General features: G+C 72.7%; 41 protein-coding genes, 1 tRNA gene and 1 pseudogene (1 of these 43 running past the window's edge). 20 read left to right on the forward strand and 23 right to left on the reverse strand.

The genetic code is table 11. From position 1 onward, the window contains the following. Positions 1-41: 41 nt before the first annotated feature. The 3 genes from tatA to ACFVWD_RS20405 form a co-directional block, all read right to left on the reverse strand. Positions 42-320: a Sec-independent protein translocase subunit TatA gene (gene tatA / locus ACFVWD_RS20395; RefSeq protein ID WP_389597785.1), complete on the reverse strand. Its 279-nt coding sequence runs from the start codon at positions 318-320 to the stop codon at positions 42-44. A 164-nt stretch (positions 321-484) separates the two neighbouring features. Further along, positions 485-2,908 carry an FtsX-like permease family protein gene (locus ACFVWD_RS20400; RefSeq protein ID WP_389597786.1) on the reverse strand — a complete coding sequence of 808 codons (2,424 nt, stop codon included), beginning with the start codon at positions 2,906-2,908 and terminating at the stop codon, positions 485-487. Next, positions 2,905-3,597: an ABC transporter ATP-binding protein gene (locus tag ACFVWD_RS20405; RefSeq protein ID WP_389597789.1), complete on the reverse strand. Its 693-nt coding sequence runs from the start codon at positions 3,595-3,597 to the stop codon at positions 2,905-2,907. Before ACFVWD_RS20405 ends, ACFVWD_RS20400 begins: the two co-directional genes overlap by 4 nt. 223 nt (positions 3,598-3,820) lie before the next feature. On the opposite strand from ACFVWD_RS20405, the gene ACFVWD_RS20410 reads away from it, so the two are divergent. The 9 genes from ACFVWD_RS20410 (at position 3,821) to ACFVWD_RS20450 (ending at position 21,324) form a co-directional block, all read left to right on the forward strand. Then, positions 3,821-5,251, forward strand: coding sequence for a sensor histidine kinase (locus ACFVWD_RS20410; protein ID WP_389597791.1), 1,431 nt, complete (start codon positions 3,821-3,823; stop codon positions 5,249-5,251). Continuing rightward, on the forward strand, positions 5,251-5,931 hold the full coding sequence (locus ACFVWD_RS20415; protein WP_389597793.1) for a response regulator: 681 nt from the start codon (positions 5,251-5,253) through the stop codon (positions 5,929-5,931). The genes ACFVWD_RS20410 and ACFVWD_RS20415 overlap by 1 nt, the downstream gene beginning before the upstream one ends. Before the next feature lie 122 nt (positions 5,932-6,053). Beyond that, positions 6,054-6,629: a TerD family protein gene (locus ACFVWD_RS20420; protein ID WP_075025505.1), complete on the forward strand. Its 576-nt coding sequence runs from the start codon at positions 6,054-6,056 to the stop codon at positions 6,627-6,629. Between the two features lie 167 nt (positions 6,630-6,796). Continuing rightward, positions 6,797-8,824 carry a HEAT repeat domain-containing protein gene (locus ACFVWD_RS20425; protein ID WP_389597794.1) on the forward strand — a complete coding sequence of 676 codons (2,028 nt, stop codon included), beginning with the start codon at positions 6,797-6,799 and terminating at the stop codon, positions 8,822-8,824. A gap of 106 nt (positions 8,825-8,930) precedes the next feature. After that, on the forward strand, positions 8,931-9,812 hold the full coding sequence (locus ACFVWD_RS20430) for a DUF4132 domain-containing protein (protein WP_389597796.1): 882 nt from the start codon (positions 8,931-8,933) through the stop codon (positions 9,810-9,812). Further along, a complete protein-coding gene (locus ACFVWD_RS20435; protein WP_389597798.1) occupies positions 9,809-14,710 on the forward strand; it encodes a hypothetical protein in 4,902 nt (1,633 codons plus the stop codon). The genes ACFVWD_RS20430 and ACFVWD_RS20435 overlap by 4 nt, the downstream gene beginning before the upstream one ends. Continuing rightward, entirely contained in the window at positions 14,707-15,945 is a 1,239-nt protein-coding gene (locus ACFVWD_RS20440) for an AAA family ATPase (RefSeq protein WP_389597799.1), read from the forward strand. Before ACFVWD_RS20435 ends, ACFVWD_RS20440 begins: the two co-directional genes overlap by 4 nt. Continuing rightward, the gene (locus ACFVWD_RS20445) at positions 15,932-19,567 is read left to right on the forward strand and encodes a DUF5682 family protein (protein ID WP_389597801.1); all 3,636 of its coding nucleotides are present in this window, start codon (positions 15,932-15,934) and stop codon (positions 19,565-19,567) included. The genes ACFVWD_RS20440 and ACFVWD_RS20445 overlap by 14 nt, the downstream gene beginning before the upstream one ends. Continuing rightward, positions 19,564-21,324 (forward strand): hypothetical protein, encoded by a 1,761-nt coding sequence (locus ACFVWD_RS20450; protein WP_389597803.1) that lies wholly within the window; start codon positions 19,564-19,566, stop codon positions 21,322-21,324. The genes ACFVWD_RS20445 and ACFVWD_RS20450 overlap by 4 nt, the downstream gene beginning before the upstream one ends. 16 nt (positions 21,325-21,340) lie before the next feature. Here the strand turns inward: ACFVWD_RS20450 and ACFVWD_RS20455 are convergent, their stop codons facing one another. Further along, positions 21,341-21,928, reverse strand: a complete 588-nt coding sequence (locus ACFVWD_RS20455) for a hypothetical protein (protein WP_389597805.1) — start codon at positions 21,926-21,928, stop codon at positions 21,341-21,343. 270 nt (positions 21,929-22,198) lie between these two features. On the opposite strand from ACFVWD_RS20455, the gene ACFVWD_RS20460 reads away from it, so the two are divergent. Continuing rightward, complete coding sequence (locus ACFVWD_RS20460; protein ID WP_389597807.1) at positions 22,199-23,284, forward strand: WD40/YVTN/BNR-like repeat-containing protein; 1,086 nt, start codon at positions 22,199-22,201, stop codon at positions 23,282-23,284. A gap of 116 nt (positions 23,285-23,400) precedes the next feature. Continuing rightward, positions 23,401-25,904 (forward strand): annotated as a pseudogene (locus tag ACFVWD_RS20465) (SpoIIE family protein phosphatase). On the opposite strand, the gene ACFVWD_RS20470 reads toward ACFVWD_RS20465, so the two are convergent. After that, complete coding sequence (locus tag ACFVWD_RS20470; protein ID WP_389597809.1) at positions 25,879-27,948, reverse strand: BTAD domain-containing putative transcriptional regulator; 2,070 nt, start codon at positions 27,946-27,948, stop codon at positions 25,879-25,881. The pseudogene ACFVWD_RS20465 and the gene ACFVWD_RS20470 sit on opposite strands and share 26 nt — an antisense overlap. A 176-nt stretch (positions 27,949-28,124) precedes the next feature. Here ACFVWD_RS20470 and ACFVWD_RS20475 point away from each other — a divergent pair, with 176 nt between their 5' ends. Beyond that, entirely contained in the window at positions 28,125-29,012 is an 888-nt protein-coding gene (locus ACFVWD_RS20475; RefSeq protein WP_389597811.1) for an alpha/beta fold hydrolase, read from the forward strand. Between the two features lie 121 nt (positions 29,013-29,133). After that, positions 29,134-31,032, forward strand: coding sequence for a Na+/H+ antiporter NhaA (gene nhaA, locus ACFVWD_RS20480; RefSeq protein ID WP_389597928.1), 1,899 nt, complete (start codon positions 29,134-29,136; stop codon positions 31,030-31,032). A gap of 27 nt (positions 31,033-31,059) precedes the next feature. Here nhaA and ACFVWD_RS20485 read toward each other — a convergent pair whose 3' ends face one another. The 4 genes from ACFVWD_RS20485 to ACFVWD_RS20500 all read right to left on the reverse strand — a co-directional run bounded on the left by ACFVWD_RS20485 (position 31,060) and on the right by ACFVWD_RS20500 (position 34,480). Continuing rightward, on the reverse strand, positions 31,060-31,959 hold the full coding sequence (locus tag ACFVWD_RS20485; protein ID WP_389597813.1) for a PIG-L deacetylase family protein: 900 nt from the start codon (positions 31,957-31,959) through the stop codon (positions 31,060-31,062). A gap of 95 nt (positions 31,960-32,054) precedes the next feature. Further along, on the reverse strand, positions 32,055-32,960 hold the full coding sequence (locus ACFVWD_RS20490) for an NAD(+)/NADH kinase (protein WP_389597814.1): 906 nt from the start codon (positions 32,958-32,960) through the stop codon (positions 32,055-32,057). Between the two features lie 188 nt (positions 32,961-33,148). Next, on the reverse strand, positions 33,149-33,445 hold the full coding sequence (locus ACFVWD_RS20495; RefSeq protein WP_099946176.1) for a zinc-ribbon domain-containing protein: 297 nt from the start codon (positions 33,443-33,445) through the stop codon (positions 33,149-33,151). A gap of 357 nt (positions 33,446-33,802) precedes the next feature. Further along, positions 33,803-34,480, reverse strand: a complete 678-nt coding sequence (locus ACFVWD_RS20500; protein ID WP_067372796.1) for a uracil-DNA glycosylase — start codon at positions 34,478-34,480, stop codon at positions 33,803-33,805. A 178-nt stretch (positions 34,481-34,658) separates the two neighbouring features. Here ACFVWD_RS20500 and ACFVWD_RS20505 point away from each other — a divergent pair, with 178 nt between their 5' ends. Together ACFVWD_RS20505 and ACFVWD_RS20510 are read left to right on the forward strand one after the other, a co-directional pair. Then, positions 34,659-35,705, forward strand: a complete 1,047-nt coding sequence (locus ACFVWD_RS20505) for an N-acetylglucosamine kinase (RefSeq protein ID WP_389597816.1) — start codon at positions 34,659-34,661, stop codon at positions 35,703-35,705. A 167-nt stretch (positions 35,706-35,872) separates the two neighbouring features. Beyond that, entirely contained in the window at positions 35,873-36,796 is a 924-nt protein-coding gene (locus ACFVWD_RS20510) for a sirohydrochlorin chelatase (protein ID WP_095856132.1), read from the forward strand. A 124-nt stretch (positions 36,797-36,920) separates the two neighbouring features. Here ACFVWD_RS20510 and ACFVWD_RS20515 read toward each other — a convergent pair whose 3' ends face one another. The 4 genes from ACFVWD_RS20515 to ACFVWD_RS20530 form a co-directional block, all read right to left on the reverse strand. Further along, a complete protein-coding gene (locus tag ACFVWD_RS20515; RefSeq protein WP_389597817.1) occupies positions 36,921-37,967 on the reverse strand; it encodes a lactonase family protein in 1,047 nt (348 codons plus the stop codon). 62 nt (positions 37,968-38,029) lie between these two features. Beyond that, positions 38,030-39,421, reverse strand: a complete 1,392-nt coding sequence (locus ACFVWD_RS20520) for a nitric oxide synthase oxygenase (protein WP_389597819.1) — start codon at positions 39,419-39,421, stop codon at positions 38,030-38,032. A gap of 137 nt (positions 39,422-39,558) precedes the next feature. Then, positions 39,559-41,055, reverse strand: coding sequence for an FUSC family protein (locus ACFVWD_RS20525; protein ID WP_389597821.1), 1,497 nt, complete (start codon positions 41,053-41,055; stop codon positions 39,559-39,561). 185 nt (positions 41,056-41,240) lie between these two features. After that, positions 41,241-42,392 carry a hypothetical protein gene (locus ACFVWD_RS20530; protein ID WP_389597822.1) on the reverse strand — a complete coding sequence of 384 codons (1,152 nt, stop codon included), beginning with the start codon at positions 42,390-42,392 and terminating at the stop codon, positions 41,241-41,243. A gap of 190 nt (positions 42,393-42,582) precedes the next feature. Here ACFVWD_RS20530 and ACFVWD_RS20535 point away from each other — a divergent pair, with 190 nt between their 5' ends. Together ACFVWD_RS20535 and ACFVWD_RS20540 are read left to right on the forward strand one after the other, a co-directional pair. After that, positions 42,583-43,059 carry an Lrp/AsnC family transcriptional regulator gene (locus ACFVWD_RS20535; RefSeq protein WP_389597824.1) on the forward strand — a complete coding sequence of 159 codons (477 nt, stop codon included), beginning with the start codon at positions 42,583-42,585 and terminating at the stop codon, positions 43,057-43,059. Positions 43,060-43,114: 55 nt separating this feature from the next. Continuing rightward, positions 43,115-43,810: an HAD family hydrolase gene (locus ACFVWD_RS20540; protein ID WP_389597826.1), complete on the forward strand. Its 696-nt coding sequence runs from the start codon at positions 43,115-43,117 to the stop codon at positions 43,808-43,810. Between the two features lie 133 nt (positions 43,811-43,943). Here ACFVWD_RS20540 and ACFVWD_RS20545 read toward each other — a convergent pair whose 3' ends face one another. The 4 genes from ACFVWD_RS20545 to ACFVWD_RS20560 are packed head-to-tail and all read right to left on the reverse strand — an operon-like array spanning position 43,944 to position 48,868. Beyond that, entirely contained in the window at positions 43,944-45,152 is a 1,209-nt protein-coding gene (locus tag ACFVWD_RS20545; RefSeq protein WP_389597828.1) for an XdhC family protein, read from the reverse strand. Continuing rightward, the gene (locus ACFVWD_RS20550; RefSeq protein ID WP_389597830.1) at positions 45,145-47,295 is read right to left on the reverse strand and encodes a xanthine dehydrogenase family protein molybdopterin-binding subunit; all 2,151 of its coding nucleotides are present in this window, start codon (positions 47,293-47,295) and stop codon (positions 45,145-45,147) included. The genes ACFVWD_RS20545 and ACFVWD_RS20550 overlap by 8 nt, the downstream gene beginning before the upstream one ends. Then, a complete protein-coding gene (locus ACFVWD_RS20555; RefSeq protein WP_389597832.1) occupies positions 47,292-48,284 on the reverse strand; it encodes an FAD binding domain-containing protein in 993 nt (330 codons plus the stop codon). The genes ACFVWD_RS20550 and ACFVWD_RS20555 overlap by 4 nt, the downstream gene beginning before the upstream one ends. Beyond that, the gene (locus ACFVWD_RS20560) at positions 48,281-48,868 is read right to left on the reverse strand and encodes a (2Fe-2S)-binding protein (RefSeq protein ID WP_389597834.1); all 588 of its coding nucleotides are present in this window, start codon (positions 48,866-48,868) and stop codon (positions 48,281-48,283) included. The genes ACFVWD_RS20555 and ACFVWD_RS20560 overlap by 4 nt, the downstream gene beginning before the upstream one ends. Positions 48,869-49,068: 200 nt before the next feature. Here ACFVWD_RS20560 and ACFVWD_RS20565 point away from each other — a divergent pair, with 200 nt between their 5' ends. Continuing rightward, positions 49,069-49,659: a TetR/AcrR family transcriptional regulator gene (locus ACFVWD_RS20565; RefSeq protein ID WP_168506510.1), complete on the forward strand. Its 591-nt coding sequence runs from the start codon at positions 49,069-49,071 to the stop codon at positions 49,657-49,659. 174 nt (positions 49,660-49,833) lie between these two features. On the opposite strand, the gene ACFVWD_RS20570 is transcribed toward ACFVWD_RS20565, so the two are convergent. Next, positions 49,834-49,896: transfer RNA gene (locus tag ACFVWD_RS20570), tRNA-Ser, on the reverse strand. 109 nt (positions 49,897-50,005) lie between these two features. On the opposite strand from ACFVWD_RS20570, the gene ligA reads away from it, so the two are divergent. After that, positions 50,006-52,126 carry an NAD-dependent DNA ligase LigA gene (ligA, locus tag ACFVWD_RS20575; protein WP_389597836.1) on the forward strand — a complete coding sequence of 707 codons (2,121 nt, stop codon included), beginning with the start codon at positions 50,006-50,008 and terminating at the stop codon, positions 52,124-52,126. A 45-nt stretch (positions 52,127-52,171) separates the two neighbouring features. On the opposite strand, the gene ACFVWD_RS20580 is transcribed toward ligA, so the two are convergent. Continuing rightward, positions 52,172-53,536 (reverse strand): FAD-dependent oxidoreductase, encoded by a 1,365-nt coding sequence (locus tag ACFVWD_RS20580; protein ID WP_389597838.1) that lies wholly within the window; start codon positions 53,534-53,536, stop codon positions 52,172-52,174. Between the two features lie 151 nt (positions 53,537-53,687). On the opposite strand from ACFVWD_RS20580, the gene ACFVWD_RS20585 reads away from it, so the two are divergent. Continuing rightward, complete coding sequence (locus ACFVWD_RS20585) at positions 53,688-54,899, forward strand: PP2C family protein-serine/threonine phosphatase (protein ID WP_389597839.1); 1,212 nt, start codon at positions 53,688-53,690, stop codon at positions 54,897-54,899. A gap of 2 nt (positions 54,900-54,901) precedes the next feature. Here the strand turns inward: ACFVWD_RS20585 and ACFVWD_RS20590 are convergent, their stop codons facing one another. The 4 genes in view from ACFVWD_RS20590 to ACFVWD_RS20605 are tightly spaced (at most 47 nt apart) and all read right to left on the reverse strand, a layout consistent with a single transcriptional unit that may run on beyond the window. Next, positions 54,902-55,147, reverse strand: a complete 246-nt coding sequence (locus ACFVWD_RS20590) for a hypothetical protein (RefSeq protein WP_389597840.1) — start codon at positions 55,145-55,147, stop codon at positions 54,902-54,904. Continuing rightward, the gene (locus ACFVWD_RS20595; protein ID WP_389597842.1) at positions 55,147-55,554 is read right to left on the reverse strand and encodes a hypothetical protein; all 408 of its coding nucleotides are present in this window, start codon (positions 55,552-55,554) and stop codon (positions 55,147-55,149) included. The genes ACFVWD_RS20590 and ACFVWD_RS20595 overlap by 1 nt, the downstream gene beginning before the upstream one ends. Positions 55,555-55,601: 47 nt before the next feature. Next, on the reverse strand, positions 55,602-57,086 hold the full coding sequence (locus ACFVWD_RS20600) for a sensor histidine kinase (protein ID WP_389597843.1): 1,485 nt from the start codon (positions 57,084-57,086) through the stop codon (positions 55,602-55,604). After that, positions 57,083-57,671, reverse strand: partial view of a response regulator transcription factor gene (locus ACFVWD_RS20605; RefSeq protein WP_389597845.1) — the 3' portion only. 116 nt of this gene lie beyond the right edge of the window; 589 of the gene's 705 nt are visible here — the last part of the coding sequence; the start codon falls outside the window, past its right edge; the stop codon is at positions 57,083-57,085. The genes ACFVWD_RS20600 and ACFVWD_RS20605 overlap by 4 nt, the downstream gene beginning before the upstream one ends.

Raw genomic sequence — 57,671 nt, forward strand, 5'->3', positions numbered from 1 at the left:
AGGGGCGGTGTGCGCCGCCCCCGGACACGGACCCCGTGGGCTCAGTGCGCGGCGCTCGGAGCCTCGGTCGTCGCGCGCGGGGCGGTCTGCTCGGCGGAGTTCTTGATGATCGCCGTGGGGGTCACCGGAGCGGTGTCCTGCTCGGCGGTGGCGGCGGACGCGGGGTTCTCGTCCTTCATCGCCTTGGTCTCGCTCTTGAGGATGCGCATCGACTTGCCCAGCGCACGGGCGGTGTCCGGCAGCTTCTTCGAGCCGAACAGCACGATGAGCACGATCGCCACGATCAGCAGGTGCCAGGGTTCCAGTCCGTTGCGGAGCATCGTGCGCCCGCCTTTCTTCGCTTCGGTCGAGGGCGCGCACCACTGGCCGTCACCCACTTGAAGATTGCCGCTTTGCGCAACAGTACAACCATGGGCTCGGATCGGACGGCTCCCGGCTCCCCCTTCCGTCCCCCTTCCGTTCCTGTTCCACTCCTGTTCCGCCGCTATTCCGTGCGCAGGGCGACGGCACTGCGGGTCCGGGCGGCCCAGCCCGCGGGCAGCAGCGCACCCAGGACGGCGATCAGCAGCCCGCCGAGGGCGAGCAGGATCAGTTCGGGCGTGCGGTAGACGGCGATGACGGACTCGGGCAGGTTCAGCCCTGCGCTGTGCCCCATGGCCGGCATGATCCAGCCGTGCAGGGCGACGCCGAGCGGCACTCCGACGGCGCCGCCGACGAGTCCGGTCATGACGACCGAGGTGACGACCATGACGACAGTCTGCCGCGGCATCATTCCGAGGGCCTTGTGGATGCCCAGGTCGCGGACCCGTTCCCGGGTGTCGAGGACGACTCCGTTGAGCACACCGAGTCCGGCGACCGCGACGAGCATCAGGGTGAGCACCGCGGTCAGGGAGTTCAGCACGGCGACCGTGCCACTGTTGTTGCCGACCCGACCGGTCTCGGCGGTGACGCCCAACGGCCGTAGTACGGCGTTCAGTCGGTCGGCGTAGGCCCCCACATCCGTGCCGGCCTTCACCGCGATGTGGTGGCTCTCGACCTGGAGGTCCGGTTCGGCGGCGGCGAGGGTCGCGCGGTCGGTGAAGACCTCCATGCCCTGCTGGTGGGTGTCGAGGACCTCGCCGACGATCCGGACCCTGACGGCCGTGCCGTGGTCGTTCAGAGTGACGGTGCCGCCGACCCGGGTGTCGGTGGCGGTCAGGAAGGGGGTCGGCACGACGGCCTCACCGGGCCCCTCGATCCACCGCCCCGACACCATGTCGTAGCCGCCCCAGGAGGCGTCCCCGGTGAACGCGACGACACTGATGGCACCGGCCGCTCCGGAGACGGTGGCCTGGGTGGTGGCGATGCCGTAGTACTTCCCGGTGCCCGGCTGGGCGTCGATGGCCGCGGTGATCGCGGCGGGATCGGCCGTGGTCTTCTTCGCGGCATCCGGAGCCGTGGCACTCGGATCCTTGACACCCTGAGTCTTGGCGCCCGGACTCTCGGCGCCCGGTGCCACGGAGTCCTGCGGTCCGAAGACTCCGACGGTGACGTCGGCGGCGTCGTGCGCCCGCGCCGCCATCACCTCGGCGAGCGACGAGGACAGGCCGACGGCGAAGGTGACGGCCACCGCGCCGAAGACGACGGCGGCGCCCATGGCGGCCGACCGGGCCGGGCGGGCGAAGGGACGCGCCAGCCCGAGGCCGACCGGCCTCGGGAGCGGCAGCAGAGCGCTCACCCGGGCCGCCCGTCGTCCACGCCCGGGAGACGGCGTACGGCCGACGGCGAGCGCGTCCACCGTGCGCAGCCGCCCCGCCCGCCAGGCGGCAGCCCAGGCGGTGACCGCCACCAGACCCAGCGCCCCCGCGACCACGGCGATGTCGACCCAGGGGGCGACCGCCAGGCCGCCCGTTCCGTAGACGTTCGCGGTCTCGGACAGCACCGGGACGGTGGCGAGATGGCCCGCGACGACACCGAGGGCGGTGCCGATCGCGGCCGGGACCAGGGCCTGGCCGACGTACGCCCGTACCACTTGGTGCGGGGTGAACCCGATGGCCTTGAGGATGCCGATGCGCCGCAGCCCCGCGACGACCGTCCCCGCGACCACGTTGCCCACGATGAGCACCGACATGACCAGGCCGAGGACACCGAACGCGAGCAGGAACGGGACGAACAGCGCGGTCTCCCGGTCGGCGGCCTTCTTGACGGTCAGCCAGGACTGCGCCCCGGTCACCGCGCCCGCCGGGACGGCCGCTGCCACCGCGCGACGGCCCGCGGCGACCCGGGCGGCGGTGTCCGCCGTGGTGAGCCGGTAGAGCATCTCGTAACCGGCGCTCCGGCCGTTCGGCGTCAGCGCGGCGATCTGGCCGGGGACGACCCACGCGTCGCCGGTGAGGCTCGCCGACCGGGCCAGTCCGACCACCTTCAGCGTCGGTCCCCCGGGCAGTGCGGGGAACGTGAGCCGCCGCCCCAGGCTCGGGAAGGGCTGGGATCCGTCGGCGATCACGATCTCGCCGGGGCGCTCGGCCCACCGTCCCTCGGTCAGCGCGACGCGGTCGACCCCGGAGTGCGGCTCGGCGCGGCCGACGACCGTCATCGGGATCCCGTCGATGCCGCCGTCCATGCCTTCGATGTCGGTGTGCGGGGTGACTGTCGCGGTCGCGAACGGGCCGGACGCCTCGGCCACCCCCGGGGCGTCCGCCGAGGCGGACAGCCGCGCCGCCGTGGCTCGGCGCGCGTCGAACTGCACGGACAGGTGTGCCCCGTGCTCCCGGGCGAAGGCGTGGTCGAAGGGCGCGCTGGAGGCCACCAGGAGCGATCCCCCGAGGACGGCCGCGGTCACGGCCATCGTCATGGTCAGCCCGATCACGAGGGTCTGCACCCGGCGGCGTCCGACGCCCGAGCGCACGACCCGGCCCAGCACGCTCATCGGACCGCCTCCGGCCTGACGTCCTCGGTGATCCGGCCGTCGACGAGCCGGACGGTTCGGCTGGTGCAGGACCGGGCCAGCGCGAGGTCGTGGGTGACGACAACGATGGTCTGCCCGTCGGCGTTGAGATCGGTCAGCAGTGCGCCGACCTCCTCCCCGGAGGCGCTGTCCAGAGCGCCGGTCGGCTCGTCGGCCAGCAGCAGGGGCGGACGGTTCATCAGGGCCCTGGCCACGGCGACGCGCTGGCGTTCGCCACCGGACAGCCGCCCGGGACAGGCGCGGGCGTGCCGGTCGACACCCAGCGTCTCGAGCAGTTCCGCCGCACGCCGACGCGCCTCACCGCGAGGCATCCCGGCCAGTTGGGCGGGCAGGACGACGTTGTCGGAGACGGTCAGGTCGTCCAGCAGGTTGAAGAACTGGAAGACCATCCCGATCCTGTCCCGCCGGTAGCGCGCGGAGGCGGCCTCGCCGAGCCCGTCGACCCGTACGCCGTCCACGGTGACCGTCCCGGTGTCCGGCCGGTCCAGGCCGGCGATCAGGTTGAGCAGGGTGGACTTGCCGCTGCCGGACGGTCCGAGGATCGCGACCGCCTCGCCGGCCCGTACGGTCAGCGACGTGTCGTGCAGCGCGGGCGGCCCGTCGTCGTACCTCCGGCTCACCTCGCACAGCTCGATCAGGGGTGTGGTCATGGTGTCTCCCTCGGTCCCGTCCGCCGGTCGGCCGGTCTGCCCGGACGCTAGGTGCGCCGCCGCTTCGGGCGCGTCGGTCGGCCGAGTCATTTCCACTACCGCGTCCGGATGAGGCCGTACCGGGTCATCCCTGCGATGTAGGCGAGCGATGCAGGGGGAGGTCGCTCCGGGGTCGGCAAGGAGGATGCCGCGGTGGGCGGCGCGCGGCGAGAATGGCCCGGTGATGAACGCGTCGACCGGGCACTCCGCGCCCGACCCGGTGGGGGTCCTGGACCATCCGCGGTCGGACGCGGCCGAACCGCCGGAGCGCCCCCTGCGCCCAAGGCACCTGCTGGGGCGGGTGATCGGCCTGCGCAAGGGCCTCTTCGCACACTGCCGGCCGTTCCGCACGGCCCTCGAACACCTGAGGCTTCAGGCCGGTCCGCTCCCGCGCCCGACCCGCCGGAACCTCGCCTTCGACGTCACGCTGACGCTCGTCCTCGCAGGCGCCTCGACCGAGTGGGCCGTGGAATCCGGTGCGGGTCGGGTGCGCGACGCCCACGACGGGATCGCCCCGTTCGCCGGCTCGACCGAGACGGGCAGTGTGATCGTGGCGCTCGCCCTGGCGGTCGTCGCCACGCTGCCCCTGGCGCTGCGCCGCCGCTACCCACTGACCGTGCTGTGGATCGTGACGGGCGCCGCGGCGCTGACACCGCACGACGCACAGCGCCTCGTGTTCTACCCCTGTGTCGTCGCCGCCTACAGCGCGGCGGCCTACGGCCCCTACCGCGTGGCCACGCTCGCGAGTCTGCCGGTGACGGCGGTCTCGGTCGCCACGGTCGGGAAATCGATGAACCCGGGGCCTGCTTCCCCGTACGTGCCGCCCACGGTCCCCACCCAGTACGTCACGCTGCTGATCCTCGTCCCGCTCGTGGTGGCGGCGAGCGGGCTGCGGATGTGGAAGCTGCGAGCCGACGAGAGCCGGGCACGGATGTCGGCGCTGGAACGTGAGCGGGCCGCGGAGCTGCGCCGCGCCGCCGAGCATGAACGGGCTCGCATCGCCCGTGAGTTGCATGATGTCGTCACTCACAACGTCAGCGTGATGGTCATCCAGGCCGGCGCCGCCCGCAAGGTCATGGACGTCGCTCCCGACCAGGCCCGCGAGGCCCTGCTCGCGGTCGAGGCCGGCGGCCGGGCGGCGATGGCCGAACTGCGGCACGCGATGGGGCTGTTGACGATGGAGGCCGAGGGGGCGGAACCGGCCGCCGCGGTGGATCTCGCGCCGCAGCCGGGCCTGGACCGGTTGGAGTCCCTGGTCGGACGGGTACGCGAATCCGGCGTACCCGTGGAACTGACGATCGCGGGGCCGGCCCGCGCGCTGCCGTCGGGGGTCGATCTGGCCGCGTACCGGGTGGTGCAGGAGGCGTTGACGAACACGGTGAAGCACGCGGTCGGTGCCAAGGCGACGGTGACGGTCGAGTACGGCACCGACTGTCTCCGTGTCGACGTCAAGGACACCGGGGGTACGCCGGACGCGTCCGCGACGACCACCGGAAACGGCCGCGGCCTGCTCGGTCTGCGCGAGCGACTGGCCGTGTACGGAGGCACCTTGGACACCGGACGACGTCCGACCGGCGGCTACCGTGTCATCGCGCTGATCCCCCTGGAGGCGTGATGACGTCACCGCTTCGGGTGGTGGTCGCCGACGACCAGACCCTCGCTCGTACAGGCTTTCGGATGATCCTCATGGCCGACGGCATCGACGTGGTCGCGGAGGCGGCCGACGGCGCCGAAGCCGTGGAGGCGGTCCGCCGCACCCGCCCCGACGTGGTGCTGATGGATATCCGGATGCCGGAACTGGACGGCCTGGAGGCCACCCGCCGCATCCTGACCGGAGCGTCCGACCCGCCCCGCGTGATCATCCTCACGACTTTCGACCTCGACGACCTGGTGTACGCGGCGCTGTCCGCCGGGGCCAGCGGGTTCCTCCTCAAGGACGTCACCCCCGAACACCTGGTCTCCGCCGTCCGCCTGGTCCGCTCCGGTGACGCCCTCCTGGCCCCGGCGATCACCCGCCGCCTGGTCGAACGTCATGCCCGCCGGTCTCCCGAGACGGCCGCGCTCCATCGTGACCTCGCCCCGTTGACCCCGCGCGAGCTCGAAGTCCTGCGTCTGCTCGCACAGGGGCTGAGCAACACCGAACTCGCCGCCCACCTGCACCTGGCCGAGGCGACGGTCAAGACCCATGTGGCCCGCATCCTCGCCAAACTCGGCCTGCGCGACCGCGTCCAGGCGGTCGTCACGGCGTACGAAACGGGCCTGGTCACGCCCGGCACCGCGGCGAGCAGCACCTAGGTCCGACGAGTTTCGGCCGGCAACTCCCGCTCTATTTCTACAGTGATGTAGTTTTTTGGTGTCGATCCATCCAGTGCCGGGCGTCCACTCGCCCGGCCGACGGCAGCACGGAGGAGAGCAGCGTGGGAGTTTCCCTGTCCAAAGGCGGCAATGTCTCGCTCAGCAAGGAGGCGCCGGGCCTGACCGCGGTCCTCGTCGGTCTGGGCTGGGACGTGCGGACCACGACGGGCACCGACTACGACCTCGACGCGTCCGCGCTGCTGGTCGACGAGTCGGGCAAGGTCCTCTCGGACCAGCACTTCGTCTTCTACAACAACCTGAAGAGCCCGGACGGTTCGGTCGAGCACACCGGCGACAACCTGACCGGTGAGGGCGAGGGCGACGACGAGTCCATCAAGGTGAACCTGGCCGGCGTACCGGCCGAGGTCGCCAAGATCGTGTTCCCGGTCTCGATCCATGACGCCGACGCGCGCGGACAGAGCTTCGGCCAGGTCCGCAACGCGTTCATCCGCGTCGTCAACCAGGCCGGCGGCACCGAACTCGCGCGCTACGACCTGTCGGAGGACGCCGCGTCCGAAACCGCGATGATCTTCGGCGAGTTGTACCGCAACGGCGCGGAGTGGAAGTTCCGCGCGGTGGGCCAGGGGTACGCCTCGGGTCTGTCCGGGATCGCCTCCGACTTCGGCGTCGGAGTCTGACGCGTCCCACCGGTCCCCCGCCGTCCGCGCCTCGATGCGAATCCCCTGGGCGCGGGCGGCGGGCCCGTTCCACCCCCGTCGCCGGAACACGCCCCCAAAGGCACACGTGACTGTCAGTGCCTTGGTGCACACTCACGATGAGTTGCCGTACGCCTGCGGAGGATGCCGTGTTCACGGGGATGGACGAGGTCGGCTGGGCCTCGATGACACATGCCTATGGAAGCGCCGAGGACGTCCCGGAGTTGCTCCGGGGACTGGCCTCCGCCTGCCCGGAGGAGCGTGAGAGAGCGCTCGACGGGATGTACGGGGCTGTGCACCACCAGGGCGATGTCTACGACTCGACACTCGCGTGCATCCCGTTCCTGTTCGAACTCGTCGGGCACTCGGAACTCCGCGACCGGGACGGCGTCGTGGAACTGCTCGTCAGCATCGGCGGTGGGGACGCCTTCGACGACGGTCCGCCCGAAGACGGGGACGGCGCCGAGGGCAACCACGCCATGGCCCGGACGGCGATACGGTCGGGCGCCGCGGCCTTCGTCGGCCTGCTCGCGGACCGGGACCCGAAGGTGCGCCGGGCGGCACCGACGGCGCTCGTGCGGTTCCTCGGCCAACCGGAGCACGTCCTCGGGCTGTTGGCCGGACGGCTCGAGGAGGAAGAGGAGGAACAGGTCCGGCCGGCTCTGGCCGAGGGCCTGGGACTGTTCGCGCTCCTGCACACCGCGTCCGCCGCTCCCGCGGTGGAGTACCTGGTCGAACTCGCTGCCGCTCCGCACGACCCCGGGCTTCGTCTCGCCGCCCTCGGCCAACTCGCCGGCTGCGCACCCGATCGCCTGCCCGCCGACCTCGTGCCCACCGTCGTCGCGCTGCTCCGGGCCAGATCACGACGCCCCCGGGTACCGGACCAGCCCGAGCGGCCCGATACCGACACCCTCATCGGCCACCTGCGACGCCTGCGCCCCGCCGACGAGGAGGGGGGTCATCTCCTGCGGACCCTGCACACCGCTCTCGGCGGCCGGACCGCCGACCGGATCGCCCTGCTCAAGGGGCAGTTGAGCAGCGACGAACCGGCCGACCGGTGCAATGCCGTGTGGTTGTCGGCGGGGCTCTTGCGCGAATGGCGTGGCTCGTACGAAGAGCTGGTCGCGTTGATCGGCGAGCAGGTCGTCACCGAGGAGCAGCGGTTGCGCGATGCCGCGTCCTCCGTACTGGAGTCCCTCTTCGGTCTGGCCGCTCCGGCCGCCGACCACCTGGCCGCTCTGGTGGCGGTCGGCCCCGAGCACCGGATACGCCAGTGGGAGCACGGCACACCGGCCCTCGGCGCCCCGCTCAAGGCGCTGGCCAGAGCCGGCGATCCGCGCGCGGTGGCGGCACTCGCCGAGGTGTTGGACGGCCCGGTCGTGCCCCCGGAAGCCGGTTACGAAGTCCAGCATTTGGGCCCGGCGGCGGCCCCGCTCGCTCCACTGCTGCACGAGCGGCTCGGCGAGGTCCCCCTCGACGCGCTCGACACCTACGACCGTGCGGTGCCGCTGCTGTTCGCGCTCGGCAGGCTGGGACACGCGCCGGCAGTACCGGAGATGCTGCGGCTGCTGCACGGGGCGCCGGAGGGGCTGCGGAGCCGGGAGTGGCTCGTGCGGGCGATCGCCGACGCGCTGGGCAGATGCGGCCCGGACGCGCGGGAGGCGATACCGGCCCTGCGCGAGCTGCTGGACGGGGAGTGCGCGGTGGCAGCGGCCGGTGCGCTCTGGTTCCTGGAGGGCGACGCGGAGGCCGTACTGCCCACGTTGCGAAGGGAATTGGTGGCGGGGCAGCTCCACGCACGCAACGCGGCCGAGGCCCTGGGCCGACTGGGGCCCGCGGCCCGACCCGCCCTGCCCGCACTGCGCGGCATGGCCGACTCCGGGAAGGTGTGGCTGCGCGCGAGCGCCGCGGGCGCCCTGTGGGACATCGCCGGGGATCCAGGGCCGGTCCTCCCGGCGCTCCGCTCCGCCTGGGAGCAGAACACGCACACCCGCACCCTCCTCGCCGACTGTCTGACCCGGATGGGGCCGACGGGCACGCCAGCCCACGATCTGCTCCGTACGGAACTCGCCACGCCACGGCGGCACCAGGCGCCGGCCGGCACATACGGGAGCGACAACATCGGCGAGGACGAACAGCTGCTGCGTGCCTGCCGCGCCGCCCTGGACGCCGCGTAGAAACCGCAGCTCAAAGCGGCTTGAGCACAGCCCATCGGGGCATTGTCAGACCCCTCCCCTACTGTGATCACCATCGCCTGCAGGTGGGTTCGGGAGGGGTCCTGTCATGGGTTGGATCGAGACATCCAGTGGGTACGCCGTCACGTTGGACGGCACACAGGTGCGGTGCCGCAACGCGACAGGGCGCACGCTGAAGCAGGTGCCCACGAAGCTGCGGGACGACGTGGAGGTCGTCCGGCTGCGGCAGTTGGCCGAGTGGCTGGAGCGGCATGAGCAGGAGTGCCGCTCCCAGGTGGACACCTGGATCGTCCGCTCCCTGCCCGTGCCGACGGACCTGCTGGCCCGGGTGTGGCCCGATGCCGCCTGGCAGGGGGCGCTGCGGGATCTGGTGGTGGCGCCGGTGGACGCGGACGGCACGGTCGCGCTGGAGCGCGCCGGATTCCTGCGGGACGCGGATCCGGAGCAGGGCCTCGGCGTGGTCGACCTCGACGGCGACTCGGTCCGGCTCGCCGCGCGGACGGTGGTGATACCGCATCCGGTGCTCCTCGAAGACCTGGAGGAGCTGCGGGAGTTCGCGGCGGAGCTCGGTGTCGAGCAGGGCGCGGGCCAGTTGTTCCGGGAGGTCTGGCCGCGGCCGGACGAGAGGGACGGCGCCGCCTTCGAGTGGAGCGCCTACGCGGGCGGGAAGTTCGAGGAACTGCGGCACGCGACCGCGCGGGCGGGTTCGTACGGCTATCGGGTGCGCGGCGGGTACGCGGTGTGCCCGCTGATCGAGAACGGGGTCGCGGTGGAGGCGGCCTACTGGATCGGCGCCGACTACCCGGAGTCCGAGACCCGTACCGGCGGCCTGGAGTGGCGGGCCGCGGGCGGGCGCCGGCTGCCGCTGCGGGAGGTGGGGCCGGTGGCCTGGTCGGAGGGGGTTCGGATGGCGGCTTTGGTGTACGCGGGGCGTGTGGTGAACGGCGAGGACGAGGAGGGGGAGCTGTGAGCGGGGATCAGCTGCTGGAGTCGGGAGCGGTACTGCCGCTGGGCGCGGGTGCCGGCGATGTGCTGACGGCGCGGACGTACGAGCATCCCGTGCTGGAGGGGCGCACGGTGGTGCGGCTGGTGCCCGAGGCGATCGGGCCCGCCGAGGACCTCGCCCTGGAGTACCTGGGCTTCGGCACCGCCGACTCGGCGCCGGTGGGCCGGGTGAGGCGCCAGTCGCTGGGCTTCCCCGCCTGGGCGCTGGTCAACGACCCGGTGAACGGGCACCATGCGCTCGCCGTGGTCAAGGAGATGGAGCGGCTCACCCGGATGGTGTCGAGCAAGCCGGGCCACGCCAAGGACGGATTCGACGAGATCGGCACCCGACTGGACCGCTCGGTGCCGCACTTCCTGCCGACGTACTACGAGCAGGTGGCCCGGTTGTTCCTGGCGGCGGAGTCGCGCCAGCACGCTGCGTCGTTCTTCGGCAAGGCCCGGGCGGCCGAGCAGCGGCACGCCCTCGACGTGGACGAGGACCGGCTGCGGGAGGTGTTCCTGGAGTTCGCCGGGGCGGGCGCGCTGAGCGGCAAGGCGCTGCGCGACCACGCCAAGGGGCTGGCGGCACGACTGTCCGGGGCAGCCGCTTACGAGCAGTTCAGGACACTGTCGTCGCAGCGCTGCGCGGCCGGGATCGCTCCCTACGCGGGCATGCTGGAGGATCTGCGGCGGCTGGCGAAGGGGGCGGGGCTCGATCCGCGTGCCGAGGAGCGTGCGCTGCTCGCCGAGATCCTCCCCTCGGGGGCCATGAACCGCGCGGCCGGAAGCTTCTGGAAGTCCGCGCTGCCCGCTCTGGCGGAGCTGGCGCACGAGGATCCGGCGGTACGGGAGCGGTTGCTGACGCTGATGCCGTCCACGGGCGGTGATCAGCGTGAGGAGTTCGACGCGGCGTGGCTCGCGCTGCTCGACGCCTGCGGGGCGATCGGTCTGCTGCTCGACGGCACGGTCGACGCAGCCGACTGGCTGAGCCTCTGGGACCGGCACCGTCAGCGTGGCTGGCGGCAGCGCAAGCGGCTCGTCGAGGAACTCGCCCTGGTGGAGCGGCTGGCGCCTCGGCTGATCGCCGACGGCAAGCCGGTGCGGCTGCTGCGCGAGCAGGGCTGGAACTCCTACGTGGATCTCGACCTCCTGGACACCGCCCTGGCGGCGGGTGTGCCGGTCGCCGACCCCTCGCCGGGCACCGAAGGCCTGGAGCTGCGCTACTGGACGGACGACGAGCGCCCGGGCCGCCGGGACCTGGCCGCGGTCACCGCCGACCCGCGCTTCACTCCCCTGTTGCGCAGGGCGGTGGAGGGCCTCTCGCTCACGGACGCACCCGCGTCCGGGCCCTCGGCCCGCGTGCGGCGGCTCGCGGACCATCCGGAGCTGCGCACGGCCGTGGCGGGCTGGCTCCGGGACCGTGCCGACGAACTGGCCGAGCCGGTCGGCCTGCCGGGGCTCAAAGAGCTGCTGACCAAGGTCTCCCGCTTCTCGGCACCCGCCGCACTGGCGACGGCACCGGAGGCCGTCCGGCGGATCGTCGGCTTCGATCCCGCACCGGTCCTGGGCCGCACCCTGCGCACGGGCATCTTCGACGAACTGGGCTGGCCCGCCCTCGAAGAGGCCCTGGACACCCTCGGCAAGGTCGCCCCGCCGACGAGCGGACAGCACCCGTGGCCGCACCCGCACGGCGGGTCGTACCAGTACGCGGACGCCTGGCCCGCGCTGATCGTCCGTATCGGGACCCAGGTCGCGCTGGCCGGCTCCGACGCCCTGCTCGACGCGCGCACGCTCACCCTGCCGTCCCAGGGACACCAGTACGGCGAGCCGACCGTGCGTCACGTGGACGGCCAGTGGCTCATCGCGTCCGGGTACGGGAACGAGCAGCGGGCCGTCTGGTCCGGGCGCCCCGCCGACGTGTTCAAGCCGACGGGCCTGCCGGGCGGTTGGTACGGCGGCCACCCGGTGTCGCTCGCGCTGCCCGACGGCGGCCGCTGCTTCGGCGGCCGGCCCGTGCACGCCGGGGACACCACGTTCGCCGAGCAGCGCCGCGAGATCGCCTCGGACGGCATCTCGTACTGGGTGCTGCACGAGAACCAGTGGCACGAGTACGATCCCGCCACCGCCAAGCGCGGCCGGGCGTCGGTGCCTGCGTTCTTCGACTCGGCGCTCGCCGACGCGCGCCCGGGCGTCGTCCTCACACAGTCGGACTGCCGGCTGCTGCCGGTCCAGCCGGGTCTGGAGGGCTCACCGTTCGGCAGCAAGGACGGGCTCCTCGGCTGGTGGGTGACGCACGACCGGAACTCCGGTGCCTGGACGGCCTGTTCGGTCGACGGAAGCCGCAGTCCGGCGACCACCGAGGGCATTCCGGCCCCGCCCCTGCGCCTGCCGGGCGGCGCCGTCCTGCACCCCGTGCAGGAGGGCTGGAACCGCACGTTCGTCGAGCTGTGCGACAAAGACGGCCTGTCGGTGGCCCGTGTCCAGCTGGGCGACCGCGGCAGCGTACACGCGGCGGGCACCCGCTTCCTGCCGCCGCTGTGGTACTGGCACGCCCTGCGCCCGCGCGACGAGCACGGCTCGGCCGCGCTGCGGGCCGTGACCGACACGGACGCCACCGCCCTGCTGGCCGCCGTCCGGAACGGCGAGAGCCCGCGGGAGGCCGTGGCCCGGCTGCTGCCCGCCGTCACCGACGAGCGGCTCGCGCTCGGGGTGGCCGGGTTGGTCGAGGAGACGGCCCGCTGCGCCAAGCAGATCGCCACGCTCGCCGAACGGGCCGAGCGGCCGCTCGCCGCACCCCAGGACAAGGAGGAGGAAGTCCGGCACGCGTACGACCACGTCCTGCGCGAGGCGCTGCGGGAGCTCACCGCTCCCGGACACTTCTACGGTTACTACGGCAACGAACAGCACGCCACCACCGCCGTCGACCAACTCAGAGCGTTGCGCGAGCTGTTGGCCCCGGGCACAGCGCCCGCGAAGTTCCCGTTCATCGGCACCGGAGTCGCGTGGCTCTCGCTGACCGGTCCCGGCACGGCGGCGGCCGCCCTGCGCGCCGCCGCGCCCACCACGCCGGATGAGCAGCGCGCCGGGCTGCTGGAATTCCTCGACGTCGTCCTGTCGGTCGGCGACGGCGTGCTCGTCGATCCCCGCGGACGACTGCGGGTCGTACAGCTCAAGGCCTCCCGGTCGGAGCGGCCGGAGCGCGTCGGCGAAGTACTGGCCTCGGGCGACCGGCGGCTGCTGATCCTGTCCTGTCAGAAGGTCGACGCGGACGACGCGTACTGGAACGCCGTCGAGTACGACCCTGCGGGCGAGTTCGGCCCCTGGGAGGGCTTCGCCCTCGTCGAGTCCGAGATCCGGGGCACATCCGGAGACGAGACCCTGGCGCCCGCCGTACGGCGGTTGGTGGCACTCGTGAGGGAGCGGGGGCCGCTGCCCTACCGGCCGGAGCAGGCACGGGAGTTCGCCGAGCGGGTGGGGGTGAGCGCGGTGGCCGGAGCGCTGCTGCTCCTCGGGCTGCCCGGGCTCAACTCGTACGGCAAGGACGGGCTCCTGCCCGCGCAGCAGCTGCAGCCGCTGGGCGCGAAGAGCTCGGAGGCACAGGCCGCCCGGAGCGCCCTCGGTGAACTCTCCGTGCAGGAACGGCAGTTGTTCACCGCCGCGCTGCTCCCCACGGATCCCGGACACATGGAGCGGCTGTGGACCGACGGCTTCGACCTGGAGCCCGTCGTACGGATCTGGATCGAGCGGCGGGGGCAGCGGCGGGCGGCGCCGCCCGAGCTGATCGCGCGGATGGTGAGCGAGATCGGTCCGGGCCGGATGCTCGACGCCGTCCTCAACCCGCAGGCGCGCCCCGAGCTGACCCGTCGCACCGAGCAGCGGTTGCGGGGCAACGGACTTGAACCGCTGGACGCTGAGGCCCTGTTCACCGGATCCACCCTGGCCGCGTACGTCAGCATGCTGCGCTGGCTCGCCTATCGGCTGCCGTACGGCGATCCGCTGCGCGCGACGCTGCCCGAGACCCTGCGCATGCTCCGTGAACGCCTCACCGACCCCGGGCTGCTGCTCGACCTCGGGCTGACCTGGGGGAATGACGGCTACACGGTGTCGACCCGGGTACGGGAGACGTTCGGGCTGCCCGCCCAGGGGGGCGGGGACGAGGAGGGCCTGCTGCGGGCGGGCCCCGCGATCGTGCTGGCGCCGATGCGGCACCGCTCGGAGTGGGACACCGTATGGCTGCGGCCGTCTGCCGTGCTGGCGCAGGCGGGCGAGGAGGGCGGACCCGATCACCCGGCCCTGAAACTGCTCGCGGGGCTGAGCCGGGACAGCGGCCAACTGCAGTCGCTGCGCACGCTGTTGAGCGAGGAGTTCACCGCCCTGATCACGGCGGACGGCCCTCCCGGAGCCGCACAGCACCCGGCCCACAGTGTGCCGGAGCTGGTGGCCGAGGCGGCGCAGAGTTGCGGGCTCTCCGAGGACGCGGCCGGGCTCTATCTCATGCTGCTCGCGCTACCGGACCCGACGGACCGCAACCAGGCGGCCTGGACCGGCTGGAAGCCCGCGCGGCTGAAGGGGGCCCGAGCCGAACTGGCCGCCGCCGGGCTGGTGGTGGAGGCGAAGCGGTCCCGGGCCGGGCGAGCGCAGTTCCTGCCCGGCGGCTGGCTGGAGCACAAGGCTCCGCGGTTGCCCGTCGAGAGCTGGAAGACCCCGCTGCTGCCGGAGACGACCCACGGTTTCGTGGTGCCGGACTGCCCGGTGCCGGAGTTGTTCGCGCGCGCCTGGCGGAGGGGCGTCGAGGGTGACGCGCCCGGGTTCGAGGAGTTCGCCGGGCGCGGTGGCCGGGGCGGCAGAGGTGGCCGGGGCGGCCGGAGCGGAGGCAGGGCATGAGCGACGTACAGACCACGGCGAGCGGGGTGACGGCAGCGGGTGCGACGACCAGGACGGACGTGACAGAAGCGGTGGGCGTAACCGGTGTAACGGGCGTGTCGAGCGTGACGGGCGCGCGGCAGATCGAGCTGCCCGAGGACCGTCACGCCGAGGAGTTGGCGTTTCTCGCGGCGTACGACGAGGGGCCGCGACCGCCGGGCTGGCACCTGACCCCGCGTGCCGTGGTGACGTTCGTGTGCGGTTCGGACGGCGAGACGCTGGGCGGCGCGGACGGGCGACGGCTCGTCGTGTCACGGAAGTTCGTTGGCGAGCGGGGACTCGTCGAGCGGTGTGTGGTGACGCTGGCGGGCGAGCGGGGTCTCCTGCTGGTCGGCGAGCCCGGCACCGCCAAGTCGATGCTCTCCGAACTGCTGGCCGCCGCCGTGTGCGGCACCAGCGCGCTCACCGTGCAGGGCACCGCGGGCACCACGGAGGACCAGCTCAGATACGGCTGGAACTACGCGATGCTGCTCGCCGCGGGGCCGAGCCGCGCGGCCATGGTGCCCTCACCCGTGCTCACGGCGATGACCCGGGGAGCCGTCGCCCGGATCGAGGAGGTCACGCGCTGTCTGCCCGAGGTGCAGGACGCCCTGGTGTCCCTGCTGTCCGAACGGCGCATCGCCGTACCGGAGTTGGCCGGTGGCCCGGACGGGGACGGCACGGTGCACGCCGTGCCGGGGTTCACGCTGATCGCGACGGCCAACCTCCGTGACCGCGGTGTCTCCGAGATGTCGGCCGCCCTCAAGCGCCGCTTCAACTTCGAGACCGTCGGGCCGATCGACGACCTCGACGCGGAGACGGAGCTGGTCCGTGGCCAGGCCACGGCGGCGCTCGCCCGCTCGGGTGCCCGTTTCTCCGTGGACGACGCGGTGTTGGAGGCACTGGTCACGGCCTTCCGGGATCTGCGCTCGGGCCGCAGCGCGGAGGGCTGGGAGGTCGAACGGCCCACCACGGTGATGTCGACGGCGGAGGCGGTCCAGGTCGCCGCGTCGATGGGCCTGGGCGCCGCGTATCTCGGGGACGGCAGGGATGTCGTGCGCACCTTGCCCGGCCATCTGCTCGGCACGGTGCGCAAGGACGACCCGGCCGATCACGCACGGCTGCTGGGCTACTGGGACGGTCCGGTGCGGCGGCGCGCGGAGCAGGGCGCCGCGCTGTGGCGGACGTTGTGGGAGCTGCGCGATGACCTCGTGTGAGGCGGCGGCCGACTCGGCAGCGTCGCCCGAGGCGGCTCTGGAGGCGCTGGCCGAGTGTCGGGAGCCGTTCCTGATCGGTGTGCGGCACCATTCGCCCGCGCTCGCGGCGGCCGTGCCGGGGATGCTGTCGGCGGCGGCGCCGGAGGTGCTCCTCATCGAGCTGCCGGAGGAGTTCGCGCCGTGGCTGGAATATCTGGGGGATCCGGCGACGGTGCCACCGGTGGCGCTGGCGGGGAGCCGGGAGCACGGCGGGGTGGTCTTTCTGCCCTTCGCCGAGTTCTCCCCGGAGCTGGCGGCGATTCGGTGGGCGAGGGAGGCGGGAGTGCCGGTCGTGCCGTTCGACCTGCCTCTGGCCGCACGGGACGCGGACGAGGGGGCGCGGGAGGTGGCGGAGGAGCCGGGCGCGGGCGGTGCGGGTGGCGGCCGTGGGCGGTTGGCGGCCGCCCTGCGAGCGCGCGCCGGGGGCCGGACGGAGGACGACCTGTGGGCCCGGCTGGTGGAGTCGGGCGCGCCGGGCGCCGGGGCGGAGGAGTTGCGGCGCGCCGCGCTGCTCGTCGGCTGGGCGTTGCGGGCGGACACGGGAGAGGACGCCGTGGACCCGTACGACCTGCGGCGCGAGGCCCATATGCGGGGACGGCTGGCCGAGTACTCAGGGCGGCGTACGGCGGCGGTGATCGGGGCGTTTCACGCGCCGGCGCTGCAGCGGACTGGTTCCGATCCGGTGGGTTCGGGTGCCGGTCCGGTGGGTTCGGGTGCCGGTCCGGTGGGTTCGGGTGCCGGTCCCGCGGAGGACGTCCCCTCGGTCATCACCTCCCTCGTGCCCTACTCGTACCCGCTGCTCGACGAGCGGTCGGGGTATCCGGCCGGCATACGTGATCCGGAGTGGCAGCGGGGGGTGTTCCGGGCGGCCGGGGAGCCGGGGCGGCTGGACGAGTTGCTGACGGCGACGGCCGTGCGGATCTGCGCCGCCGTCCGCGAGACGGGGCATCCCAGTGGCCCCGCGGACGCCCGGGAGGTGGTGCGGGTGGCGCGGGACCTGGCCACGCTGCGCGGGCTGCCCGCCGCGGGCCGCGGGGAGCTGGTCGAGGCGGTGCAGACGGTGCTCACGCAGGGCCAGTTGCTGGGTCGGGGACGGGTGGTGGCCGCGGCCATGGAGCGGATGCTCGTCGGTGACCGGCAGGGGAGGCTCGCCCCCGGCACGCCACGCTCAGGACTTGGCCCGGCGGTCGAGGGCCTCCTCGCGGAACTCTCACTGCCGTCCCCCGCCGCTCCCGCCCGTCGTGAGCTGCGGCTCGACGCGCTGCGGTCCGAGCTCGACCGCCGGCGCGAGATCTGTCTGCGCAGGATGGCGGTCTGCCGTGTTCCCTACGGCGAGGAGGCCGGCGTCACGGGGGTCGGCGACGGCGCCGCGCTCACCACACGGTGGACGGTGACCTGGACGCCCTCGACCGCTGCGATGCTGGATGTGACCGGCGTTCACGGAGTGACGCTGGAGCAGGCGGCCGGCGGCGTACTGGCGCGGCGACGGGCGGCGGAGCGGCGCGACGGCGGTCCGACCGCGGCCCAGGTGCTCGCCGGGTTCGAGGACGCGGCCCGCTGTGCCCTCCCGGGGCTCGCCTCGGAGCGCCTCACGGAAGTCGCCGAACTACTGCCCGCGTCCGGCTCCCTGCCCGAACTCCTCGGCGGGCTCGACCTGTTGAGCCGGATCGGCGCGGGGCATGTGCCGGGGCTGCCCGCCCCTTGGGAGAAGGAGCGGATCGAGGCGGCGTACGAGGAGCTGGGCGCCGCCGGTGTCCGCGCGCTCGACGGGCTGACCGGTTCCACCGACACCGCCGACGCCCACGCTCTGGTGGACCTCGCCACCCGGGTGGACGGCGCGGGCGGCGGGCTCCGGCTCGCGGACGCCCTCGCCCGTTTGGACGAGGACGGCACTCCGCTGATCCGCGGCGCCGCGGGAGCCGCCCGAGTGCTGCTGGGGCTGCGGGAGGCGACGGAGTTCGGCACCCGGCTGGCCTCCCGTGTCGACGGTGCGGTGACTCCCGAGCTCCGTTCCGACCTCGCCGCGTTCCTGCGCGGCACACTGCTCGCCGCCGGTCCGCTGCTCGAGACGGGCGAGGCCGTGGACCCGCTCCTGGAGCGCGTCGAGTCGCTCACCGACCGGGCCTTCCTCGACCGTCTGCCGGCCCTGCGCGCCGGCTTCGACGTCCTGGCGCCGGCGGCCCGGTCCCGGATGCTCGCCGCGGTGGAGGACCGCACCGGCCGCGCGGTGGGCGAGTTGCCGGACGCGGTGGCGGAGCCGGGGTTCCTGGCCCGGATGGCGGCGGCGGATCTGGCGGGGCGGACTGCGTTGGCGACAGCGGGGTTGGATTCCCTGGGCACGGAGCCGTCTCCGACCTCGCATCAGGCCCCTCACGACAACCCCGCCGTGCCCAAGAGCCCTGCTGTACCCAACAGTCCCGCCGTACCCAACAGCCCTGACGTGCCCGACAGTCTCGCCGTGCCCGACAGTCTCGGCCCCGGCGATCGCTGGCGGCTCCTGCTGGGCAGGGCACGGCAGTTGACGGGGCGGCCCGGCCGGATCGCGCGCGCACTCGACGAGTTGTACGGGAGCGGCCGCGGCGAGGGGGTCGGAGAGCCCGGCGACGCCGGTGCCGGCGGCGGGAGCGAGGCGTCGTTCCCGGATGTGCGGAGCTGGTCCGAGGAGCTCGCGGCACTCTTCGGACCCGGGGTACGGGAAGAGGTGCTGGCCGCGGCCGCCGACGCCGGACGCGTCGACGCCCTGCAGGAACTCGACCCCGCCTCGGCCCGCCCCTCGGTCGAGCTCCTGCGGACGGTCCTCTCTTACGCGGGAGGCATGCCCGAGCAGCAACTCGCGCGGCTTCGTCCGCTGGTGGCCCGACTGGTCAAGGAGCTCACGGACGCCCTCGCCCACAGACTGCGGCCCGCCCTCGCAGGTCTCGCGCATCCGCGGCCCACCCGCAGACCGGGCGGTCCCCTGGATCTCGCCCGCACCGTGCGCGCGAATCTCGCGACGGCGCGCCGCGATCCGGCGACGGGAGCGGTGACGGTCCTGCCCGAGCGGCCGGTGTTCCGTACCCGGGCCCGCAAGGCGGCGGACTGGCGGCTCGTGCTGGTCGTCGATGTGTCCGGGTCCATGGAGGCGTCGACGATCTGGGCGGCGCTCACCGCGTCCGTGGTCGCCGGGGTCCCGGCGCTGAGCACGCACTTCGTGGCCTTCTCGACGGAGGTCATGGACCTCACCGACCAGGTGGACGATCCCCTCGGGCTGCTCCTCGAGGTGCGGGTCGGCGGCGGGACGAGCATCGCCCGGGGCCTGCGGCACGCGCGCTCACTGGTGACGGTCCCCTCCCGCACGCTGATCGTGCTGATCAGCGACTTCGAGGAGGGGGGTCCGGTGGGCCCGCTGCTGTCCGAGGTGCGGGCACTCGTCGACTCGGGCTGCCATGTCCTCGGCTGCGCCTCGCTGGACGACACGGGCCGACCGCGCTACTCAACCGGTGTGGCGGGGCAGCTGGTGGCCGCGGGCATGCCGGTGGCGGCCCTCAGCCCGCTGGAACTCGCCCGCTGGGTGGGCGAACGCATGGGAGGTACGCGCCGATGACCACGCTCCCCCCGGTGACGGCCGAAGTGGCGGCCGCCGCGCTGGAGTCGCTCCCGACCCGTCTGCGCAAACGAGCCGACTCGGCCGCGGCCAAGGCGGCGAACTGGCCTGTCGCCGCTACGGACGCGACGGTCGTGGTGCGGGTCGACGACGCGACGACGGTCACCCTCACCACCACGGCCGGGGTGGTGACATCCGCCGAAGACGCCGTGTGCAGCTGTCTGCTCGCGCCCGCGTGTCTGCACCGCGCGGCGGTCCTGACGCTGGCACCGCTGGCGGAGGAGACGGACGGCCCTCAGCCGACGGCTGTCGTTCCGTCGGACACCGACGACTCCACCCCTGGCCCTCCCCCTGTCCCTCCGGAGACCGGGTCCCTCCGCCTCACTCCCCCGCAGTCCGCGGCGGTGCACGCCCTCCGGGCGGCCGCGACCGCCGTACTGGCAGCCGGAGTGACCGGCTCCGGTGCCGTGCACCGCGCCGCGCTCCTCCATGCCGCCCACTCGGCGCGCGTCGCCGGACTCCACCGTGCCGCGGCCGCGGCCGTCCGGGTGGCACGGCGGCTCTCCGAGGCGGGCACCGGGGACCCCGCGTTCCGGCTGCCCGAACTGGCCTCGGAGCTGGCGGAGTTGCTGACCGTCGCCGACGGGCTGGGCCGCGCACCGGACCCGGATCTGATCGGCACCGCACGTCGGGCCTATGTGGCGAACGGTTCGCTGCGGCTGCGCGGTCTGTTCACCGAGCCGGTCGTGACCGCCTCGGGGTACGCCGGGGCGGTCACGTACGCCCTCGCGCAGGACGGTCGGCTCCGCTCGCTGTCCGACGTGGCGCCGGGCGACGCCGACCGTGCTCGGCAGGCCGCGGGCTCCGCGGTCCCCGGCGGCAGCGCCCTCACCCTGCGGGAACTGGGCGACCACGGCGGCGCGATCCTCACCGACCCGACCGTCTCGCCGGACGGGCGGATCGGCGGTGGCGGCGTGGTCCGTTCCGTACAGGCGTCGGGGGCCCGTTGGCACGAGGAGCCGCTCGACACGCTCTGGCGGCGTTCCCCGGCCGACCAGGTGGCCGCCGCGCTGAGGTGGTCGGCGGAGCCCGCCGAGGAGCGGGACGCGGGCGGTGACCTGCTCTTTCTCACCGGGACGATCACCGGCGGAGGGTTCGCCGTGGACGGCGGTCCCACGGTGCGCCTCCTGGCGCCGGACGAGCGTCCCGAACTCCCCTACGTCGAGAACCTCCGGCTTCTGGCGGGGGCCCACGGTCTGTCCGTGCGCCTCGTCGCGCGGCTCGCGGCGGACCGGCCGAGCGGAGTGAGCGCCCTCGCCGCGGCCTGGCAGGGCGCGGACGGTGACCCGATCCGCGCGGACCTCGGGCTGCGCCGCCTCAACCGCACCCACCTGCCCAGGACAGGGAGGGCCGTCATCCCGTCCACCCCCACCCCCGCGCTTCCCACGGAACTCGACCTCCTGCGGCGGGCCGTGGACCGCGCGGTCGCGGGTGGGCGCGCCGTCACCGCCGCCGTGGCCGACGGCGAACTCCCCCGTCGGCTCGCCGCGGTGGGTCTGGCCACGGGGGCCGCGTGCGCGCGGGCACTGGTGGACACGGCGTCGGACCGGCGCCATGACGCGCTGGGCCGACTGCGGCCGGCCGACCCGGAGGCGTACGCCCGCGCCTGGCTCGCGTCGTCCACATACGCCGCGGCCGCCACGGCATCCCTCCTCACCGCCGCCTGGGCACCGGAGGGGGACCACGATCCGGCCTGACCCCCCGGGGGTCTCCTCAGCCCGTCTTCCGCCCCCACAGGGGCCCGACCCGTTGCCAGTCCTCGTCCCACTGCGCCATGCGCCGCCGTTCCATGCGTCCGCGTACCAGCCGTCCGCCGATGAACGGCACACCCGCGACACTCACCCCCACCAGGACGCCCACCAGCGCGGCGCGCAGTTGGGCCTGGGAGGGCGTGGGGGGCTTGGTGACGAGGCGGCCGTCGGCGTCCGTCCATACGGTCACCGGGGTGCCCGCAGGGCTGCCGACGGACACCCGGGCCTGGCCGGCGTGCGGCGAGCCGTCCGCCGCTCTCCAGTGGACCTTCGCCCAGACCATGTCGGCGTCGTTCGCCGACGCGGTCGACTTCGGCACGTCGTCGTTGAGCAGCGCCAGAACGGAGTGCCACTCGGCCCGCTGCCTGGCCAGGCCGTTCTCCACGGACTGCGTCGCCAGCAGACCGGTGAGCACCCCGCCGAGCGCGGTGAGCGCCCAGGCGACGAGCACGATCCAGGCCTCCAGCGCGTCACTGCGACGCCGCAGCGGATTGCGCCGCCATCGCCACAGCCACACCTTCGGAGCCTTCGGACCACGGAATGCCGCCATCGATGGCATCCTCCTCACGACCGCACGGACATGCCACATCGCCCTCCCATACGGGATCGGTCCCTCCGATGCTCACAACGAGTCCCACGACCCGTGCGTTCCAGGAATCCGGCCGTCCCTCGCCCGTGGGCGCGTCGGCCGGGACGAGACGTCGCCGATGCTCGACGCCACCCCGCTGACCTGCGGTAATGCGGCGTACAGGGGAGACTGTCAGTGCCGGGGTGCAGACTGGCCGATGTCTGAGACGACGTCGTCGCGGAGGTGATCGGCATGGCCGAGGTACTGCTCACCGTCGGTACACGCAAGGGGCTGTTCATCGGGCGGCGGCGCGGCGCCGCGTGGGAGTTCGACGAGAGTCCGTACTTCAACGCGCAGGCCGTGTACTCGGTCGCGATCGACACCCGCGGCAAGACACCACGGCTGCTGGCCGGAGGGGACAGCGCGCACTGGGGTCCGTCCGTCTTCCACTCCGACGACCTGGGACGGACGTGGACCGAACCGGCTCAGCCGGCCGTCAAGTTCCCCAAGGACACCGGGGCTTCCCTGGAGCGGGTGTGGCAGTTGCACCCGGCGGCGGCCGAGCCGGACGTGGTGTACGCGGGCACGGAGCCGGCCGCGCTGTACCGCTCCGAGGACAGAGGCGAGTCCTTCGAGCTGGTCCGGCCCCTGTGGGAGCACCCCACCCGGTCACGGTGGGTGCCGGGCGGCGGTGGCGAGGGCCTGCACACCGTCCTCACCGACCAGCGTGACCCAGGGGCCGTCACGGTCGCCGTGTCCACGGCGGGGGTGTTCCGTACACACGACGGCGGGGCGAGCTGGGAGCCGTCCAACTCCGGTGTCTCCGCGGTGTTCCTGCCGGATCCGAACCCGGAGTTCGGTCAGTGCGTGCACAAGATCGCACAGGACGCGTCGACCCCGGACCGGCTCTACCTCCAGAACCACTGGGGTGTGTACCGCAGCGACAACGCGGGCGGCGAGTGGACCGACATCGGCGCGGGCCTGCCGTCCACCTTCGGGTTCGCGGTGGCCGCGCATCCGCACCGCGGCGACACGGCGTACGTCTTCCCGATCAACGCGGACGCGGACCGCGTCCCGGCCGACCGGCGCTGTCGTGTCTTCCGCACGCAGGACGCGGGCAAGACCTGGGATCCGCTGACCTCGGGGCTGCCCCCGGAGGACCACTACGGCACGGTGCTGCGCGACGCGCTCTGCACGGACGGCGCGGACCCGGCGGGCGTGTACTTCGGCAATCGCAATGGCGAGGTGTACGCGTCGGCGGACGACGGGGACAGCTGGCGGCAACTGGTCTCGCATCTGCCGGACGTGCTGTGCGTACGCGCCGCGGTCGTCGGCTGAGACCCGGGAGCCGCCTCTCGGACGACATCCGGCGTCGGTCACCCGCCGTGGTGGTGCCGACCCGACCGGTAGCGAATTCACCGTGACGTACCGTCCCTTGCGCCGCTGGCGTGCCGATGCGGGAGGCGCGAGCATGGAGGTATGGGGATGGCGGTGAAGACGTGACGCCTGCGACTCCGGAATCAGGCAAAGGTCCCGGCACAGAGCCCAATATCGGTACGGAAGAAGCGGCCTCGGACGCGGCGGCGATCATCACCCTGGCCGGCACGGTGATCGGTTGGACCAGAAGCGCGGAAGAACTCCTCGGCCGTTCGGCCCGAGAGGTCGTCGGAGGCTCCGTCGGCCGTCTGGTGGCCATGCCCGAAGACCCCGGCCGCGTAGCGGCGATCATGGAACGCTGCCGTGGGGGCCAGCCGTGGAGCGGAGTGGTCACGCTGTCGCATCGCGACGGCCGTCGTGTGGAAGTGAATCTGCGCGTTTCCGCGTCGTTCCAGGTCGGCGACGACGAGTGTTTTCTCGTCTCGGCACGGGAGCGCATCACGCGCTGGGCCATGGGTCAGTCCGTGCTGGACGGGTTCATGACCCGTTCGCCCGTGGGAATGGCCATCGTGGACACGGACCTGCACTGCATCTGGCTCAACAACACCCTGGAGAGCATCGGCGGCATACCCCGTGAGCAGCGTCTGGGCCGGCGCCTGAGCGACCTGCTCCCGGGCCTGGAGGGGCAGACCATCGAGGGCGTGATGCGCAAGGTACTGCGGACCGGCGAGCCGGTCAGCGACTTCGAGTACCTGGGCTGGAGCTGGGCCGACCCCCGTCGACAGCACGCCTACTCCACGTCGTTCTTCCCCCTGGTGGACGTCGAGGGCGCCGTCACGGGCATCTGCTACATGGTTCTCGACGTCACCGACCGGTGGAACGCCCGCCAACTGATCTCCCTGGTCAATGAAGCCGGCGCCTGTGTGGGCAGCACCCTGGACGTCATGGAGACGGCCCAGGAGCTGGCCGACTTCGCCGTACCCCGGTTCGCCGACTTCGCCATCGTGGATCTGCTGGAACCGGTCCTCAGCACCGAGGGGCACGGAACCTGGCTGTCCGACGCGGGTCCGGCGACGACGGGGCTGGTGATGCGGCGGGCGGGCATGAGTTCCGTCCGGGAGGGGTGCCCGGAGGCGGTCGCCCAGGTCGGCGATCCGGTGGACTTCATCCCTCCCCCGCACGATCTCGGCCTCCTCGTGAACGGCGAGCCCGTTCTCATACCGGTGCTGAACCCCGACAACCCGCAATGGGTCGTGGAACAGCCGTCCAGGACCTCGAGCATGCGCGAGTTCGGACTGCACTCACTCATTTCCGTGCCGATGCGGGCGCGGGACACCGTCCTCGGCCTCACCACCTTCGTCCGCTCGCGGAACCCGGCTCCCTTCACCCCGGACGACGTACTGCTCGCCCGGGAACTCGTCGCACGAGCGGCCGTCTGTGTCGACAACGCCCGCCGCTACACACGGGAACACCACGCCACACTCACACTCCAGCACAGCCTTCTGCCCCACACGCTGGAGGGCGGCATGGCCGTGGACGTGGCCTCCATGTATCAGCCCGCGGACGCCAAGGACGGTGTGGGCGGGGACTGGTTCGACGTCATCCCGTTGTCCGGAGCCCGAGTCGGCCTCGTCGTGGGCGATGTGGTCGGCCACGGTCTGAGTGCCGCCGCCACGATGGGCCGGCTGCGTACCGCGGTGCAGACGCTCGCCGACATGGATCTGCCGCCCGACGAGCTCCTGGCCCACCTCGACGACCTGGTGCTCCGCCTCAGCGAGGAGGAGTCCCATGACGCGTCGGCAGACCTGATCCGGACCACGGTGATGGGTGCCACCTGCCTGTACGCCATCTACGACCCGGTCACGCGGAACTGCACGCTGGCCCGGGCCGGACATCCGCCGCCGGTCCTCGTCACTCCGGAGGGCCGGGTCAGCTTCCCGGAACTGCCGGCCGGCCCCCACTGGGGCTGGGCGGACTCCCGTTCGAGGCAGTCGACATCGAGCTCGCCGAGAACAGCCTGATCGGCCTCTACACCGACGGCCTCATCGAAGGTGACGAGCGGGACTTCGAGGTCGGAATGGCCCACCTCGGGGACGCCCTGTGCCCTTGCGATCTCCCGCTGGAGACGCTCTGCGCCAATGTACGGAGCCTGACCTCCACGCCGCAGTCCGACGACGTCGCGTTCCTCGTGGCGCGCACGCACGCGCTCAGCGCCGACCACGTCGCCTCGTGGGACGTGGCCTCCGATCCCGCCGCCGTGGCCGGGGCCCGCGCCCTCGCCACCCGCCAACTCCGCGAGTGGGGAATGGAAGCACTGGCCATGGAGACCGAACTCGTCGTCAGCGAGTTGGTCACCAACGCGGTGCGCTATGCCCCGGGCCCCGTGCGACTGCGGCTGCTGCGCGCATCCCGCCTGATCTGCGAGGTCACCGACACCAGCAACAGCTCCCCTCGGCTGCGGCACGCCCGGACCACCGACGAAGGGGGGCGCGGCCTCTTCCTCGTCGCCCAGCTCGCCCACCGCTGGGGCACCCGGTACACACACGAGGGAAAGATCATCTGGGCGGAACTGGACTCGTAGGCGCCCGCAGCGCGGTGGTGATGTCGGCGAGGTGGTCGTTGACGGGGCCGAGGGTGATCAGGCCGCTGCCCGCACCGGCGAGTTCCCCGGCGGCCGGCAGCAGGCGGGTACGGGCCCGCTCCAGCACATCCCGGTCACCGACCTCCAGCGCGACCATGGCCTCCAGGCAGCAGCACGCCTCGTACATCAGGTCGCGCGGCGGCTCCGGGAGCGCGCGCAGTGCCGCCCGTGCCTCGGCTCGGCGACCGGACGCCAGCAAGGCGAAGGGCGCGGCCCAAGGCCGGTACGGGCCCCAGTCCACCCCCAGGTCGATCCCGACCGGCCCTGGACCGGTACCCCCTGGACCGGTACCCCCTGGATCGGTAGACCCCGGACCGATATCCCCTGGACCGGTGTCGGACCACGTCCTCCTGTGCTCCACCCGCAGGCACAGCAGGGCGAGTGGGAGAAGCCCACGCTCCAGGCCCGGCATCCCGGCGCCGTCCAGCCGTGCGGCGGCATCCCGGTAGGCGCTCTCGGCCCCCGCCGGTCGCCCGGACGCGGCCAGCCGCAAAGCCCGGTACCACTGGGTGAAGACGCCCGCGAGCGGCAGTTCGTGGCGCTCGGCCAGCCGGTCCACGGCGGCGGCGTGGCGGTCGGCCGCGGCGAAGTCGGCGAGCGCGCCGCGTGCCTGGAGCCGGATGAGGTGACCGAGTACCTCATAGGTCACCAGGTCGTGCCGGGCGGCCAGTTCGACCAGCTCCGCGCCGATCTCGTCACGCCGTGGGGCCAGGCCCGCACGGGTGAAGGACTGCATGAACGCCCCGTTCAGCGCGAACGCCAGCAGCGCGGGATCGTCGAGACGACGGGCGATCTCCTCCGCCTCGCGGGCGGCCTGGGGGCCGCGTGGCGCTCGGCTGCCGCGTGTCTCCAGGGCGATCGTGGCCAGCAGGCGGCACCGCGAGGCCTCGTGCGCGTCGCCCGGCAACGCGGTGAGGGCGCGCTCGGCGGCCTCGACGATCCGTCGGGCCAGCTCCGGATCGTCGCTGCGGGTCCAGATCGCGGGGACGTCGTAGGCGCCGATCACCCGGGCGGTCAGGTCCGGGTCGCCGAACTCCTCCGCCGCCGCGATGGCCTCCATGCGGTGCTGCCCGGCGGCCGCGAGCCCACCGCCCCCGGTGACCGCGAGGTTGCGGATCAGGCTCACCGTCGTCTCCAAACGGGCCCGGGCACCGGCGGCGACCGTACGGTCGTAGGCCGCCGCCGTCCGTGTCCACAACCGGGCCGCGGTCGCCGTCGGCCCGGCCGGAGGATCGAGCCCGGGCTCCTGGGCGAGGATGTCCGCCTCCAGACGGCGCAGCCGGGGCCCGGGGTCCACCCCCAACTGGTCGGCCAGGACCGCCCGGGCTCTGCGCAGCACACCCAGCGCGTCCCCCTGACGGTCCTGCCGGTACAGCGCCAGCGCCAGCAGCCGCCAGGCGTCCTCGCGCCAGGGGTGAGCGGCGAGATGTACGTCCAGATCGGGCACCGCCTCGGCGGCCAGGCCGAGGGCCAGCTGTGTCCGGGCCCGCTGCTCCACCGCCTGGAGCCGCAGCTCGGCGAGGCGGGAGCGCTCGCCCCTGGCCCAGTCCTCCTCCTCGAACTCGGCATAGGCGGGCCCGCGCCACAGTGCCAGCGCCTCCTCCAGTCTCGGCAGCGTCTCCGTGGCCGGCAGCCGCGCGGCGCCGCCGACGGCTGTCTCGAAGCGCCAGGCGTCCACGGCGTCCGGCTCCGGGCGCAGCGCGTACCCGGGGCCGTCCGTGACCAGCAGACGGGCGGGGGTCCGCGGCGGACGGTCCGGCTCCAGGACGCGTCGCAGCGCGGCGACAAAGGTCTGTACGGCGCCCACGGCGCCGGGCGGGGGATCCGTCCACAGGTCGTCGACCAGGTGGGTGACAGGGACGACCCGGCGGCGGGCCATCACCAGCCGCGCCAGCACGGCCCGGTGCCTGGGTCCCTTCAGCGCGAGCGCGCGGCCGTCGCTCTCGGCCACGGTCGGTCCCAGCACACCGAACGCGACCCCCACCCTTCTCACCTCTCCCGGCTCACTTCTCCCGACACCCTCGCCACGGTACTGCGCCGACGACGTGCGGACCGCTTGCCGATCGCCTGCCGATCATCTGCTGATCACTCGCTGATTCGCGCCCGGCAGGCTCGTCGTGTCCCTCACCTTCCCCCCCCGCCTTCCAGAAAGGGCGAACCATGGCACCGACCATCCCCGGCTTCGACTACCGGCGCGTCCCCGTCGCCGACCATGTCGCGCTCAGCGTCGCCGTCGCCGGATCCGGCAGCCCGATCGTGCTGCTGCACGGTTTCCCGCAGACCCACCTGATGTGGCGGCACGTGGCCGCCGACCTCGCGGCCGACCACACCGTCATCTGTCCCGACCTGCGGGGCTACGGCGCCAGCGACAAGCCCGTCGACACCAGCTCCGACGGGAACGCGTACGCCAAGCGCACCATGGCCGCCGACGTCGTCTCGCTCGCCCGCGCCCTGGGCCACGAGCGTTTCGCGCTGGCGGGACACGACCGGGGCGCGCTGGTCGCCATCCGCGCCGGCCTCGACCACCCCGAGGCGATCACCCATCTCGCCTCGCTCGACGTGCTGCCCACGCTGGACATGTGGGACGTGATGCACGGCACCGGCGCGGCTGTCGGCTTCCACCTCTACCTGATGGCCCAGCCGCCGGGCCTTCCCGAGCGGATGATCCACGCCGCCGCGGACGTCTTCTTCGGTCATTTCCTCGACATCTGGACGCAGGACCCGAGGGCGATCCCGGACGAGATCCGCGCCGCCTACCTGGCGGCCTCCCGCGCGGCGGTCCCTTCCATCGTCGCGGACTACCGTGCCTCGGCCAGCATCGACGTCGAGCACGACCGGGCCGACCGTGCTGCCGGGAACCTGCTGCGGATGCCCGTGGCCGTTCTCCAGCAGGACTGGGGCGCGGCTCTCGGCTTCGACGCCGCCGCGCGGTGGCGCGCCTGGGCACCCGACCTGCGGCACACGACCGTCTCCTGCGGTCACTTCATGGCCGAGGAGGCCCCCGCCGATGTCGTCAAGGCCATCCGGGACCTCCTCGCCGACCACTGAGCGGATCCGCTGCCCCGGCACCTGAGCGGATCCCCTTCCCCGACACCTGAGCCGATCTCCTTGCCCGGCATCGTTTCGCCGCGTGCCGGACCACGCGCCGGGCGAGAATCAGGGGGTGACTGTGCCAGCTGAGACCTCGCCCCTGTCGAGGCAGACCGTGTGCGGCAAGGACGCGCGCAGTCCGTTGCGCTCCTTCCTGCGGACCGAGACCGGCAGTGCCGCGGTCCTGCTGGCCGCCACGCTCGCGGCCCTCGTCTGGGCCAACATGGGGCCGAGCACGTACGAGGACTTCTGGCGCACCGAGCTGTCGGTCCGCCTCGGGGCGGGCGAAGTCTCCCTGGACCTGCGGGAGTGGGTGAACAGCGGGCTGATGACGCTGTTCTTCTTCGTCGTGGGACTCGAGGCACGCCGGGAGTTCGACCTGGGCGAGCTGCGGGAGCGCAGGAGGGTGACGCTGCCGCTGCTCGCCGGGCTGAGCGGCATGGTCGTGCCGATCGCGATCTACCTGGCCCTCAACGCGGGCCATGGCTCCCTGCACGGCTGGGGCGCCGCCATGTCGACGGACACGGCCTTCGCCCTGGGCATGCTCGCCCTCTTCGGAGCACGGCTGCCCGACAGTCTCCGGGTCTTCATCCTCACCATCTCCGTCGTGGACGACTTCCTGGCGCTGGCCGTGATCGCCGTCGCCTACAGCGGCACCCTGGCTCTGCCCGCGCTGCTCACGGCGCTCGGCCTCTTCGCGGCCGTCGTGCTGGTGCGGCGCACACTCGGGATGCGGCTTCCCGCCCTGTACGCGGTGCTGGGCGCGGCGGTGTGGGTCGCGCTGCTCAAGTCGGGGGTGGACCCGGTCGTGACCGGGCTCGCGATGGGCCTGCTCACCTACGCCTACCCGGCCGAGCGCGTCGACCTGGAACGAGCCAGCCGTCTGTTCCGGCGCTTCCGTGAGCAGCCCACCCCGGAACTGGAGCGCTCCGTACGGCGCGGAATCGCCTCGACGCTCTCGCCCAACGACCGGCTCACGCGGATGTTCCACCCCTGGACGAGCTATGTGATCGTGCCGCTGTTCGCCCTCGCCAACGCCGGCATCACCGTCAGCGGCAGCCAGTTGGCCCATGCCTTCGCCTCGCCGATCGCCCTCGGCATCCTCCTCGGCTACGTGCTCGGCAAGCCGCTCGGCATCGTCGGCGCCACCTGGCTCACCACACGCGCCAGCCGTGGGCGTCTGCACCCGCCGGTCGGCTGGGGCGCCATCACCGCGGGCGGCACCCTGGCGGGGGTGGGGTTCACCGTGTCCCTGCTGATCGCGACGCTCGCCTTCGACGGGGCCCGGCTGGCGGAGGCGAAGATCGGCATTCTCGCCGCCGTGGTCTGCTCGTTCGTCCTCACCTGGCTGGTCACCTCGGCGATCGGCGCCCTCCCCAAGCGTTCCCGCATCCGGGCCCTGCTCGGCACGGGCACCACCATCGTCGACCTCAGCGACCCCGTGGACGTGGACCGCGACCATGTACGCGGCCCGCTGGAGGCGCCCGTGACGCTCGTCGAGTACGGGGACTTCGAGTGCTCGTACTGCGGCCTGGCCGAGCCTGTGGTGCGTGAGCTGCTCGCCGACTTCGGCGACGTGCGCTACGTGTGGCGGCATCTGCCGCTGACCGACGTCCATCCGAACGCCCAGTTCGCCGCCGAGGCCGCCGAGGCCGCGGCCCACCAGGACGGGTACTGGGAGATGCACGATCTGCTGATGCAGCACCAGGGTGACCTGCGGCCGAAGGACCTGCTCCGCTACGCCGAGGAGATCGGCCTCGATACCGAACGCTTCCGCAAGGATCTCCGCGAAGGCACGGGAACGGCCCGGGTCGCGGCGGACGTGGAGTCCGCCGACCTCAGCGGTGTCTCGGGCACCCCGACGTTCTTCGTCAACGGCCGCCGCCACCACGGCGCGTACGACATCGCGTCGCTGTCGGCGGCGGTGCGTGCCGCGCGGCAACGGGCGGCGCTTCAAGGGGTCGGACGGCAGGACTGAGCCCCGGTCAGGGCGAGGCCGTACGGTTCAGGGCGTCTCGCGGGCGCCCTCGAACAGATCGCTCTCCCGTGTGCCGCCGGTCCACGGCGGGTGGGCCCGCACGTACTCCTCGACCCGGCCCTCGTCCCCGGGCACGCTGAAGAGCCTCAGCAGGGCCGCGGCGTCCGCCTGGCTGGCGTGGGCCGCCAGGGCCCGCAGCTTGTGCGGCCAGAAGTCGGAGACATCCACGGCCGCGGTCACGGTGTCGTCGTCGACGGCGACGTCGAGCGGGGGGATCCAGGCGTCGGGTCCCAGGGCGGCCTCTGCCAGGGCGCGCACCGCTTTCAGGCTCGAGAGCGACACGGCGATGTAGTACAGCTTCGGCAGGCTCCGCGGGTGCCGGCCGCCCTCCTCGTTCTGATCGCTGTGATCGTTGTGAGGGTGAAGTCCGCCGGACCGCTTGATCCGCTCGAAGGCGGCGACGGTCAGCTCGTGCGTACGGACATGATCGGGATGGTTCGAGAACCCGTTGGGCGGATACGTCACGATCACATCCGGCCGGTACTCCCGCATCAGCGCCTCTAGCCGCCGGACGACCGGTTCGCCCTCCATCCTGCTGAACGCGTGAGGATCGACGTCGTCCGCCGAGTCGGGCACGCCGGAGTCGGGGTGGTCCAGCCGGACCAGGTCACTGATGCCGAGCGCGGCCCCCGACTCGGCGAGCTCGCCGGAGCGCCGTGCGGCGACCCGCGCCGGTTCGTGGTCGCGGTCGCCGGGCTTGCTGCTGCCGGCTCCGTCGCCCTGCGCACCGTCGGTGCAGGTGACGAGAACCGTACGAACCCCGGCGGCCGCGTATCGGGCGAGCGTGCCGCCCGTCTGACTGGCCTCGTCGTCCGGATGCGCGTGGACGACCATCAGCGTAGGCCGCCGGGTCTGCGGTGCGGTCATGACGTGGACCCTTCCGTCGGCGGCCCACCCTACCCAAGGCCGCCACCCCCGGGTCGGCCGCTGTGCCGCTCAAGACGCGTTCCCCGGCCTGCGCGTCAGGGCCCCGTCGAGGTGTCGGCGGAGTCCTGGGAGGTTCGCCCGCCCGCTTCGATACTTCCTTTGATGCCGAGTTTTCTGCGTGCTCGCTGGTAGAACGTCGTACCGCCCAGGCGCACGACATGAGCCGCCGCGGGGCATGCCGTCACAGTGATCCAATCGCCCGCGTCGAGATAGCCGAGCACCTCGCCGTCGACCTCGACCGCCAATCGCCCGGTCGTGGGGAGCAGTTCGAGCGTGACGTCCTCGTCCGCGGGCAGGGCGAGCGCCCGGTCGAACGACGAGTGCGCGCTGGCGGGAACGACCAGGATGGCTTCGACCCGGGGGGAGAGGATCGGGCCGCCCGCGGCGAAGCTGTAGGCCGTCGATCCGGTCGACGTGGAGACGACGACGGCGTCGGCGGCGTAGCGGATGAACTCCTCGCCCTGGAGCCGGATCGCGATGGCGGCCATGCCGCTGCCGGGTACCCGTACGAGGGCGATGTCGTTGAACGCACGGACCTCGCGCCCGTCCGGGAGGCGCGTTCGTACGGCCATCCGGGCCTCGGTGGTGAACTGACCGCTGTCGATCCGGTCCAGCGCCGGCTGGAGCTCGTCGACATCGATCTCCGCGAGGAAGCCCAGCCGGCCCAGGTTGACGCCGAGCACCGGAGTGGCACTTCCGGACAGCAGCCTCATGGAACGGAGCATCGTCCCGTCCCCGCCGAGACTGACGATCAGATCGGCCCGGGCGACGAGGTCCTGAGCCGGTACGGCCACGGCGCTGCAGTCGATACGGCCCACCTCGTCCGGCAGCCCCAGCACCTCGGCCTCGTTCTTGCGGGCCCACTGCACGACCGACTCGATGACCGGTCCCGGATTGCGCCGGGGATGCAGGATCAGGCCGATCGATCCGATCAGACCCATGAGGGTTCCCTTCCGTCGAGACGCCATGTCCAAGTAGTCCATCATTGCCCCGCGAGGGCAATTTCCGACCGATACGGCACGGAATGCAGTCTGGACGACTCATACGGAAGGGGTCGGCGGCGGACCGGCGCCGTCCGCGGGGAGCACGGCGCCGTCGACGTACCGCCGCGCCGGTCCCCGCCCCCGGCTCAGGCCTGGTACGGCTGCTGGGGCTGCTGCGGCTGGCCGTACTGCTGGGCGGCGTGGGCGCTCGCGGCCTGCGCCTGCAGCTGCTCCGCCTGCTCCTTGGTCGCCTTCTGCTCCGCGCCGCAGAAGGTGCACTGCGTCGCGTACTTCGACGAGATCGGGAACAGCGGCACGAAGAACAGCGTGAACTTCGTGACACGCTTCCGGAGCGTGTGCGCGGAGGGGTTGCCGCAGTGGCCACACACCAGCGTCAGTATCGCGAGCTGGTACAGGTATCCCCTGGTGCCAAAAATGATCATGCTGTTGGTCCCTCCCGGGTCGGTGCGGACGAGCTGCGGGATGCACTCGCGGAGCACAGTCTCGTGCACGTCGACGCGCTCGGCGATGGCGGGGTTGCACCATGCCGCCCGAAAATCCGACGGGAGCTCGGGCGGCCGCCGGCCCCGGGGCGGGGTCGCGGTGACGGCGAGCGGGGCGGCTGACGCTCCGTCACGGACTCGCCGGCGACGGCCGGATCGGGTTCGCCGTCCACGACGGTGGCGAGTCCCGCGCCTTCCGGCGGGCACCGCCGCGCACCGATGCCCGCCCCGCCCCTGCCCACAGAACCCGTACGCGCCCCGGAACCCGCGAGGGCGGCACGAGATCCGGTGACCGCTCTACGGCAGGCGCCAGTCCACCGGTTGGACGCCCTGCCTCTCCAACAGCTCGTTGGCCCGGCTGAACGGACGCGAGCCGAAGAAGCCGCGATCGGCCGACATCGGTGAGGGGTGCGCGGACTCGATCGCCGGCAGATCCCCGAGCAGCGGCCGCAGATTGCGGGCGTCACGCCCCCACAGGATCGACACCAGCGGCTTCTCCCGCGCGACCAGCGCCCGGATCGCCTGCTCCGTGACCTCTTCCCAGCCCTTGCCCCGGTGCGCCGCGGGCTGGCGGGGCGCCGTCGTCAGCGCCCTGTTGAGCAGCAGCACCCCCTGCTCGGTCCAGGGCGTCAGATCGCCGTTGGACGGCCTGGGCAGCCCCAGGTCGGTGTGCAGTTCCCGGAAGATGTTCTCCAGACTGCCCGGCAGTGAACGCACCTCGGGCGACACGGCGAAACTCAGCCCGATGGCCATCCCCGGCGTGGGGTAGGGATCCTGGCCGACGATCAACACGCGGACGTCGTCGAAAGGCTGCTGGAAGGCCCGTAGGACATTCGCCCCGGCCGGTAGATAGGTCCGGCCTGCCGCTATCTCGGCCCGGAGGAAGTCCCCCATGGCGGCGATACGTTCGGCCGCAGGTTCCAGAGCCTTCGCCCAGCCTGCTTCGATGAGTTCATGCAAGGGTCGTGGTGCCACGACGTGCCACTCTACTGGCACACGCCGTGACGCATTCCTACGGATTCATACGGACGAGCGCCGCGCGCGGACCCGCCTCCCGGCGCTAGTCTTCCTCCTCGCCGAGATCATCGAGCCGGTCCGGCCGATCGCCCTGAGATCGCCCGTCCGGCCGGTCAGCAGAGAGGAGGGGAGCCTGTTGCGTCCCTCCCAGGCGTCGGCCGGTGTGCTGGCGGTGGACTCGGGCGGCTCGGGGCTGCGGGCGGCGCTGGCCGTGCACGGGCATGTCGTCGGCGTTCCACTGACCTCCAAGGAGCCGGTCCGAACGGGCCCGCGCGGCATCGACGCCGGACATCTGCTGGAGCAACTGCTTCCGATGGCCCGACAGTTGATGGCCGCCACCGGGACGGAGGAACTCGGGGCCGTCGCCGTCGGAGCGGCGGGGCTCGCCACCCTCGGCGACGCACTGCGTGCCGAGCTGCCCCGCGCGCTGGAGCGCGAACTCGACGTGCGGCGCCTCGCGTTGGCCGCCGACGCGGTGACCGCGTACGTGGGCGCGCTCGGCCCCCGGCCGGGCGCGGTGATCGCCGCGGGCACCGGCATGATCGCGGTCGGCACCGATCTGGGGAGCTGGCGCAGGGCGGACGGCTGGGGCCACCTGCTCGGTGACTGCGGCGGTGGGGCGTGGATCGGCCGCGCCGGGCTCGAGGCGGCCCTGCGGGCCTTCGACGGGCGCCCCGGCGGGTCGGCGGAGCTGCTGGCGCGGGCCGAGGAGATGTTCGGGCCGGTGGCCGGGTTGCCCGGCAAGCTGTATCCGCGCACCGACCGGCCCGCCGTACTCGCCTCCTTCGCGCCCGAAGTGGCCGCGTGCGCCGCCTCCGCCATCGGCGACCCCGTCGCGCGCGACGTGCTGCGCGCCGCAGCCCGGCACCTGGCCGACTCCGCGGCCGCCGTCTGCCCGGACACCGGCGAGGACCGAGTCGCCCTCACCGGGGGCCTGTTCAAGATGGGCGACCCGCTCCTCGTACCGCTGCGCGCGGAGCTGACGGAGCGGTTGCCGCACGCCCGGCAGGTAGCGGCCGCGGGCACCCCGCTGGACGGCGCCGTACGTATCGCCGTCGACCTGGCGAGCGACCGGCTCACGCTCCCCCGCGACGAACACATGCTGTACGTGAGGGCAGAAAAGGGCACAACCTCGCCATCCATGCCCAGAAAGGGGGATTCATCCGCCCTGTCGGACAAGTGAAGTTGACTCCCGCACCGGTCGGCACAGGAGCACCTCAGCACCGGCGAGTCCAGTCACGCCGATCATTTCTGATCCACGCGTAACTCATCAGACAAAAGCGGACGGATACCGCTCACCTGCACCCTCCCCGAACAGGGGAGCCCAAGAAGCCAGTAACATGCGTCGCCATGAGCTCCCCCACTGGACCCGCGTCCGGCCTGCCAGTACGAATGCCGCGACCTCGCCAGCCCGGGCGGCACCGCCGACCCGAGCCGCTGGCGGCTCCCGAGGGCGCGCCTGCGCTCGTCCTCGCGGTGCCGGGCACCTCCAGCGCGGCCACGCGCAGCCTCGCCGAGGAGGTCGTGAGCATCGCGCGCTCCGAGCTGCCCGGCCTCGACGCCCGGATCGGGTACCTCGACGGGGACGACGCCGAGTTCCCCACGCTGCAGTCCGTGCTCACGCGTGCCGCCGAGGAGCGCACCGCCCGCTATGAGCAGGCCCGTGCCGCCGGTGCGGACGTGACCGAGCCCGACGGCCCCGTCGCCGTCGTGGTGCCCCTGCTCGCCGGCCCCGACAACGCGCTGCTGCGCCGAGTCCGCCAGGCCGTCATGGAGAGCCGGATCGCGGCCGACCTGACCGACGTTCTCGGCCCCCACCCGCTGCTCGCGGAGGCGCTGCACGTGCGTCTGTCCGAGGCGGGTCTGGCGCGCGCCGACCGTGCCCGGCTGTTCACCGTGGCGACGGCCGCCGACGGCATCATCCTCGCCTCCGTGGGCGGCGAGGAGGCCGTACAGGCGGCCGGGATCACCGGCATGCTGCTCGCCGCGCGGCTCGCCGTGCCGGTGATGGCGGCGGCGCTGGACGAGGAGGGCGCGATCGCGGCCACCGCCGAGCAGCTGCGCGGCTCGGGTTCCCAGCAGCTCGCCCTGGCTCCGTACCTGATCGGCCCGGAGATCGACGCCGGTCTGCTGGACGCGGCCGCCAAGGAGGCGGGCTGCTCCGCCGCCGAGGCGCTCGGCCCGTACCCGGCGATCGGCAAGCTCGCGCTGGCCAAGTACACTACGGCGCTGGGCATCGCCCCGCAGCAGCCGCAGGGCGCGCCGGTCCGCTGACCGCCCAGGCACCACCCGTCGCACGCCGAAGGGCCCGCTCCTGTCACAGGAGCGGGCCCTTCTCTCGTCGGCTCTCTCGTACGTCGGCGGCTCGCGGGGCGGCGGCGAGCCACCGCCGGGCGGGTCAGCCGAGGACCACGCAGGAGGCCGCCGGGACCTCCACCGAACCGCCCCGTCGCGGCACCCCCGTGTCCGGGTCGACCGCGAACCACGTCACGTCCCCCGAGCGCTCGTTGGCGGCGTACAGGAAGCGCCCCGAGGGGTCGAGGGCCAGCGCGCGCGGCCAGGTGCCGCCGCAGGGCACCGTGGCGACCAGCCGCAGCCCTTCGCCCACCGCGTCGGGCGTGAGCACGGAGACGACGTCCTGGCCGCGGGTGGCGGTCCACACGAAGCGTCCGTCGGGCGACACCACGATGCCCGAGGGGTACGCGTCACCGTCCGGGACTCCCGAGAGCACCGGCGTCTCCCCGACGGGCCGCAGAGAGCCTTCCAGGGCGCTCCAGCGGCAGACGGTGACCGTGGGCGCGAGTTCGTTGAGCACGTACGCGTGTTCGCCGCGCGGGTGGAACGCCAGGTGGCGGGGCCCGGAGCCGGGGCGCAGCGCGATCTCGCGGTGCAGCGTGAGCCGGCCGCCGTCCAGCGCGCACACCCGCACGGAGTCCGTGCCCAGGTCGACGCTGACGGCCCAGCGCCCGCTCGGGTCGGGCTGTACCTGGTGGGCGTGCGGGCTCTGCTGGCGCCGGGTGTGCGGGCCGCGGCCCTGGTGCTGGAGCACGCTGGAGGCGGCGCCTACGAGCGTGCCGTCGTCGCGCACGGGCAGGGCGGTGACGCTGCCGGAGCCGTAGTTGGCGGTCAGGACGTGTCCCGCGAACACGCTGAGGTGAGTGGGGCCGCTGCCTCCGACGGAGACCAACGGCCCGGCGGGCTTCGGCTCGTCGCCGTCCACGCGGTACGCGGCCACCGCGCCGTCGGCCGTCTCGCTGACCGCGTAGAGCATGTCGTGGGCGGGCGACAGGGCGAGGTAGGAGGGATCGGGTACGCCGTCCGCCGCGCTCAGGAGGGTCAGCGCGCCGCTGCCGCGGTCCACGGCCGCGGTGAGGACGCCGGGGCCTCCCGCCGCCGTGAACGAGCCGATGAACGCCCGGTGTTCCCGTGTGCCGCCGTCTGTCACTGCCGTTCCCCTCTCGGTCCCGCGCTGTCCGGGGCCGACGGTAGCAGTCGACGACCAGCGGTCTAGACCAAGGTCCCGCCCGTCTCCCCGAGCGCCCGTGCGCGCGCCTCCGGGTGGTGGACGTACGCGGGATGCCGTTCCACGGTCTCGTAGGTGCGGTGGAAGACAGGTGTGGCGCTGCCGGAGATGGGCGGCACGATCCACGACCAGTCCGCGCCGACCCGGCGGCCCTTGCGCTCCTCGCGGCCGAGGTGGGTCAGGAAGCGCCTGGACTCGGTGTGGTGGTCGGCGACGGTGACGCCCGCGTGGTCGAAGGAGTGCAGGACGGAGCGGTTGAGTTCGACGAGCGCGCGGTCCTTCCACAGCGAGCGGTCGGTGCGGGTGTCGAGGCCCAGGCGGTCCGCGAGGTACGGCAGGAGGTTGTAGCGGTCGGTGTCGGCGAGGTTGCGGGCGCCTATCTCGGTGCCCATGTACCAGCCGTTGAACGGGGCCGCCGGGTAGCAGACGCCGCCGATCTCCAGGCACATGTTGGCGAGCGCGGGCACGGCGTGCCAGCGCAGTCCGAGCGAGCGCCACCAGATGTACTCGGGGTGGGCGAGCTCCACTTCGAGCACCGCGTCCTGCGGCAGCGTGAACCACCGGGGTTCGTCGTCGGGCTTGCCGTCGGCGCCCTGGATCACCAGCGGCAGGACGTCGAACGGGGTTCCTGGGCCGCCGGGCCAGCCGAGTCGCCGGGCCAGCGCGGTGAGGCCCGCGTTGCGCGGGTCGCCGGTCACGCCGCCGTCCGGGCGGGCGTAGCCGGCGTACCGGATGAGCTGTTCGTTCCAGATCCGTGGCCCGGGGCGGCCCGGCCGGTCTGGCGCGAAGACGGTGATGAGCGCCCTGATCCGGCCCTCGCCCGCGGCCTCCCGCAGATGGTCCGCCGACGCCTCGGCGACATCCTCAGGCGTCCGCACGTCCCGGCGGTCGCGTACGCACAGGGAGCGCCAGTACAGGCGCCCGATGCAGCGGTTGGCGTTGCGCCAGGCCACGCGGGCGCCGAAGGCGAGTTCCTCGGTGGTGTGGCGGTACGTGCCGGTCTCCGCGATCTCGGCCCGCGCGGCGGCGATGCGCCGGGCCGGGTCGCCGAGGCGCTCCTCGGTGTGGCGGAGGGTGAGGAACTCGGCGGCGGCGCGCAGGAGTGCGTACGGCGGGGAGTCGTCGTGCGACGTCGGAGCGGCGGGACGGCCCGGCACGGGTATCAGGCGTCCTGCGAGACCCGGGACGGACAGCTCCGCCCGCCGGGGACCGATCGCGTACGGCAGTGCGGTCGGGGTCGCGCCGTGCGCCCTGCGACCTGCCGGAACACGGTCCAGCCAGCCGCCCGGCCCCTCGGCCCACGGCGTCGGGTACCGCGCGCTCCCGTCGTCGCCGAAGCGCTCTGACTGTCCGGTTCCTCGCGGGAAATCCCGCATGGTGCCACCCCCAAGCGGTTTCGCCCGCGGGCCGCTCCCGCACGGTCCGCGGGTTCCGTGCGTCTGATAGCCGCGGGGTTACCCCGCCCGGGCGGTGATCCACCCTCTACGTGGTCCGTACATCTGCCTCGCGTGTGTCAGACGCGAACGGTGCTCGAAGCACGGGGGTGCAGGAGGGGCGCGGCGAGTTCGGCGAGCGCCCGCTCGAGCCCGTGCAGGTGTGCGAGTACCGGCTCTTCCAGGGAAGGTGCGTCGGCCTGGACCGAGATCCGCCGCGGTCCGGGTGAGGTGAGTGCCTCGACGGCTCTCTCGACGCGCTCGCACGCGACGGTGAGACGGTCGTCGCAGGAGGCCACGGGGTCCGACGCGATGGCGGCAAGGCCCCGTACCTCCCGCGCGCAGGTGTTCAGCGCCGCGAGTACCTGGCGCGCCCTCCGGCCACGGGCGCGCAGGGGATTGAGCGGGTGCAGAAGGGGCGTGAGCGAGAGCCGCACCTTGTTCAGCACCGTCTCCAGCTCCGCGACGCGTGCCGCGGGGTCGGCGGTGGCGGAGCCGTTCAGCCGGGCCGCGGCCTCGGTCGTGCAGGCGTGGACGCACTGGATCGCCCGCACGATCCAGGCGTCCGTCGTGGCGTGCGTGGTGATCGGCAGCACGAGCAGCACCGCCAGCGCGGCGCCGATCGCCCCGATGCCGGTCTCCGCCAGACGCAGGACGACCAGATGCTGGTCCAGCACGCCGAACATCCCGTAGAGCAGCTCGGCCATCACCGTCACCGCGAGCATCATCCAGGTGTACGAGACCGCGGCGCTGTAGAAGATGACGAACACACACACGGCGAGCAGGGCCACGGTCGGTACGGGCGCACCGTGCAGTGGGACGACGGCCGAGGCCCCGAGGGCGATGCCGATCACCGTTCCGAGGACCCGGCGGTAGCCGCGGATCAGGGTCTCGCCGCGCGAGGTGGTGTTGACGAAGATCCACCAGGCGGCGCCGACGGCCCAGTACCAGCGCTCCTGGGACAGCAGGCTTCCCACGCCCAGGGCGAAGGCGGCGGCCACGACGGCCTGGACCGCCTGGCGGGTGGTGGGACGGGCGAGGCCCCGGCCGGCCGAAGGGGCGAGCGCCCCGGCGGGCGGCATCCGGCGCTCATAGCACCACAGTCCGAATCGGACCGCCGAGGACGCGAGGAGGGCGAGCAGTACGGCGACGTACAGCTCGGGCAGTCGCGCCGGCACGGTGTGCAGAAACTGCGCCATGAAGAAGGCCATGAACCCGAAGACGCCGAGGGCATGGCCGCGCGCGCCCCAGCGCCGGGCGTACACACCGGCGCCGACGACGGCGAGGAAGGCCGCGCCCCGCGCCGTCGGGTGGTCGTGCAGGATGGCCGCGAGAGCCAGGACCGGAAGGCCCACCACGGGCAGCAGCGCCGTCGTCGCCAGCTGTCCGCGCACCGTCGCGTCGGTGACCGTGAAGAGGGCGAGCAGCGCCGCGAGTCCTCCCGCGACCGCGCCCGCGAGGGAGGCACCGGTGACGCCGCACAGGGCCACCGCCAGGCCGATGCCGAGGACGGCCCGGACGGCGCCGCGCAGCCGCAGCCGGCCCGGGTCCGGTGCCACGAACACCCTCTTCAGCACTGTTTCCCCGCCCCTTGAGCTCAGCCTGTACGTCAGGCATGCAAAAGGCGCCGCGGGGGTCCCGCAGCGCCATCGACCTGCCCATCACAGCATCATCGGAGCTGTTGGCTCAAGTGGACTCCGGAGCACTGAGCCATTGGCACAGTCAGCGAGCGGAGAGGGGAGCCATGTGGATGCCATTGGCATCACTCCGTGTCGATCGGGTGCGGGGGCAGTTCGAAGCGCAGCAGGGCCCCGGTCAGGTGTGTGCGCAGGTCCGTCTCCATCTCGATGTGGCGGACCTCGCCGCTGTCCTCGATGACGGTCTTCACCAGTTCCCCGATGACGTCGGGGACCTCGCGCAGGGCGTCTCCGCAGAGCAGGCACTGCTCCCCCGTGCGGGCGAGCAGCCCGTCGCGGTCGCAGACGACTCCCGGGGCCACGGCCTCCGTGTCCACGGCCAGCGTCCGGATCGCGGCCAGCGACGCCGCCCACAGGGTGTCGTCGAGCCCGACCGTCGCGTGATGCTTGGTCGCGACGGCCTCGAGGATCTCGCCGACCAGCCGCTCCTGCTCCTGGTACGCGCGGTCGGTGACAAGAACCCGTACCTTGTCCCGGATGCCGGCGGCGGTCGCGGTGTCGCGGTCGACGGTGAAGCGACCGACGAGCCGGTCGTGCAGGTCACGGGGGAGGAACTCGATGAAGGCCGGTACCTGATAGGGGTGCCCGCCGACGGCCAGCAGATCGAAGCCCCCCTCCTTGAACAGGCGCTTGAGCTCGCCGATGAGCCGCCGGTAGTGCCTTTTGCTCAGCTCGTCGGCCATGTCGCGGACCCGTACCTCGTCGAGCCCCGCGGCGTGCTCGGGCCCCCGCAGCATACGGTCGCGGATCGCCTCCAGCTCCCGTACCTCGTCGAGGTGGTACTCCCAGATCTGCGCGGTGGCCTCGTCCACGACGACCGCGCAGATGCGGTGGTACTCGTCGAGCACCGCCAGCATCGGACGGACGAAGGGGGCCGCGTCCACCACGACGCGTTCGTGGGTGGCGCGCGGCAGCCACACCTCCTCGTAGACGCCGTTGCCGCTGCAGGAGAAGACGACGACGGTCCCGGGCCGCTGGGGTTCCTCGCCGAGCCTCTGCTCGATCTTCGCGATGTCGTCGCGCAGCGAGAGCCGTGCGGCGTGGTCCAGCGAGTGGTCGTCCGCGAGCGGCCTGATGCGGTCCAGCAGGCCGGCCGGCCGGGTCCGGTACGCGCCAGGGCCGGGCTGGTCCGGTTCCACCGGAAGGTAGAGGGAGACCAACGGGAGCCCGTTCCCGTCGAGCCGGAGAATTCGGTCGACCTGCTCCTGCGTGATCATCGTCGCTCCTCGCCGCTCCTCGCGCCTTGCGCCACCCCTCCAGGTAACGCGGTGGGCGCCGCACCGGCAAACGCGGCGCGGCGGACGACGGTGAGCACGAGGGGCGAACCTTCCCACCGGACTCGCGGCGGGCTGAGCCATTGGTACGGTCGACGAAGATCACCCCAGGCGGCAGGGAGGCCGGTGGATCATGGCCGTGGACGGACTCGACACCCGCATCCTGCGGCTGCTGCTGGAGCAGCCGCGTACCAGCGTGCGCGAGTACGCCCGCATGCTCGGTGTCGCCCGCGGCACACTCCAGGCCCGCCTCGACCGGCTGGAACGGGAGGGGGTGATCACCGGCACGGGCCCATCGCTGTCACCCGCGGCGCTCGGCCACCCCGTCCTCGCCTTCGTGCACATCGAGGTCACGCAGGGGCACCTCGACGAGGTCGGCGACGCGCTGGCCGCCGTACCGGAGATCATCGAGGCGTTCTCGATCACGGGCGGCGGCGATCTGCTCACCCGGGTCGTGGCGCGCGACAACGCCCACCTGGAGGACGTGATCCAAGCGCTCATCAGCATGCCCGGCGTCGTCCGCACCCGCACCGAGGTGGCACTGCGCGAACGCGTTCCGCACCGGGTGCTGCCCCTGGTGGAGTCGATCGGGCGAGCAACCAGAAGCTGACCGGTGACACAGGGGTGATCGACCGCGCTCGGCCCCGCTTGGCATCCTGGACCCCATGAGCACTCTCGGCCGCACTTCGGTCATTTTCGATCTCGACGGCACACTCGTGGACAGCGAGCCGAACTATTTCGAAGCCAGCCGCCAGACGCTCGCCGAGCAGGGCATCGCCGACTTCACCTGGGCCGAGCACGAGCGGTACGTCGGCATCAGCACCCGGGATACGGTGGCGCTCTGGAAGGAACGCTTCGACTTGCGGCCCCCGCTCGACGCCCTGCTCACCGACATGAACCGCCGCTATCTGGAGCTGGCCCGCTCCGCCACTCACGTGTACCCGCAGATGCGGAAGTTCGTGGAACTGCTGGCCGCCGAGGGCGCCTCGATGGCCGTGGCCTCGGGTTCCTCACCCGCCGCCATCGAGGCGATCCTGACGGGCACCGGCCTGGCCGCCCACCTGACGACCGTCGTCTCGGCCGACGAGGTCGCACACGGCAAGCCCGCCCCGGACGTCTTCCTCGAAGCGGCGCGCCGCCTGGGGGCCGACCCGGCGGACTGCGTGGTCCTGGAGGACGCCGCTCCGGGCGCCGCCGCCGCGCACGCGGCCGGGATGCGCTGCATCGCCGTCCCGTACGTCGCCGCGCAGGCCGACGACCCGGCGTTCGCCACGGCGGGGCTGCTGCTGCGCGGCGGTCAGGGCGAGTTCACCGCGCAGGCCGCGTACGACTGGCTCGCGCGCTCCGCCTCGGCTCCCTGAGCCGCGGGCCGCCTCCCCTTGTCTTCCTGAACCGCGGCCACGCCTCGACAACTTGCCGTGTCCGGCGTCGGCTCAGGAGACGGGCGGCGCGATCTTGCCCCGGCGGTGGCCGCGCATCGCGTGCGCGCCTCCCTCAGGCGGCCTCCCTCGCCCCCGCCGCACCGGTCCCCCGCCCGCCCTCGTCACGGTGGATCGGTGTACCGGAGCCGGTGAGAGGAGCACCTGTCCCGCCCTCCCGCGCCGCGACGATCTCCGCCGCGATGGACAGCGCGGTCTCCTCGGGCGTACGGGCCCCGAGGTCGAGCCCGATCGGGGATCTCAGACGGGCCAACTCCCGCTCGCCCAGGCCGACTTCACGCAGCCGACGCGTACGGTCCTCGTGGGTGCGGCGCGACCCCATGGCGCCGACGAACGCCACCGGCATCCGCAGGGCCGCCTCCAGCAGCGGTACATCGAACTTGGCGTCGTGGGTGAGCACACACAGGACCGTGCGGTCGTCGGTCACGGTGCGCCGGAGGTATCGGTGCGGCCAGTCGACCACGATGTCGTCCGCGTCGGGGAAGCGGACCCGGGTGGCGAAGACCGGGCGGGCGTCGCACACGGTCACGTGATAGCCGAGGAACTTGCCCACCCGTACCAGCGCCGTCGCGAAGTCCACGGCGCCGAAGACGATCATTCGGGGCGGCGGCACGCTCGACTCGACGAGCAGGGTCACGCCGCCCGGGCAGCGCGCGCCGTCCTCCGACAGTTCGAGGGTGCCGGTGCGGCCCACCGCCAGCAGGGCACGTGCCTCGGCCACCGCCGTACGGTCCAGCTCCGGACGACCGCCGAGGCTCCCCTCGTGGGAGACGCCCGGGCCTCCCGCGTACGGCGTGGACGGCCCGCAGGAGCCGGACGAGCCGTCGGGGCGGACGAGCAGCACCCTCCCCAGCAGCTCCACCGGCCCCCTGGCCACCCGGGCGACGGCCGCCGCCTCACCCCGGGACGCGGCCACCAGCGCCGCCGCGTACACCGGCCGCTCAGGCGCGTCCGCGCGCACCGGGGTGACCAGGACCTCGATGACCCCGCCGCAGGTCAGCCCGACCGCGAAGGCGTCCTCGTCGCTGTAGCCGAACCGTTCCAGCACCGTCCGGCCGTCCTGGAGCGCCTGGACGCACAGGTCGTACACGGCGCCTTCCACACAGCCGCCGGAGACCGAGCCGACGGCCGTGCCGCCGCTGTCGACCGCGAGGGCGGCGCCGGGGCCTCGCGGGGCGCTGCCACCGACGCTCACGACGGTGGCGACGGCGAAGTCCCGGCCCTCCTCGGCCCACCGGTTCAGCTCGTCGGCGATGTCAAGCATCCCGGTCCCCTCCCGCGCCGGCCAGCAGCACCCGGTCCGGGCGGATCGGCAGATTCCGGTGGCGAACACCGGTCGCGTGCCAGACCGCGTTGGCGATCGCCGCCGCCGCTCCGACGACCCCGATCTCGCCGATGCCCTTGATGCCGACCGGGTCCCCGGGGTCGGGGTCGTCCACCCAGTCCGCCTCGATGTCGGGTACGTCGGCGTGCGCGGAGAAGTGGTATCCGGCGAGGTCGGCGCCGACATGGCCGCCGCCGGCCCGGTCCCGGTGAGCCTCCTCGTGCAGGGCCATGGACAGGCCCCAGATCATGCCTCCGACGAACTGCCCGCGCGCGGTCAGCGGGTTGACGATCCGGCCGGCGGCGAAGATGCCGAGCATCCGCCGCACCCGCACCTCCCCACTGGTGACATCGACGGCGACCTCGGCGAACTGCGCCCCGAAGGAGTGCCGTTCCTTCTGCTCCAGCGCGCCGACCGCCTGCGAGGTGTCCGAGCGCGCCGTGATCCCCTCCGGCGGAATGCCGCCGCCCAGGGCCAGCCGCTCGCGCAACTCGTCCGCCGCGACCCTGATCGCCCAGGCCCAGGAGCGGGTGCCCATCGAGCCGCCGGCGATCATCGCGAAGCCGAAGTCGCTGTCCGCGATCCGCATCCGGATGCGCTCCGGCGCCACCTCCAGCGCGTCCGCGGCGATCAGGGTGAGCGCGGTCCTGGCCCCGGTCCCGATGTCGGACGCGGTGATGCGTACGGTGAAGGTGCCGTCCGGCTCGGCCGTCACGGCCGCCGTGGACGGGGCGGACAGCACGGGGAACGTGGACGCGGCCGTGCCGGTCCCGAGCAGCCAGCGGCCCTCGCGGCGGACGCCGGGACGCGGGTCACGGTCCGCCCAGCCGAACCGACGGGCCCCCTCCTCGAAGCACGCGAGCAGGTTGCGGCCGCTGAACGGCAGCCCGGAGACGGGGCCGACGGCCGGTTCGTTGCGGGCGCGCAGCGCGATCGGGTCGAGTCCGCACTTCTCGGCGAGTTCGTCGAGCGCGGACTCCAGCGCGAACGAGCCCGGCGCCTCGCCCGGCGCCCGCATCCAGCTCGGGGTCGGCACGTCGAGCCGTACGACACGGCTCTGCGAGTAGTGCGCGTCGGAGTCGTACATCGCACGTCCGAACTCGGAGCACCGCTCGACGAACTCGTGGACGGTCGAGGTGAGGCTCTCGGCCCGGTGGTCGAACGCGCGCAGCCGGCCGTCCTCGTCGGCGCCGAGCCTGACCCGCTGGGCCGTGGGGCTGCGGTAGCCGACCAGCGAGAACATCTGACGGCGGGTCAGTACGACGCGGACGGGACGCTGCAGGACGGTCGCGGCCATCGCGGCGGCGACCGAGTGCGGGCGGGTGCCCTTGGAACCGAAGCCGCCGCCGACGTGTTCCGAACGCACCCGCACCGACTGGGGGTCGAGCGAGAACAGCTTCGCGAGTTCGTCCGCCACGAACCTGCTGCCCTGGTTGGAGTCGACGACCTCGAGCCGGCCGCCGTCCCAGCGCGCGATCGCCGCGTGCGGCTCCATGGGACTGTGGTGCTCCTCCGGAGTGCTGTACTCGGCGTCCACGACGACGGCGGACGCGGCGAGTTCGGCCTCCAGGTCACCCTTCTGCGCGGCGGGGGCGCTCTCCGGCGCGTACACCCCGGGCAGCCCGGCGGTGAACACGACGTCGTGCGGCTCCTTGTCGTACACGACGACAAGGGACTCGGCGGCCTCCCTGGCCTGTTCGGGCGTCTCGGCGACGACCAGAGCAACCGGCCAGCCCACGAACGGGACCCGGTCGTGCTGGAAGATCTGGGCGATCGGGTCGGGCACCCCGAAGGCGTTCGTGTAGTCGCCGTTGAGACGCGGTGCGTTCTCGTGGTGCAGGACGGCGACGACGCCCGGCATCGCGAGGACGGGCGCGGACTCCACCGCGCGGATCCGGCCACGGGCAATGGTGGACAACACCAGCCAGCCGTGGGCGAGTTCGGGATACGGGACCTCGCCCGCGTAGCGCGCCGCCCCGGTGACCTTGGCCACGCCCTCGACGCGGGTGTGCGCGGCGCCGACGGCCCCGAACGTCGCGGTCGCCGCCGTCGTCGCGGTCGTGGTCGCGGTCGTACCGGTCATCGGGCCGCCTCCTCGGTGAGTTCGGTCAGCATCGCCACGACGAGATTGCGCATCAGAGGCACCTTGTATCCGTTGTGGGGCAGCGTCCGGGCGGCCGCGAGCTCGGCGTCCGCGGCGGCGGCGAAGGCCTCGGCGCTCGCCGGTCCGCCGGTCAGCGCCCGCTCGGCCGCCCGGGCCCGCCACGGCCGGGAGGCCACCGCCCCGAAGGCGAGGCGCACTTCGCGTACGACACCGTCATGGACGTCGAGGGCGGCGGCGATCGAGCCGATCGCGAACGCGTACGAGGCGCGCTCGCGCACCTTGCGGTAGCGGGATCGGGCGGCGACCTGGGCGGCCGGCAGGGTGACGCCGGTGATCAGCGCGCCGGGCGGCAGGGCGGTCTCCAGGTGCGGGGTGTCACCCACCGGCAGATAGAACTCCGCGAGCGGCAACTCCCCCGGCCCGTCCGCCGTTTCGTACGAGACGACGGCGTCGAAGGCGGTGAGGGCCACGGCCATGTCCGAGGGGTGCGTGGCCACGCAGTGCGTGGAGGCGCCGAGGATGGCGTGGTTGTGGTGCTCGCCCTCGACGGCCGGGCAACCGCTGCCGGGGACCCGCTTGTTGCAGGGCTTCGCCAGGTCGGTGAAGTAGCCGCAGCGGGTGCGCTGGAGCAGGTTTCCGCCGACCGTGGCCATGTTGCGCAGCTGACCGGAGGCCCCGGCCAGCACGGCCTGGGTCAACGCCGGGTAGTGGCGCCGCACGTCGGGATGGGCGGCGAGGTCGCTGTTGGTCACGGTCGCGCCGATCCGTAGCCCGCCGCTCTTTGTGAACTGGATCCGGTCGAGGGGGAGTTCACGCACGTCGACGAGCCGGGCGGGCCGCTCCACCCCGCTCTTCATCAGGTCGACGAGATTGGTACCACCGCCGAGATAGCGTGCGTCGGGGTCGGCGCCCAGCAGAGCGACCGCGCCGGTGACGTCGAAGGCGCGCTCGTAGTCGAACTCCCTCATGCCGCCGTCTCCTTGGTCTCGGACGACCGCGTATCGGACGACTGAGCCGCCCGCGCGACGGCCTGGACGATCGACACATACGCGCCGCACCGGCACAGGTTGCCGCTCATCCGCTCACGGATCTCCTCGGGCGTGAGCTGCACAACCCCCGCTTCGGGCCGCACGTCGGCGGTCACGGCGCTCGGCCAGCCCGCCGCGTGCTCCTCGATCACCGCGAGGGCCGAACAGATCTGGCCGGGCGTGCAGTAGCCGCACTGGTAGCCGTCGAGGTCGAGGAAGGCCTGTTGCACGGGATGCAGCCGCTCACCGTCCGCCACCCCTTCGATGGTGGTGATCTCGCGTCCCTCGGCGGCGACGGCGAGTTGCAGACAGGAGACGGCCCGGCGTCCGTCGAGCAGCACCGTGCAGGCGCCGCACTGGCCCTGATCACAGCCTTTCTTGGTACCGGTGAGATCGAGACGCTCACGCAGCGCGTCGAGCAGGGTGGTGCGATGGTCGACGGGCAGCGTGTACTTCTCGCCGTTGACGTGCAGAGTGATGGCGCTGGACGTCGAGGTCGTACCGCCGGACGTCGTGGGGGCCATGATCAGCCTTCTTTCGCCTGTCTGAGGAGGAAAGGAAGTCGCGAGAGGGCCGGGAAAAGGGAACACCGATGGTCCACACTGGCCGGATCCGGCGGTATGGTGAACCTAAGCGGACAACTGTCCGTTAATTCTGAACCTATCGGACAGCTGTCCGGTTAGCAAGGCGCCGCCGGGCAGGGCGGAGGACGAAGGAGGCCCGAGTGCAGCAGAAGAAGGCCACCCCGCTGCGCTCGGACGCGCAACGCAATCGCGAGCGCATCCTCGATGTGGCCCTCGCCGAGCTGACACGGTCGGCGGACACCCCGCTCAGCGCGATCGCCAAGAAGGCGGGGGTCGGGCAAGGGACGTTCTATCGCAACTTCCCCAATCGCGAGGCACTCCTCCTGGAGATCTACCGCCACGAGGTGCAGCAGGTCGCCGACGCCGCGGCCCAGCTGCTCGAAACGCGTGCGCCGGACCGGGCCCTGCGGGAGTGGATGGACCGCCTGGCCCAGTTCGCCATGACCAAGGTCGGCCTGGCCGAGGCCCTGCGCGCCACCACCCTCGCGCACGGCACCCTGACCCGGCTGGGACACGGCGCGATGTCCTCGGCCACCGCGCTGCTCCTGGCGGCGAACGACAAGGCGGGCACCATCCGCCCCGGAGTGACGCCCGAGGACTTCTTCCTCTTCATCGCCGGTCTCTGGCAGATCGACGCGGACGGCGACTGGCAGCCGCGCGCCACCCGCCTTCTGGACCTCGTGATGGACGGTCTACGGGTGGGCGCGCCGGGTTCCGCGCCGCCGGAGTGAACCGGTCCGCGGCCGGCGGGCAGCCGCTCGTCCCTGCCCAGCAGCTTCCCTGCGCGCACGACGAAGCCGTCCGCCTGTTCTCCCCCGTGGCGGACGGCTCGTGTCGCGGTGTTCAGAGATCGGGTTCGGTGTCGGCGACGTAAGTGTCCTGGGCCGCTGGACGACACCCGCCGGGGCGGGCGACGGGATTCGAACCCGCGTCTCTCTCTTGACAGGAGAAGTAGCCGAAACCTTCGCACCTGAACGAGTTCACCGTAGTGGTGGACGCCGTCGCGGTCACCTGGTTTCCGGCGCGCGGCAGACGCGTACCGGGGCGTTGTCAGTGGTGGCGTGCAGGATGGCGGGTATGACAACACCAGCCGCAGTGATCGTGGATGCCGCCGCCTACGCGCAGGCGGTCGAGGACGCCGTGAAGGCCTCGGCCGCCTACTACGCGGGCGGCACGTCAGTACTGGACGACGACACCTACGACCGGCTCGTGCGGGGCATCGCGGCGTGGGAGTCCGCTCATCCCGACGAGGTGCTGCCCGACTCACCGACCGGGAAGGTCGCCGGTGGCGCCGCGGAGGGCGATGTCCCGCACACGGTACCCATGCTGAGCCTGGACAACGTGTTCTCGCCGGAGGAGTTCACCGCCTGGACCGCGTCGCTGGCCCGGCGGATCGGCCATGACGTCACACGGTTCGGTGTCGAGCCGAAGCTCGACGGGCTCGCGATCGCCGCCCGGTACACCCATGGTCGCCTCACCCGGCTGATCACCCGTGGCGACGGGACGGCCGGGGAGGACGTCTCGCACGCCATCGGCACCGTCGAAGGCCTCCCGGCCGAACTCGCCGAGCCGGTCACGGTGGAGGTGCGGGGCGAAGTCCTGATGACCACCGCCCAGTTCGAGCACGCCAACGAGGTGCGCACCGCGCACGGCGGGCAGCCGTTCGCGAACCCGCGCAACGCCGCGGCGGGCACCCTGCGCGCCAAGGACCGCGCCTACACCGTGCCGATGACCTTCTTCGGCTACGCCCTGCTGCCGCTGCCCGGCACCGAGGAGACCCTCGCGGCGCGGCTGGGTGAGGGCGCGCACAGCGAGCTGATGGCACGGTGCGGCGAGCTCGGCGTGAACACCACCGCCGCCACCGCCGTGCCCGGGACCACGGCGGAGACCGCGGAGCAGGTCCTGGCCCGGGTGAAGGAGATCGCCGCGCTGCGGGCGGAGTTGCCGTTCGGGATCGACGGGATCGTCATCAAGGCCGACCTCGCCGCCGATCAGGAGGCCGCCGGATCCGGTTCGCGCGCACCGCGCTGGGCGATCGCCTACAAGCTGCCGGCCGTGGAGAAGATCACCCGGCTGCTGGAGGTGGAGTGGAACGTGGGCCGCACCGGCATCATCGCTCCGCGCGCGGTCCTCGAACCGGTCGAGATCGACGGCTCCACCATCACCTACGCCACCCTCCACAACCCTGCCGACATCACCCGCCGCGACCTGCGTCTGGGCGACCATGTGATGGTCCACCGCGCCGGGGACGTGATTCCCCGCGTCGAGGCCCCGGTCGCCCATCTGCGCACCGGCGAGGAGCGGCCGATCGTCTTCCCCGAGGTGTGCCCGCGGTGCGGCTCCGCCATCGACACCAGCGAGCAGCGCTGGCGCTGCGAGAACGGCCGCAACTGCCACCTGGTCGCCGCCCTCTCGTACGCCGCCGGCCGCGACCAGCTCGACATCGAGGGCCTGGGCCACACCCGTGTCGTCCAGCTCGTCGAGGCCGGCCTGGTCGCCGATCTCGCCGACGTGTTCGCCCTCACCCGCGACGAGCTCCTCGGCCTCGAACGAATGGGTGGGACCAGCACCGACAATCTCCTCGCGGCGATCGGCGCGGCCAAGGGGCAGCCGTTGTCGCGGGTGCTGTGCGCGCTCGGCGTCCGCGGTACGGGCCGCTCCATGTCCCGTCGTATCGCGCGGTACTTCGCCACCATGGACCACATACGTGCCGCCGACGCCGAAGCGATGCAGCGGGTCGAGGGCATCGGCACGGAGAAGGCTCCGTCCATCGTGGCCGAACTCGCCGAACTCGCCCCGCTCATCGACAAGCTCGCCGCGGCAGGGGTCAACATGACCGAGCCCGGCGCCACTGCGCCCGTCATCACCGACGACACCGACACCGACGCCGGCATCGAGGGCGCGGAGCGAGCGGGCGGGCCGCTGACCGGGATGGCGGTCGTCGTCACCGGGGCCATGACCGGCCCGCTGGAGAAGCTCAGCCGCAACGAGATGAACGAACTCATCGAGCGCGCCGGCGGCCGCTCCTCCTCCAGCGTCTCCAAGAAGACCACGCTGGTCGTCGCCGGCGAAGGCGCCGGATCCAAGCGCGCCAAGGCCGAGGACCTCGGCATCCGGCTGGTCACCCCCGACGAGTTCGCGACGCTGGTCGCCGACTACGTCGACCGGCCCTTGACGGTCGACGCCGACGTGACGTGACGCGGCAGCGTGCGGCCGCCGTCGAGGGCGACCGCACGCCGGGTCCTATGCGCCGCTCGCGTCGAGCATGTCCTCGCGCTCGACGATCTTCACGCGTTCCCGGCCCTGCGGTTCGCCCAGCGCCTTCTCCGCGGCGTCCAGGCGGTACCAGCCCTCCCAGGTGGTGAAGCGGACGTCCCGCTCACCGAGGAACGCGTCCACGGCCTCCGGGTCGGGCGAGCCGGGCGTGTGCAGACGTCCGTTCGCGTGGTCGTCGAGCAGGCCGGCGACGGTCTCGTTGGCGTCGCCCTTGGTGTGGCCGATCAGACCCACGGGGCCGCGTCGGATCCAGCCGGTGACGTACGTCGACTGCAGGTGCTCGCCGGTCTCCTCGATCACGCGGCCGCCCTGGTCCGGGACCGTGCCGGAATCGGCGTCCCAGGGGAGCTTGGGCAGTTCGTCGGACAGGTAGCCCACGGCGCGGTAGACCGCACCGAGGTCCCAGTCCTTGAACTCGCCGGTTCCCTTGACGTTGCCGGTGCCGTCGAGGGCGGTGCGCTCGGTGCGCAGGCCGACGACCTGGCCGTTCTCGCCGAGGATCTCGGTCGGGGACTCGAAGAAGTGCAGGAACAGCTTGTGCGGGCGCTCACCGATGTCGCGGATGGCCCAGTTCTCCAGGGTCTTGGCGACCATGTCGGCCTGCTTGTTGCCGCGCCGGGTCGCGATCGAGCCCTCGTCGTAGTCGATGTCCTCGGGGTCGACGATGACCTCGATGTTCGGGGAGTGGTCCAGCTCCCGCAGCTCCATCGGGCTGAACTTCGCCTGCGCCGGACCGCGGCGGCCGAAGACGTGGACCTCCAGGGCCTTGTTGGCCTTGAGGCCGTCGTAGACGTTCTGCGGGATCTCGGTCGGCAGCAGTTCGTCGGCGGTCTTGGCGAGGATGCGGGCGACGTCGAGCGCGACGTTGCCGACGCCGAGGACGGCGACCTTTTCCGCTTCGAGCGGCCAGGTCCGCGCCACGTCCGGGTGGCCGTCGTACCAGGAGACGAAGTCCGCGGCGCCGTACGAGCCGTCGAGGCCGATGCCGGGTATGTCGAGGGCCCGGTCGGCCGTCGCCCCCGTGGAGAAGATCACGGCGTCGTAGAAGGTGCGCAGGTCGTCGAGGTTGATGTCCCCCGGGTAGTCGACATTGCCGAAGAGACGTATCTGAGGCTTGTCGAGCACCTGGTGCAGGGCCGTGATGATGCCCTTGATCCGCGGGTGGTCGGGGGCCACGCCGTAGCGGATCAGACCGAAGGGGGCCGGCATCCGTTCGAAGAGGTCGATGGACACACCGGGCTCGACCGCAACTGCGGACTTCAGCAGCGCGTCGGCAGCGTAGATCCCGGCGGGGCCGGCTCCGACAATGGCTACCCGCAGAGGGCGAGGCATGATCAGGTTCCCTTCGAACGGTGGCAGGGTGGTTCGTCGGGAAGCCTAAACTAAGGCAAACCTTAGTCAGTAGTCGGGCTGGATCTATGACCCCATAAACCGATCTTATGACTTGCCACCGGGGAGCACAGGCCTCGGAATCGGGGGCAAAATGGGATATGTGGGTGTCCGGCGTGTGTCAGTGGACCGCCTCGTGGAGCAGCCGTCGGGCCGCGGACTGGTGGCAATCCCACTCGCGCTGATCGTAGTGATCACTGTGGTGGACCTCCACTCCCCGACCGATGTCCACCTGGGTCCGTTGCTGGTCATCGCCCCGGCCCTCACCGCCTCCCTGGCCGGGCCACGGCTGACCGCGGCGGTCGGGGTGCTGGCCGTGGCCGCCCAGGTCTTCATCGCGGTGTTCCACGGCGGGCTGACCACCGCCAACCACGTCGCGCAGATCATCGCCCTGACCGTGCTCTCGGCGCTGGTGGTCTTCGTCTGCCATGTACGCGAGCGGCGTGCCCGAGAACTGAGCCGGGCGCGGTCGGTGGCCGAGACGGCGCAGCGGGTCCTGCTTCGACCGCCGCCCCGCCGGATCGGGCCCCTGCGCGTGGCCTGGCTGTATCTGGCCGCCGAGGACGAGACGCAGATCGGCGGCGACCTGTTCGCGGTCGCCCGCGCCGCCCAGTCCTCCACGCGGGTGATCATCGGGGACGTACGCGGCAAGGGTCTGGCCTCCATCGGCGAGGCCTCGGTGGTGCTGGGATCGTTCCGTGAGGGCGCTCCCCGGTACGCCACCCTGCCCGAGCTCACGGCGGCACTGGAGGTCAGCGTGTGCCGCGACCTGGAGGACGTGGCCGACACCGAGCAGGACCCGGGGGAGCACTTCACCACCGCGCTCGTGCTCGACATCCCCGACGAGGGGCCGGAGGCCTGGATGATCAACTGCGGTCATCCACCGCCTCTCCTGCTGCGCGACCGCGAGGTCACGGTCCTGTACGCGCGCCACCCCGTCCCCCCGCTGGGCATGTGCGAGCTGCCCGCCGCGAGCCACCGTCCCGACCCGTTCACCTTCGAAACCGGCGACATCCTCCTGCTCTACACCGACGGCGTCATCGAAGCCCGCTCACCGTCTGGCGCCTTCTACCCGCTCGCCGAGAGGGTTGCCTCCTTTCCCGCCGCCAGCCCCGACGCCCTGCTGCGGCACATCCACGACGACCTCCTCGCGCACGTCGGCGACCACCCCGGCGACGACGCCGCCCTCCTGATCATCGAACGCACCGCCTCCCATCACCCGCATCGACCGCACTTCACCACCCGCCCCGTCGACGGCCACCACCGGCTCCACGCCGGCGGATCGCCCCCGTCGACGGAACGCTGACCTCACTCCCGGGCCATGTCCGACTCCGCCGCGCTCGCCGCGGAATCGGCGTCGTCGACGAGCTTCCGCAGGTGACCGAGGTCCGCGGAGGATGTGGGCGCGGGCTGCCGAGTGGTCTTGCCCTGCGCGGTCCCCGTGCTGTGCGTGCCCTGCGTGCTCTGCGCACTCTGCGCGTTCCCGCCGTGGCCACATCCGGCCAGGAACAGCAGGGCGGCCAGTACCGCCGGTACGGTGTGGCGCGCGCGCATCAGTTCGTACGACCGTTGTCGTGGGCGCCGCACCACTTCTCGACGTCGGCCAGGTCCTTCTGGCGGGTCTCCAGGGTGGGGACCAGGGAACGCCGGAAGGTGAGCCGGTCGTTCAGGTAGGTCTCGATCTGGGTGTGGCCCGCGGACTTGGCGTTCGCCACCCGCTGCTCGAGGCGGGCGATGGAACCACGCCGGGAAGCGTCCGCGCGCAGCCGGGTGAGGATCCGGTCGATCCGCCGGTCGATCTTCGGCGCGCGCTTGCAGAGCGCCGCCGCGCCGTCGCCCGTCGGGGTGGCGGACGGCGCGGGAGTCGCGGCGTCGGCCGTGGCCGCGCCGGCGGCGCCGAACAGCGACCCGGCGGCGACCAACGAGACGACCGAGATCACGGTCTTCCTGGTGCTTGGCATGACGAACTCCTCCGCGTTCACGGGCGACTGCCCTCTCGCCGGGAAAGCTAGGAGCCGTCTTTGTGGAATTCTTGTGGCCGGTCGGCGGTCGTGATCATCCAGTTGCGCGGGAGCGGAAGCGTGGCCCCCGCGTCCGCGACGCCTGCGCTCAGCGGCAGGGTGACCTCGACGCGGGTGCCCGGACCCGTGGGCCGGTCCAGTACCCGGATCCCGCCCCGGTGCAGGGCGATCTGCTGGGCGACCAGGGTCAGTCCGAGGCCGGAGCCGGGGCTGTCCGGTCGGCGGCGGAAGCGTTCGAAGACCTCGGTGCGCAGCGCGGGCGGGATGCCCGGGCCCCGGTCGTCGACGACGAGGAGCGCGTCGGCGCCGCTCGCGCGCAAGGTCACCTCGACCTGCGGGGGCTGCCCGTCCGTGTGTCCGTGGACCAGGGCGTTGACGAGCAGGTTGTCCACCAGGCTCCGCAGTCCCGCCTCCCAGCCGTGCACACGCAGCCCCGGTGCGCAGTGGCCGGCCACCCGTGCGTGCGGATGGCGTCGCCGCTGTTCCTCCGTGCTCGCTTCGACGAGGTCGGCGAGGTCGACCGGGCCGAAGGCGTCCGCCTCGACGAGGTCTGCGCGGCCGAGGTCGCGCAGCATGACGAGGACCCCGAGGAGGCGTGCGTGTTCGCGGCTCAGGTCGTGCAGCACTTCGTCGCGGTCGGGTCCGGCGAGTTGCGGATGCTCGGTGAGGATCTCCAGGTTGGTCTGCATGCTCATCAGCGGGGTGCGCAGTTCGTGCGAGGCCGCCGAGGCGAAGGAGCGGGCGGTGGCCAGTGCCTCGGCGGTCCTGGCCGCCTGCTCGTCGTAGCGGGCCAGGACGGTCTGCAGGGTGTGTGCGAGGTCGTCGACCTCGGCGATCCGTGTCGGGGTGTGGTCCAGGCGGGTGGAACTGGAACGGGGGTCGAGGCCGCTCGCCCGGCGTTGCAGACGGCGCAGCGGTGTGCTCGCCCGGGTGGCGACGGCCCAGGCGAGCAGCCCGGACAGCGGTGCGGCGAGCAGGGCGACGGTCACCGCGCGCCGTCGGACCAGGCGCACCTGGGTGTCGGCGGCGGTGTCGGACGCGAACAGCCACAGGGTGCCGCGCACACCCGGGTGCGACCCGGTCACCCGGGTCGACAGGATCCGCCAGCTCCTGCCGTCGGCACGGAGGGTGACCGGGACGGGAGCCCTGGCGGGCAGCGCCACGTCGGCCGACGGTTGCGGGCCGCCCGTGAAGGACCCCTCGGGGCCGATCAGCCGTACGCCCACGTCCAGGGCCGAGGTGAAAAGCCGACGTTCGCGGGCCTGCTCCACCGCCGCCGACCGGTCGGCGGCGCTCGCGCGCAGCAGCCCCCGGGCGTCCTTGGCGACGGCCACCGCGCGCTCACGCAGATGCGTGTCCTGCTGGTCGTGCAGATCCGCGGCGACCAGCCGCAGCAGCAGCCAGCCGGTGGCCAGAACCAGTACGGGCACGGTGGCGCCGACGGCCAGGGCGATCCGCGTGGACAGTCTCACGGCCGCTCCCCCGGGTCGTCGTCGCGCAGGACGAAGCCCACGCCTCGTACGGTGTGGATGATCCGGGAGCGCCCCGACGTCTCCAGTTTGCGGCGCAGATAGCTGACGAAGGTGTCCACCGCGTCGGTGCGCACCTCGAAGTCGTAGCCCCATACGCGATCGAGGAGCTGGTCCCGGCTGAGCACGATGCCTGCGTTGCGGGCGAGGAAGTGGAGCAGCTCGAACTCGCGTCGGGTCAGTTCCACCGGCCGCCCGTCGAGGCTCACCCCCCGGGCGGCGGGATCCAGGAGCAGCCCGCCGACCCGTACGGTGCCGCTGTCCCGTGGCGGCCTGCGCCGCAGCAGTGCCTCCAGGCGCAGGACCAGTTCCTGCAGGGCGAAGGGCTTGACGAGGTAGTCGTCCCCGCCCGCCTGCAGGCCCGCGATCCGGTCGGCGGTCTCGTCGAGTGCGGAGAGCATCAGCACGGGTACGTCGTTGTCCTCGTCCCGCAGTGTCCTGCACACCTCGATGCCGCTGAGGTCGGGCATCGAGATGTCCAGCACGATCACGTCCGGCGGTGTCCGCCGGGCCACCGCCAGGGCCGGC

Origin of the sequence: Streptomyces sp. NPDC058086 (genome assembly GCF_042885015.1) — a bacterium.
Taxonomy (GTDB): Bacteria; Actinomycetota; Actinomycetes; order Streptomycetales; family Streptomycetaceae; genus Streptomyces.

Excerpts from the sequence above, each read along its gene's own strand:
- ACFVWD_RS20455 (WP_389597805.1), bottom strand. The coding sequence starts at position 21,928 with ATGGCGGCATTCCGTGGTCCGAAGGCTCCGAAGGTGTGGCTGTGGCGA.
- ACFVWD_RS20580 (WP_389597838.1), bottom strand. The coding sequence starts at position 53,536 with ATGCCTCGCCCTCTGCGGGTAGCCATTGTCGGAGCCGGCCCCGCCGGG.
- ACFVWD_RS20445 (WP_389597801.1), top strand. The coding sequence starts at position 15,932 with ATGACCTCGTGTGAGGCGGCGGCCGACTCGGCAGCGTCGCCCGAGGCG.
- ACFVWD_RS20450 (WP_389597803.1), top strand. The coding sequence starts at position 19,564 with ATGACCACGCTCCCCCCGGTGACGGCCGAAGTGGCGGCCGCCGCGCTG.
- ACFVWD_RS20440 (WP_389597799.1), top strand. The coding sequence starts at position 14,707 with ATGAGCGACGTACAGACCACGGCGAGCGGGGTGACGGCAGCGGGTGCG.
- ACFVWD_RS20530 (WP_389597822.1), bottom strand. The coding sequence starts at position 42,392 with ATGATCACGCAGGAGCAGGTCGACCGAATTCTCCGGCTCGACGGGAAC.
- ACFVWD_RS20405 (WP_389597789.1), bottom strand. The coding sequence starts at position 3,597 with ATGACCACACCCCTGATCGAGCTGTGCGAGGTGAGCCGGAGGTACGAC.
- ACFVWD_RS20495 (WP_099946176.1), bottom strand. The coding sequence starts at position 33,445 with ATGATCATTTTTGGCACCAGGGGATACCTGTACCAGCTCGCGATACTG.
- ACFVWD_RS20550 (WP_389597830.1), bottom strand. The coding sequence starts at position 47,295 with ATGACCGGTACGACCGCGACCACGACCGCGACGACGGCGGCGACCGCG.
- ligA (WP_389597836.1), top strand. The coding sequence starts at position 50,006 with ATGACAACACCAGCCGCAGTGATCGTGGATGCCGCCGCCTACGCGCAG.
- ACFVWD_RS20510 (WP_095856132.1), top strand. The coding sequence starts at position 35,873 with ATGAGCTCCCCCACTGGACCCGCGTCCGGCCTGCCAGTACGAATGCCG.
- ACFVWD_RS20415 (WP_389597793.1), top strand. The coding sequence starts at position 5,251 with ATGACGTCACCGCTTCGGGTGGTGGTCGCCGACGACCAGACCCTCGCT.
- ACFVWD_RS20555 (WP_389597832.1), bottom strand. The coding sequence starts at position 48,284 with ATGAGGGAGTTCGACTACGAGCGCGCCTTCGACGTCACCGGCGCGGTC.
- ACFVWD_RS20460 (WP_389597807.1), top strand. The coding sequence starts at position 22,199 with ATGGCCGAGGTACTGCTCACCGTCGGTACACGCAAGGGGCTGTTCATC.
- ACFVWD_RS20560 (WP_389597834.1), bottom strand. The coding sequence starts at position 48,868 with ATGGCCCCCACGACGTCCGGCGGTACGACCTCGACGTCCAGCGCCATC.
- ACFVWD_RS20595 (WP_389597842.1), bottom strand. The coding sequence starts at position 55,554 with ATGCCAAGCACCAGGAAGACCGTGATCTCGGTCGTCTCGTTGGTCGCC.
- ACFVWD_RS20545 (WP_389597828.1), bottom strand. The coding sequence starts at position 45,152 with ATGCTTGACATCGCCGACGAGCTGAACCGGTGGGCCGAGGAGGGCCGG.
- ACFVWD_RS20475 (WP_389597811.1), top strand. The coding sequence starts at position 28,125 with ATGGCACCGACCATCCCCGGCTTCGACTACCGGCGCGTCCCCGTCGCC.
- ACFVWD_RS20430 (WP_389597796.1), top strand. The coding sequence starts at position 8,931 with ATGGGTTGGATCGAGACATCCAGTGGGTACGCCGTCACGTTGGACGGC.
- ACFVWD_RS20400 (WP_389597786.1), bottom strand. The coding sequence starts at position 2,908 with ATGAGCGTGCTGGGCCGGGTCGTGCGCTCGGGCGTCGGACGCCGCCGG.
- ACFVWD_RS20585 (WP_389597839.1), top strand. The coding sequence starts at position 53,688 with ATGGGATATGTGGGTGTCCGGCGTGTGTCAGTGGACCGCCTCGTGGAG.
- ACFVWD_RS20485 (WP_389597813.1), bottom strand. The coding sequence starts at position 31,959 with ATGACCGCACCGCAGACCCGGCGGCCTACGCTGATGGTCGTCCACGCG.
- tatA (WP_389597785.1), bottom strand. The coding sequence starts at position 320 with ATGCTCCGCAACGGACTGGAACCCTGGCACCTGCTGATCGTGGCGATC.
- ACFVWD_RS20535 (WP_389597824.1), top strand. The coding sequence starts at position 42,583 with ATGGCCGTGGACGGACTCGACACCCGCATCCTGCGGCTGCTGCTGGAG.
- ACFVWD_RS20590 (WP_389597840.1), bottom strand. The coding sequence starts at position 55,147 with ATGCGCGCGCGCCACACCGTACCGGCGGTACTGGCCGCCCTGCTGTTC.
- ACFVWD_RS20540 (WP_389597826.1), top strand. The coding sequence starts at position 43,115 with ATGAGCACTCTCGGCCGCACTTCGGTCATTTTCGATCTCGACGGCACA.
- ACFVWD_RS20490 (WP_389597814.1), bottom strand. The coding sequence starts at position 32,960 with ATGGGTCTGATCGGATCGATCGGCCTGATCCTGCATCCCCGGCGCAAT.
- ACFVWD_RS20520 (WP_389597819.1), bottom strand. The coding sequence starts at position 39,421 with ATGCGGGATTTCCCGCGAGGAACCGGACAGTCAGAGCGCTTCGGCGAC.
- ACFVWD_RS20410 (WP_389597791.1), top strand. The coding sequence starts at position 3,821 with ATGAACGCGTCGACCGGGCACTCCGCGCCCGACCCGGTGGGGGTCCTG.